This window comes from Enterobacter sp. T1-1 (genome assembly GCF_000710795.1).
Lineage (GTDB): Bacteria > Pseudomonadota > Gammaproteobacteria > Enterobacterales > Enterobacteriaceae > Enterobacter > Enterobacter cloacae.
Genome location: NZ_JALW01000022.1, coordinates 1 through 57,671 on the forward strand (window position 1 = coordinate 1; position 57,671 = coordinate 57,671).

At 54.9% G+C, this 57,671-nt stretch carries 52 protein-coding genes and 1 pseudogene (1 of these 53 running past the window's edge); 38 read left to right on the forward strand and 15 right to left on the reverse strand.

Annotated elements, in window-relative coordinates; genetic code table 11:
- Positions 1-115: 115 nt before the first annotated feature.
- Positions 116-943: a glyoxylate bypass operon transcriptional repressor IclR gene (iclR, locus tag AK59_RS0109535; protein WP_143350253.1), complete on the reverse strand. Its 828-nt coding sequence runs from the start codon at positions 941-943 to the stop codon at positions 116-118.
- A 193-nt stretch (positions 944-1,136) separates the two neighbouring features.
- On the opposite strand from iclR, the gene metH reads away from it, so the two are divergent.
- The gene (metH, locus tag AK59_RS0109540; protein WP_029882643.1) at positions 1,137-4,820 is read left to right on the forward strand and encodes a methionine synthase; all 3,684 of its coding nucleotides are present in this window, start codon (positions 1,137-1,139) and stop codon (positions 4,818-4,820) included.
- A gap of 116 nt (positions 4,821-4,936) precedes the next feature.
- A complete protein-coding gene (locus tag AK59_RS0109545; RefSeq protein WP_013095027.1) occupies positions 4,937-6,568 on the forward strand; it encodes a Na/Pi cotransporter family protein in 1,632 nt (543 codons plus the stop codon).
- Here the strand turns inward: AK59_RS0109545 and AK59_RS0109550 are convergent.
- Both AK59_RS0109550 and AK59_RS0109555 read right to left on the reverse strand, forming a co-directional pair.
- Positions 6,565-6,852 carry an addiction module antidote protein gene (locus tag AK59_RS0109550; RefSeq protein ID WP_013095028.1) on the reverse strand — a complete coding sequence of 96 codons (288 nt, stop codon included), beginning with the start codon at positions 6,850-6,852 and terminating at the stop codon, positions 6,565-6,567. The genes AK59_RS0109545 and AK59_RS0109550 overlap by 4 nt on opposite strands.
- A gap of 6 nt (positions 6,853-6,858) precedes the next feature.
- Positions 6,859-7,161, reverse strand: coding sequence for a type II toxin-antitoxin system RelE/ParE family toxin (locus AK59_RS0109555; RefSeq protein WP_029882644.1), 303 nt, complete (start codon positions 7,159-7,161; stop codon positions 6,859-6,861).
- 197 nt (positions 7,162-7,358) lie between these two features.
- On the opposite strand from AK59_RS0109555, the gene rluF reads away from it, so the two are divergent.
- Positions 7,359-8,228: a 23S rRNA pseudouridine(2604) synthase RluF gene (gene rluF / locus AK59_RS0109560; protein ID WP_023621411.1), complete on the forward strand. Its 870-nt coding sequence runs from the start codon at positions 7,359-7,361 to the stop codon at positions 8,226-8,228.
- A 67-nt stretch (positions 8,229-8,295) separates the two neighbouring features.
- Here rluF and panS read toward each other — a convergent pair whose 3' ends face one another.
- A complete protein-coding gene (panS, locus tag AK59_RS0109565; protein ID WP_029882645.1) occupies positions 8,296-9,240 on the reverse strand; it encodes a ketopantoate/pantoate/pantothenate transporter PanS in 945 nt (314 codons plus the stop codon).
- 92 nt (positions 9,241-9,332) lie between these two features.
- Positions 9,333-10,682, reverse strand: a complete 1,350-nt coding sequence (gene lysC / locus AK59_RS0109570; RefSeq protein WP_013095032.1) for a lysine-sensitive aspartokinase 3 — start codon at positions 10,680-10,682, stop codon at positions 9,333-9,335.
- Between the two features lie 375 nt (positions 10,683-11,057).
- Between lysC and pgi the strand changes: the two genes are divergently transcribed.
- From pgi to AK59_RS0109595, 5 genes are all read left to right on the forward strand, one after another.
- A complete protein-coding gene (pgi, locus tag AK59_RS0109575) occupies positions 11,058-12,707 on the forward strand; it encodes a glucose-6-phosphate isomerase (RefSeq protein ID WP_020686615.1) in 1,650 nt (549 codons plus the stop codon).
- A 367-nt stretch (positions 12,708-13,074) separates the two neighbouring features.
- The gene (yjbE, locus tag AK59_RS0109580; protein ID WP_013095034.1) at positions 13,075-13,317 is read left to right on the forward strand and encodes an exopolysaccharide production protein YjbE; all 243 of its coding nucleotides are present in this window, start codon (positions 13,075-13,077) and stop codon (positions 13,315-13,317) included.
- Positions 13,318-13,380: 63 nt separating this feature from the next.
- Positions 13,381-14,019: a YjbF family lipoprotein gene (locus AK59_RS0109585; RefSeq protein WP_029882646.1), complete on the forward strand. Its 639-nt coding sequence runs from the start codon at positions 13,381-13,383 to the stop codon at positions 14,017-14,019.
- Positions 14,016-14,753 carry a capsule biosynthesis GfcC family protein gene (locus tag AK59_RS0109590; protein ID WP_072200518.1) on the forward strand — a complete coding sequence of 246 codons (738 nt, stop codon included), beginning with the start codon at positions 14,016-14,018 and terminating at the stop codon, positions 14,751-14,753. Before AK59_RS0109585 ends, AK59_RS0109590 begins: the two co-directional genes overlap by 4 nt.
- Positions 14,753-16,849 (forward strand): YjbH domain-containing protein, encoded by a 2,097-nt coding sequence (locus AK59_RS0109595; protein ID WP_029882648.1) that lies wholly within the window; start codon positions 14,753-14,755, stop codon positions 16,847-16,849. The genes AK59_RS0109590 and AK59_RS0109595 overlap by 1 nt, the downstream gene beginning before the upstream one ends.
- Before the next feature lie 77 nt (positions 16,850-16,926).
- On the opposite strand, the gene AK59_RS0109600 is transcribed toward AK59_RS0109595, so the two are convergent.
- A complete protein-coding gene (locus AK59_RS0109600; RefSeq protein ID WP_029882649.1) occupies positions 16,927-17,379 on the reverse strand; it encodes an acyltransferase in 453 nt (150 codons plus the stop codon).
- Positions 17,380-17,475: 96 nt separating this feature from the next.
- Between AK59_RS0109600 and psiE the strand changes: the two genes are divergently transcribed.
- The 5 genes from psiE to AK59_RS0109625 all read left to right on the forward strand — a co-directional run bounded on the left by psiE (position 17,476) and on the right by AK59_RS0109625 (position 22,375).
- Positions 17,476-17,886: a phosphate-starvation-inducible protein PsiE gene (psiE, locus tag AK59_RS0109605; protein WP_000202963.1), complete on the forward strand. Its 411-nt coding sequence runs from the start codon at positions 17,476-17,478 to the stop codon at positions 17,884-17,886.
- Between the two features lie 146 nt (positions 17,887-18,032).
- Complete coding sequence (locus AK59_RS0109610; protein ID WP_029882650.1) at positions 18,033-19,727, forward strand: PTS transporter subunit EIIC; 1,695 nt, start codon at positions 18,033-18,035, stop codon at positions 19,725-19,727.
- Positions 19,724-20,767: an oxidoreductase gene (locus AK59_RS0109615; RefSeq protein ID WP_029882651.1), complete on the forward strand. Its 1,044-nt coding sequence runs from the start codon at positions 19,724-19,726 to the stop codon at positions 20,765-20,767. Before AK59_RS0109610 ends, AK59_RS0109615 begins: the two co-directional genes overlap by 4 nt.
- Positions 20,768-20,769: 2 nt before the next feature.
- A complete protein-coding gene (locus tag AK59_RS0109620; protein ID WP_029882652.1) occupies positions 20,770-21,630 on the forward strand; it encodes a DUF7916 family protein in 861 nt (286 codons plus the stop codon).
- A 40-nt stretch (positions 21,631-21,670) separates the two neighbouring features.
- Complete coding sequence (locus AK59_RS0109625) at positions 21,671-22,375, forward strand: GntR family transcriptional regulator (RefSeq protein ID WP_029882653.1); 705 nt, start codon at positions 21,671-21,673, stop codon at positions 22,373-22,375.
- Between the two features lie 103 nt (positions 22,376-22,478).
- Here AK59_RS0109625 and malG read toward each other — a convergent pair whose 3' ends face one another.
- The 3 genes from malG to malE all read right to left on the reverse strand — a co-directional run bounded on the left by malG (position 22,479) and on the right by malE (position 26,244).
- Entirely contained in the window at positions 22,479-23,369 is an 891-nt protein-coding gene (gene malG, locus AK59_RS0109630; RefSeq protein ID WP_013095043.1) for a maltose ABC transporter permease MalG, read from the reverse strand.
- 14 nt (positions 23,370-23,383) lie between these two features.
- Complete coding sequence (malF, locus tag AK59_RS0109635) at positions 23,384-24,928, reverse strand: maltose ABC transporter permease MalF (RefSeq protein WP_029882654.1); 1,545 nt, start codon at positions 24,926-24,928, stop codon at positions 23,384-23,386.
- A gap of 125 nt (positions 24,929-25,053) precedes the next feature.
- Complete coding sequence (gene malE / locus AK59_RS0109640; protein WP_014830274.1) at positions 25,054-26,244, reverse strand: maltose/maltodextrin ABC transporter substrate-binding protein MalE; 1,191 nt, start codon at positions 26,242-26,244, stop codon at positions 25,054-25,056.
- A 371-nt stretch (positions 26,245-26,615) separates the two neighbouring features.
- On the opposite strand from malE, the gene malK reads away from it, so the two are divergent.
- The 5 genes from malK (at position 26,616) to ubiA (ending at position 31,724) form a co-directional block, all read left to right on the forward strand.
- On the forward strand, positions 26,616-27,725 hold the full coding sequence (gene malK, locus AK59_RS0109645; protein WP_008500080.1) for a maltose/maltodextrin ABC transporter ATP-binding protein MalK: 1,110 nt from the start codon (positions 26,616-26,618) through the stop codon (positions 27,723-27,725).
- Positions 27,726-27,796: 71 nt separating this feature from the next.
- The gene (locus tag AK59_RS0109650; protein WP_013095047.1) at positions 27,797-29,104 is read left to right on the forward strand and encodes a maltoporin; all 1,308 of its coding nucleotides are present in this window, start codon (positions 27,797-27,799) and stop codon (positions 29,102-29,104) included.
- Positions 29,105-29,218: 114 nt separating this feature from the next.
- Complete coding sequence (malM, locus tag AK59_RS0109655; RefSeq protein ID WP_023622494.1) at positions 29,219-30,163, forward strand: maltose operon protein MalM; 945 nt, start codon at positions 29,219-29,221, stop codon at positions 30,161-30,163.
- A gap of 180 nt (positions 30,164-30,343) precedes the next feature.
- Positions 30,344-30,841: a chorismate lyase gene (gene ubiC, locus AK59_RS0109660; protein WP_029882656.1), complete on the forward strand. Its 498-nt coding sequence runs from the start codon at positions 30,344-30,346 to the stop codon at positions 30,839-30,841.
- Between the two features lie 13 nt (positions 30,842-30,854).
- The gene (ubiA, locus tag AK59_RS0109665; RefSeq protein WP_013095050.1) at positions 30,855-31,724 is read left to right on the forward strand and encodes a 4-hydroxybenzoate octaprenyltransferase; all 870 of its coding nucleotides are present in this window, start codon (positions 30,855-30,857) and stop codon (positions 31,722-31,724) included.
- Positions 31,725-31,822: 98 nt separating this feature from the next.
- On the opposite strand, the gene plsB is transcribed toward ubiA, so the two are convergent.
- Positions 31,823-34,243, reverse strand: coding sequence for a glycerol-3-phosphate 1-O-acyltransferase PlsB (gene plsB, locus AK59_RS0109670; RefSeq protein ID WP_013095051.1), 2,421 nt, complete (start codon positions 34,241-34,243; stop codon positions 31,823-31,825).
- A 154-nt stretch (positions 34,244-34,397) separates the two neighbouring features.
- Here plsB and AK59_RS0109675 point away from each other — a divergent pair, with 154 nt between their 5' ends.
- The 5 genes and pseudogenes from AK59_RS0109675 (at position 34,398) to AK59_RS0109690 (ending at position 37,215) form a co-directional block, all read left to right on the forward strand.
- Positions 34,398-34,766: a diacylglycerol kinase gene (locus AK59_RS0109675; RefSeq protein ID WP_013095052.1), complete on the forward strand. Its 369-nt coding sequence runs from the start codon at positions 34,398-34,400 to the stop codon at positions 34,764-34,766.
- 108 nt (positions 34,767-34,874) lie between these two features.
- Entirely contained in the window at positions 34,875-35,483 is a 609-nt protein-coding gene (gene lexA, locus AK59_RS0109680; protein WP_013095053.1) for a transcriptional repressor LexA, read from the forward strand.
- 64 nt (positions 35,484-35,547) lie between these two features.
- On the forward strand, positions 35,548-36,885 hold the full coding sequence (gene dinF, locus AK59_RS0109685) for an MATE family efflux transporter DinF (protein ID WP_029882657.1): 1,338 nt from the start codon (positions 35,548-35,550) through the stop codon (positions 36,883-36,885).
- A pseudogene (locus AK59_RS1000000125405) lies at positions 36,882-36,956 on the forward strand (hypothetical protein); the annotation flags it as partial. The gene dinF and the pseudogene AK59_RS1000000125405, both read left to right, overlap by 4 nt.
- A 49-nt stretch (positions 36,957-37,005) precedes the next feature.
- Entirely contained in the window at positions 37,006-37,215 is a 210-nt protein-coding gene (locus AK59_RS0109690) for a CsbD family protein (protein ID WP_020686626.1), read from the forward strand.
- Positions 37,216-37,284: 69 nt separating this feature from the next.
- Here the strand turns inward: AK59_RS0109690 and zur are convergent, their stop codons facing one another.
- Positions 37,285-37,797, reverse strand: a complete 513-nt coding sequence (gene zur / locus AK59_RS0109695) for a zinc uptake transcriptional repressor Zur (RefSeq protein ID WP_013095057.1) — start codon at positions 37,795-37,797, stop codon at positions 37,285-37,287.
- 115 nt (positions 37,798-37,912) lie between these two features.
- Between zur and AK59_RS0109700 the strand changes: the two genes are divergently transcribed.
- From AK59_RS0109700 to pspG, 4 genes are all read left to right on the forward strand, one after another.
- Positions 37,913-38,401 carry a cupin domain-containing protein gene (locus AK59_RS0109700; protein ID WP_023620296.1) on the forward strand — a complete coding sequence of 163 codons (489 nt, stop codon included), beginning with the start codon at positions 37,913-37,915 and terminating at the stop codon, positions 38,399-38,401.
- A gap of 220 nt (positions 38,402-38,621) precedes the next feature.
- Entirely contained in the window at positions 38,622-39,881 is a 1,260-nt protein-coding gene (traF, locus tag AK59_RS0109705; protein ID WP_201747483.1) for a conjugal transfer protein TraF, read from the forward strand.
- An 82-nt stretch (positions 39,882-39,963) separates the two neighbouring features.
- Positions 39,964-40,959, forward strand: a complete 996-nt coding sequence (gene dusA, locus AK59_RS0109710; protein WP_029882659.1) for a tRNA dihydrouridine(20/20a) synthase DusA — start codon at positions 39,964-39,966, stop codon at positions 40,957-40,959.
- A gap of 136 nt (positions 40,960-41,095) precedes the next feature.
- Positions 41,096-41,338 (forward strand): envelope stress response protein PspG, encoded by a 243-nt coding sequence (gene pspG / locus AK59_RS0109715; protein ID WP_029882660.1) that lies wholly within the window; start codon positions 41,096-41,098, stop codon positions 41,336-41,338.
- A 184-nt stretch (positions 41,339-41,522) separates the two neighbouring features.
- Here the strand turns inward: pspG and AK59_RS0109720 are convergent, their stop codons facing one another.
- Positions 41,523-42,506, reverse strand: a complete 984-nt coding sequence (locus tag AK59_RS0109720; RefSeq protein ID WP_013095062.1) for a quinone oxidoreductase — start codon at positions 42,504-42,506, stop codon at positions 41,523-41,525.
- 60 nt (positions 42,507-42,566) lie between these two features.
- Between AK59_RS0109720 and dnaB the strand changes: the two genes are divergently transcribed.
- The 6 genes from dnaB (at position 42,567) to AK59_RS0109750 (ending at position 48,210) form a co-directional block, all read left to right on the forward strand.
- Positions 42,567-43,979, forward strand: coding sequence for a replicative DNA helicase (dnaB, locus tag AK59_RS0109725; RefSeq protein WP_013095063.1), 1,413 nt, complete (start codon positions 42,567-42,569; stop codon positions 43,977-43,979).
- A gap of 16 nt (positions 43,980-43,995) precedes the next feature.
- Positions 43,996-45,075, forward strand: a complete 1,080-nt coding sequence (gene alr, locus AK59_RS0109730) for an alanine racemase (RefSeq protein WP_013095064.1) — start codon at positions 43,996-43,998, stop codon at positions 45,073-45,075.
- Between the two features lie 125 nt (positions 45,076-45,200).
- On the forward strand, positions 45,201-46,394 hold the full coding sequence (gene tyrB / locus AK59_RS0109735) for an aromatic amino acid transaminase (RefSeq protein ID WP_029882661.1): 1,194 nt from the start codon (positions 45,201-45,203) through the stop codon (positions 46,392-46,394).
- Between the two features lie 217 nt (positions 46,395-46,611).
- Positions 46,612-47,325: an acid phosphatase AphA gene (gene aphA, locus AK59_RS0109740; protein WP_013095066.1), complete on the forward strand. Its 714-nt coding sequence runs from the start codon at positions 46,612-46,614 to the stop codon at positions 47,323-47,325.
- A 112-nt stretch (positions 47,326-47,437) separates the two neighbouring features.
- Positions 47,438-47,854 (forward strand): secondary thiamine-phosphate synthase enzyme YjbQ, encoded by a 417-nt coding sequence (locus tag AK59_RS0109745; protein WP_013095067.1) that lies wholly within the window; start codon positions 47,438-47,440, stop codon positions 47,852-47,854.
- A gap of 2 nt (positions 47,855-47,856) precedes the next feature.
- Complete coding sequence (locus AK59_RS0109750; protein ID WP_013095068.1) at positions 47,857-48,210, forward strand: MmcQ/YjbR family DNA-binding protein; 354 nt, start codon at positions 47,857-47,859, stop codon at positions 48,208-48,210.
- Between the two features lie 3 nt (positions 48,211-48,213).
- On the opposite strand, the gene uvrA is transcribed toward AK59_RS0109750, so the two are convergent.
- A complete protein-coding gene (uvrA, locus tag AK59_RS0109755; protein WP_013095069.1) occupies positions 48,214-51,036 on the reverse strand; it encodes an excinuclease ABC subunit UvrA in 2,823 nt (940 codons plus the stop codon).
- A 251-nt stretch (positions 51,037-51,287) separates the two neighbouring features.
- Here uvrA and ssb1 point away from each other — a divergent pair, with 251 nt between their 5' ends.
- The gene (gene ssb1, locus AK59_RS0109760; protein ID WP_029882662.1) at positions 51,288-51,812 is read left to right on the forward strand and encodes a single-stranded DNA-binding protein SSB1; all 525 of its coding nucleotides are present in this window, start codon (positions 51,288-51,290) and stop codon (positions 51,810-51,812) included.
- 62 nt (positions 51,813-51,874) lie between these two features.
- Here the strand turns inward: ssb1 and AK59_RS0109765 are convergent, their stop codons facing one another.
- Positions 51,875-52,156, reverse strand: coding sequence for a YjcB family protein (locus AK59_RS0109765; protein WP_008503385.1), 282 nt, complete (start codon positions 52,154-52,156; stop codon positions 51,875-51,877).
- Positions 52,157-52,713: 557 nt separating this feature from the next.
- Here AK59_RS0109765 and AK59_RS0109770 point away from each other — a divergent pair.
- The gene (locus AK59_RS0109770; protein WP_023622182.1) at positions 52,714-54,279 is read left to right on the forward strand and encodes an EAL domain-containing protein; all 1,566 of its coding nucleotides are present in this window, start codon (positions 52,714-52,716) and stop codon (positions 54,277-54,279) included.
- Positions 54,280-54,285: 6 nt separating this feature from the next.
- Here the strand turns inward: AK59_RS0109770 and soxS are convergent, their stop codons facing one another.
- A complete protein-coding gene (soxS, locus tag AK59_RS0109775) occupies positions 54,286-54,612 on the reverse strand; it encodes a superoxide response transcriptional regulator SoxS (RefSeq protein WP_013095071.1) in 327 nt (108 codons plus the stop codon).
- A 97-nt stretch (positions 54,613-54,709) separates the two neighbouring features.
- Between soxS and soxR the strand changes: the two genes are divergently transcribed.
- The 3 genes from soxR to ghxP form a co-directional block, all read left to right on the forward strand.
- Complete coding sequence (gene soxR / locus AK59_RS0109780) at positions 54,710-55,168, forward strand: redox-sensitive transcriptional activator SoxR (protein WP_013095072.1); 459 nt, start codon at positions 54,710-54,712, stop codon at positions 55,166-55,168.
- A gap of 315 nt (positions 55,169-55,483) precedes the next feature.
- Complete coding sequence (locus AK59_RS0109785; RefSeq protein WP_013095073.1) at positions 55,484-56,155, forward strand: glutathione S-transferase family protein; 672 nt, start codon at positions 55,484-55,486, stop codon at positions 56,153-56,155.
- A 298-nt stretch (positions 56,156-56,453) separates the two neighbouring features.
- A protein-coding gene (ghxP, locus tag AK59_RS0109790) for a guanine/hypoxanthine transporter GhxP (protein WP_013095074.1) crosses the window boundary here: on the forward strand, positions 56,454-57,671 show its 5' portion. 132 nt of this gene lie beyond the right edge of the window; the window shows 1,218 of its 1,350 coding nt (coding positions 1-1,218); the start codon lies at positions 56,454-56,456; the stop codon falls past the right edge of the window.

A 57,671-nucleotide genomic window follows, 5' to 3' on the forward strand; every position in this document is an offset into this window, starting at 1 on the left:
GTAGGCCTACATAATCTTTTGCCCTCCCCCTACCCCTCCCCCACAGGGAGAGGGGACCCTCCCCCCCCGCGCGGTGGGAGAGGGCCGGGGTGAGGGCAACAGACCGCACTCAATCCTAGCGAATCCCACCATACGCCAGGGTGACCTCTTTCGCCGCCTTTATCACCAGCGCACCCAGCTCGGTGACGCGATCGTCGGTCATACGGGAAATCGGCCCGGAGATGGAGATGGCGGCAAACGGTTCGCGATGCTCGTCAAAGATACAGGCCGCAATGCAGCGCAGGCCCAGGGCGTGTTCCTCGTCGTCAAACGAATAGCCACGCTTACGGGTCAACGCCAGATCTTCTTTCAGATGCACCGGTGAAACCAGCGTGGCGTGGGTATAGGCGTGCAGCCCTTTACGGTGCAGCAGCCCCGTCACCTGTTCCTCGCTCAGCTGCGACAAAAAGGCTTTCCCCGCGCCGGACGCGTGCATAGGCAGCTTACCGCCAATGGGGGCTGACATACGCATCAGCTGGGTACACTGTACCTGGTCAATGATGATCGCCTGATGATCGCTCTGGTCGAGTACGGCCAGATTCACGGTCTCGCCCGACTCTTCCATTAATTTGCGCAGGATAGGATGCACAATCGCCAGCAGGTTGCGGCTTTGCAGGAAGCTGCTGCCGACGATGAACGCATGGGCGCCGACTGCCCAGTGTCCCAGCTCGCCAACCTGACGCACAAAGCCAAGCTGTTGCATGGTGGTCAGCAGCCTGTGCGTAGTGGAGTTCGGCAAACCAGCCTGTTGGGCCAGCTCCGTCAGGGCCACGCTGCTGTGCGACTCGGCTATCCATTCCAGCAGCTTCAAACCGCGTGTAAGCGATTGAACCTGTCCACCCTGTTGTGCGGCGGAGGTGGCAGCAGGTTTTCTGCCGCGTTTCGCGGGAACGGTCGTGACCATGACGATCTCCTTTTTCTGTATCGTGGAAATCATTTTCGTTTTATTTGGTGATTTTGCAACCGTTATCCTGACTGATCGGATGAGTGATAGTGAACATGTCTCATGTTACCGCCGTGTGACTTTTCCACCCTGCAAGATTGTGCCAGTATGGACCGCAGCCTTTTGGCCTGGTTGAGCGTTGTCGGGAGCAAGTGTGAGCAGCAAAGTAGAGCAACTGCGTGCGCAGTTAAATGAACGAATTCTGGTGCTGGACGGCGGCATGGGCACCATGATCCAGAGCTATCGCCTCAGTGAAGACGATTTCCGTGGCGAACGTTTTGCGGACTGGCCATGCGATCTCAAAGGTAACAATGACCTGCTGGTATTAAGCAAACCGCAGGTGATTGCGGATATCCACAACGCCTACTTCGAAGCGGGTGCGGATATCGTTGAAACCAACACCTTCAACTCGACAACCATCGCCATGGCGGATTACCAGATGGAATCCCTGTCGGCGGAGATAAACTATGAGGCGGCGAAGCTCGCCCGCGCCTGTGCCGACGCGTGGACGGCGCGCACGCCGGAGAAACCGCGCTACGTAGCCGGGGTGCTGGGCCCAACCAACCGCACCGCCTCTATTTCACCGGACGTAAACGACCCGGCGTTTCGTAACATCACCTTTGACCAGCTGGTGGCAGCCTACCGTGAATCAACCAAAGCGCTGGTGGAAGGCGGTTCCGACCTGATCCTGATTGAAACGGTTTTCGATACCCTCAATGCCAAAGCCGCGATTTACGCGGTGAAAGAGGAGTTCGAGGCGCTGGGCGTCGAGCTGCCAATCATGATTTCTGGCACCATTACCGATGCCTCTGGCCGTACTTTGTCCGGGCAGACCACCGAAGCGTTTTATAACTCCTTGCGCCACGCGGAAGCGCTCTCCTTCGGCCTGAACTGTGCGCTGGGTCCGGATGAGCTGCGCCAGTATGTGCAGGAACTGTCACGTATTGCGGAATGCTACGTCACCGCACACCCGAACGCCGGTCTGCCAAACGCCTTTGGCGAATATGATCTGGATGCGGACACCATGGCGGCGCAGATCCGCGAATGGGCCGAATCCGGTTTCCTGAATATCGTTGGCGGCTGCTGCGGCACCACGCCAGAGCACATCGCCGCCATGAGCAATGCCGTGGCCGGTCTGCCGCCGCGTAAACTGCCAGAGCTGCCGGTTGCCTGCCGTCTCTCCGGCCTTGAGCCGTTGACCATCGGTGACGACAGCCTGTTTGTGAACGTTGGGGAACGTACCAACGTCACCGGTTCCGCTAAATTCAAGCGCCTGATCAAAGAAGAGAAGTACAGTGAAGCGCTTGACGTTGCCCGCCAGCAGGTAGAAAGCGGCGCGCAGATCATCGACATCAACATGGATGAGGGGATGCTCGACGCCGAGGCGGCGATGGTACGTTTCCTCAACCTGATCGCCGGCGAGCCGGATATCGCTCGCGTGCCGATCATGATTGACTCCTCCAAATGGGAAGTAATCGAAAAAGGGCTGAAGTGCATTCAGGGCAAAGGTATCGTCAACTCCATCTCAATGAAAGAAGGGGTCGATATCTTTATTCACCACGCGAAGATGGTGCGCCGCTACGGCGCGGCCGTGGTGGTGATGGCCTTTGATGAAGTGGGCCAGGCGGACACCCGCGAGCGCAAAATTGAGATTTGCCGCCGCGCGTACAAGATCCTGACCGAAGAGGTAGGCTTCCCGCCGGAAGACATCATCTTTGACCCGAACATCTTCGCCGTCGCCACCGGGATTGAAGAGCACAATAACTACGCCCAGGACTTTATCGGCGCGTGTGAAGACATCAAACGTGAGCTGCCGCATGCGCTGATCTCCGGCGGTGTCTCGAACGTGTCGTTCTCGTTCCGCGGCAACGACCCGGTACGTGAAGCGATCCACGCCGTATTCCTCTACTACGCCATCCGCAACGGGATGGACATGGGGATCGTCAACGCCGGACAGCTGGCGATTTATGACGATCTGCCCGCAGAACTGCGCGACGCGGTGGAAGATGTGATCCTCAACCGCCGTGACGACGCCACCGAGCGGCTGCTCGATCTGGCAGAAAAATACCGCGGCAGCAAATCGGACGACGCTGCCAACGTCCAGCAGGCCGAGTGGCGTAGCTGGGATGTCAAGAAGCGGCTGGAATATTCGCTGGTAAAAGGCATCACCGAATTTATCGAGCAGGATACCGAAGAGGCGCGCCAGCAGGCCGCCCGGCCCATCGAGGTTATCGAAGGGCCGCTGATGGACGGCATGAACGTGGTGGGCGATCTGTTCGGCGAGGGCAAGATGTTCCTGCCGCAGGTGGTTAAGTCCGCGCGCGTAATGAAGCAAGCCGTGGCGTATCTGGAGCCGTTCATCGAAGCCAGCAAAGAGCAGGGCTCCAGCAACGGTAAAATGGTTATCGCCACCGTGAAGGGCGACGTGCATGACATCGGAAAGAACATCGTCGGTGTGGTGCTGCAGTGCAATAACTACGAGATTATTGACCTTGGCGTAATGGTGCCGGCGGATAAAATCCTCAGGACCGCGCGCGAAGTCAATGCTGACCTGATTGGCCTTTCCGGGCTGATTACCCCGTCGCTCGACGAGATGGTTAACGTGGCGAAAGAGATGGAGCGTCAGGGCTTCACCATTCCGCTGCTGATTGGCGGGGCGACCACCTCAAAAGCGCATACTGCGGTGAAGATTGAGCAGAACTACAGCGGCCCGACGGTCTATGTTCAGAACGCCTCGCGCACCGTGGGCGTGGTCTCAGCGCTGCTCTCCGACACCCAGCGCGATGACTTTGTGGCCCGGACCCGCAAAGAGTACGAAACCGTCCGCATTCAGCATGCCCGCAAGAAACCGCGCACCCCACCGGTGACACTTCAGGCGGCGCGCGATAACGATCTGGCGTTTGACTGGGCGAGCTATACGCCGCCGGTTGCCCATCGCCTGGGCGTGCAGGAGGTGACCGCCAGCATCGAAACGCTGCGCAACTACATCGACTGGACACCATTCTTTATGACATGGTCGCTGGCGGGCAAATATCCGCGCATCCTGGAAGATGAGGTTGTCGGCGAAGAGGCGAAGCGCCTGTTTAAAGACGCTAACGACATGCTCGACAAACTCAGCGCCGAGAAAACCCTTAACCCGCGCGGCGTGGTGGGGCTGTTCCCGGCTAACCGCGTGGGCGACGACATCGAAATTTATCGCGATGAGACGCGCACTCACGTGCTGACCGTAAGCCATCACCTGCGCCAGCAAACCGAAAAGGTCGGGTTTGCCAACTACTGTCTGGCCGATTTTGTTGCGCCGAAGCTGAGTGGTAAAGCCGACTACATCGGTGCCTTCGCCGTGACCGGCGGTCTGGAAGAGGACGCCCTGGCGGATGCCTTTGAAGCGCAGCACGATGATTACAACAAAATCATGGTCAAAGCGATTGCCGATCGTCTGGCGGAAGCGTTCGCAGAGTATCTGCATGAGCGCGTACGCAAGGTTTACTGGGGCTACGCGGCGAATGAAAATCTCAGCAATGAGGAGCTGATCCGCGAAAACTACCAGGGGATCCGCCCGGCACCCGGCTACCCGGCCTGTCCGGAACATACCGAAAAGGGCACCATCTGGCAGCTGCTGGACGTTGAGGCCCATACCGGAATGAAACTGACCGAATCTTTCGCGATGTGGCCTGGGGCATCGGTATCCGGCTGGTACTTCAGCCATCCGGACAGCAAATACTTTGCCGTGGCGCAGCTGCAGCGCGATCAGATTGAAGATTATGCACTGCGTAAAGGCATGAGCGTCTCTGAAGTGGAGCGTTGGTTAGCGCCGAATCTCGGCTACGACGCCGACTGACCGTCACTTTTCCTTACAACTAACAGGGCGCTCATTGAGCGCCCTGTCTCTTTCTTACGTTTAAACCCTTATACTGACCTAAGGAAAATGAATAACGATAAGGAGGATAACCTTCCGTGCTGACCCTGTTACATCTGCTCTCGGCAGTCGCACTGCTGGTCTGGGGCACCCATATTGTCCGTACCGGCGTGATGCGCGTGTTTGGCGCACGTTTACGTACCGTTCTCAGCAGCAGCGTGGAGAAGAAACCGCTCGCCTTCTGCGCGGGTATTGGCGTAACGGCGCTGGTTCAGAGCAGTAATGCGACCACATTGCTCGTGACATCGTTTGTCGCTCAGGATCTGGTGGCGCTGGCCCCTGCACTGGTTATTGTGCTGGGCGCTGACGTGGGTACCGCGCTGATGGCACGTATCCTGACTTTCGATCTCTCCTGGCTGTCGCCGCTGCTGATATTTATCGGGGTCATCTTTTTCCTTGGGCGTAAGCAGACGCGCGCTGGCCAGCTTGGACGCGTGGGGATTGGCCTCGGGCTGATTCTGCTGGCGCTGGAGCTGATTGTGCAGGCGGTAACGCCCATTACCGAAGCCAACGGTGTGCAGGTTATCTTCGCCTCGTTAACCGGCGATATTATGCTGGATGCGCTCATCGGCGCGGTGTTTGCCATCGTCAGTTATTCCAGCCTGGCGGCGGTGCTGCTGACGGCCACGCTCACCGCCGCAGGGGCGATCTCCTTCCCGGTCGCACTGTGTCTGGTGATCGGGGCTAACCTCGGCTCGGGCCTGCTGGCGATGCTCAATAACAGCGCTGCCAATGCTGCCGCCCGCCGCGTGGCGCTCGGCAGTCTGCTGTTTAAGCTGGTGGGCAGCCTGATTATTCTGCCGTTTGTGCACCCACTGGCGAACCTGATGGACAACCTCTCTCTGCCGAAGGCAGAGCTGGTGATCTACTTCCACGTCTTCTATAACCTGGTGCGCTGCCTGGCGATGGTGCCGTTTGCTGAACCGATGGCGCGCTTCTGTGAACGGCTTATACGCGATGAACCGGAGCTGGATGCGCGCCTGAAACCGAAGCATCTGGACACCTCCGCGCTGGATACTCCTGCGCTGGCGCTGGCCAATGCCGCCCGCGAGACGCTGCGCATGGGTGATGCCATGGAAACCATGCTCGAAGGCTTGCAAAAGGTGATGCACGGCGAGCCGCGGGAAGAGAAAGAGCTGCGCCGGCTGGCAGATGATATCAACGTGCTTTATACCGCTATCAAGCTCTATCTGGCGCGCATCCCGCAGGATGAACTGGCTGAAGAGGAGTCCCGCCGCTGGGCGGAAATCATTGAGATGTCGCTTAACCTTGAGCAGGCTTCGGATATTGTGGAGCGGATGGGCAGTGAAATTGCTGACAAATCTCTGGCCGCCCGCCGTGCGTTCTCCGTCGAAGGGCTGAAGGAGCTGGAAGCCCTGCACGAACAACTTCTGAGCAACCTGAAGCTGGCGATGCTGGTCTTCTTCTCAAGCGATGTGCCGAGCGCACGCCGTCTGCGCCGCAACAAGCATCGCTTCCGTATCCTCAACCGCCGCTACTCGCACGCCCACGTGGAACGTCTGCACCAGCAGAACGTGCAGAGTATCGAAACCAGCTCCCTGCACCTGGGGCTACTGGGGGATATGAAACGCCTTAACTCATTGTTCTGTGCGGTGGCGTACAGCGTGATGGAACAACCGGATGAAGATGACGAGCGGGATGAGTATTAATCCCCGGCGGGTTTGATTGTGAGCCCAAGACCCAATGCTTTCATGACCGCCAGCGTGGTTTTAAGCGTTGGGTTCCCCTTATCACTAAATGATCGGTACAGTTGCTCCCGTGACAGGCCAGTTTGCTGTGAAATGGTCGACATCCCTTTCGCTCGCGCGATGACGCCCAAAGCTTTAGCAATATACGCTGAGTCACCGGTTTCTAATGCATCAGCCATAAACACGGCTATTTCCTCATCATCTACCAACGCGATGGCTGGATCGTAGGGTGTTAATTTATGCATGCTCATTCACTCCTGCCATTGGGATACATTGCTCAGCATTTTTGCCATAAGTATGTCTCTGGCCTGGCTGCTTTTGTCACCACCACACAACAGCACGATGATGCAATTGCCCTGGTCTTTAAAATAGATTCTGTAGCCCGGACCAAAGTGGATCCTCAGCTCGCATATACCTTCCCCCACGGGTTTTATGTCGCCCGCTAAGCCATTTGCCAACCGAAAGAGGCGGGACGCGATAATGGTCCTTGCTCGCCGATCTTTTAAGTTTTGCTCCCAGCGTCGGAAGGATTCAGTCTGAACGATCTCCTTCATATTACTCCCTGTGATTTATAAACTACAAATAAATCTCTGTGGGGAGTAAAGCTAAAAGGAGTTAGCTCAAGGATAAATGGTCTGACGCTAAATCCTGAAAGTGTCTCGCAAACTAAAAAACCCGTCTCAGTTACCGTCGGCTAATCTTTTTTTCCTGCCCAGACCTAAGGTATATTTCGCCCTTCACAGGAGAAACTATGCTGCCAACTCAATCAACCCGATTAAACAAATACATTAGCGAGAGCGGGATCTGCTCACGTCGCGAGGCGGACCGTTACATCGAACAAGGTAATGTGTTCCTCAACGGCAAACGCGCCACTATTGGTGACCAGGTGATGCCTGGCGACGTGGTCAAAGTGAATGGTCAGCTCATCGAACCGCGTGATGCAGAAGACCTGGTGTTTATCGCGTTGAATAAACCGGTTGGGATTGTCAGCACCACAGAAGATGGCGAGCGGGACAACATCGTTGATTTCGTTAACCACAGCAGCCGTATCTTCCCGATTGGCCGTCTGGATAAAGACTCGCAGGGGCTGATTTTCCTCACTAACCACGGCGATCTGGTGAATAAGATTCTGCGTGCCGGGAATGACCACGAGAAAGAGTATATCGTGACGGTGAATAAGCCGGTCACGGACGAATTTATTCGCGGCATGGGCGCCGGTGTACCCATCCTCGGTACCGTCACGAAAAAGTGTAAGGTGAAGAAAGAAGCGCCGTTCGCGTTCCGCATTACCCTGGTGCAGGGCCTGAATCGTCAGATCCGCCGTATGTGCGAATACTTCGGTTATGAAGTGACGAAGCTGGAACGCACGCGCATCATGAACGTCAGCCTGTCCGGTATCCCGCTGGGCGAGTGGCGCGATTTAACCGATGATGAACTGATCGAGCTGTTTAAGCTTATCGAGAACTCCTCGTCTGAAGCAAAGCCGAAGGCCAAAGCCAAACCGAAAACTCAGGCGATTAAACGCCCGGTCGTGAAAGCACCGCAGTCGGAAGAGAAAGGGCGAGGCAAGCCCGCAGGTAAACGCTTTACGCAACCGGGACGTAAAAAGAAGGGGCGTTAAGCCCCTTTTTTCCCCGGCTTGCGCGTGCGGAGAGTGTAGGTCGGGTTAGCGTAGCGCCACCCGACTGTTAAAGACGATATTCATCTGTTTTCTGTGGTTTTTCTTCTATCGGTTTGCCGGACCAGTATCCCGCCAGCAGCGAACCGGACAGGTTATGCCAGACCGAGAAGAGCGCACCAGGCAGAGCCGCCAGCGGCGAGAAGTAAATTTTCCCGAGTGCCGCTGCCAGACCGGAGTTCTGCATCCCTACTTCAATTGCCAGCGTCCGGCAGGTGGATTCATCGAAGCCAAACAGTTTCCCGCCCCAGTATCCGCCCAGCAGGTCAATGGTGTTATGCAACACTATCGCGATAATCACGACAAAGCCCACGGATGCAATGTGCGACGCAGAACCGGCTACCACGGCGCTGATAATGGCCAGAATACAGACCATCGAAAACGCAGGCAGATAGGGCTCAACGGCTTTTACCACGCGCGGGAACAGGTGGTGAATGACAAGGCCCAACGCGATCGGGATCACCACGATTTGCAAAATGCTCAGCAGCATTCCCATCACGTCCACCTGAATATGGGCGTCAACGTACAGGCGTGTTAGCAGCGGCGTGGCAATCACGCCCACCAGCGTGGATACCGAAGAGATGGTTACGGAGAGCGCCACATCGCCTTTTGCCAGATAGATCATGACATTGGAGGCGGTTCCGCTGGCCACGCTGCCCACCAGCACCATCCCGGCGGAGAGGTCGGGTGGCATCTTAAAGGCCATTGCCAGCAGCCAGGCCGCAAGGGGCATCACCAGGTAGTGCAGGAAAATCCCTGCAGCAACCGGAGCCGGGCGCGAGAGCACGCGTTTAAAGTCGTCGATTTTTAGATGCACACCCATGCCGAACATAATCAGCATCAGCAACGTGGTCACCCACGGACCAATGTCCGTGAACGTAGTGGGGGTGTAATACGCGAGTATGGAGAGCAGCAGCGCCCATAACGGGAACAGCCGGGTGATGGCGGATAACATAGATATTCCTTGCAGTATTGTCGTGTTGTTTAGTTATAAAAAAGCCGGGTCTGTGCCCGGCTTATAGATATTGTTTATCGTGCTAACGAATTTTATTCAAACAAATTCTGATGAAGTTTCTGCACCACCTGTTCTGCCTGCTCAGCAGGCACCAGGAAGCAGAGGTTGTAGCTGGAGGCACCGTAGCAAATCATGCGGATATTGAATGGGTCGAGCACACCGAAGACCTCTTTGCCCACGCCACAGGCGCGCGACAGCTTATTACCGATGATGGCTACCAGCGCCAGGTTTTCTTCTACTTCCACGCGGCACAGTTCTGACAGCTCAATCAGCAGTGACTGCGTCAGCAGGGTGTCACCCGTTGAGGTTGAACCGGTGGTGTCCAGCGTCAGTGCGATACTCACTTCGGAGGTGGTGATCAGATCCACGGAGATGTTATGACGCGCCAGGATGCCAAACACTTCCGCCAGGAAGCCGCGCGAGTGCAGCATATTATGGCTGTGCAGCGTAACCAGCGTTTGCTTACGGCGCAGGGCCAGCGCACGGAACAGCGGTGGATTTTCGGTTTTCTTGCACACCAGCGTACCGCCCGCTTTCGGATCTTTACTTGAACCGACGAAGACCGGGATATCACTACGCACGGCAGGCAGCAGCGTTGCCGGGTGCAGCACTTTGGCACCGAAGGTCGCCATTTCCGCCGCTTCTTCAAACGCAATCACGTCAATACGTTTTGCCGCAGAGACGACGCGTGGATCGGTGGTGTAAATCCCCGGGACGTCAGTCCAGATATCCACACGGGTCGCATGCAGCGCTTCACCCAACAGTGCCGCGGTGTAATCACTGCCGCCACGGCCAAGCGTGGTGGTGCGTCCTTTGGCTTCGCTGCCGATAAAGCCCTGGGTGATCACGATACCCTCATCCAGGCGTGGAACCAGTTGCTGATTGGTCAACTCGGCCAGCGCTTCCACGTCCGGCTCGGCGCGGCCAAAGCGATCGCTGGTGCGCATGATTTTACGCACGTCGAACCACTGTGCCTGAACGTTACGTTCACGCATGATTTCAACAAACAGCAGGGTGGACATGAGCTCACCGTGGCTGACCAGCTCATCGGTCAGGGCGGTGGAGGTGGCCAGAGAAGCCGCTTCTGCCAGCGTGGTGATATTTTCCAGCAGACGCTCCACTTCTTCACGGATCACGTTCGGGTTCTGCAGACGTTCAAGGATATCGAACTGAATTTTGCGCAGTGCGTCCAGCTTAACGAAGCGCTCGGTGGCCTCCAGCCCTTCAGACAGAGAAACCAGCAGGTTCGTCACGCCAGCAGAGGCAGAAAGCACTACCAGGCGGGTATTCGGATCGGCCAGCACCACATCGGCGCTGCGGTTCATGGCATCGTAATCTGCCACACTGGTGCCGCCAAACTTGGCGACCACAAAACTCGTCATAACAACCTCGTGTCAGGGAATGAATAAAGCGACCATGGCACAAGAATGAAACGAAAACAGGTGCAGGCGCAAAATACGGCCCTATAAATAAAATGTGGGGGAGGTCCTGTCAATGCCGGGATTATGCGGATTTTTCATGGGGGGGTACCCCTGAGAAACAGGACTTATAACAGGGCCATATTTTATGCTCCGTTTTCCCCGGTTTTGACCGACATTTCGCCGCCACGGGTGGGCGCGTCAGCAGCTATACTTTTCGGGTCTTTTCACCTGCGTTTGATGCAGGCCAGGGCAATGGCATAAAAACCATCACAATTTTTATTTGCAGGCGCTACAATCGACCGCAGTCACAATCCTCAAATCAGAAGAGTATTGCTAATGAAAAACATCAACCCAACGCAGACCGCTGCCTGGCAGGCACTACAAAAACATTTTGATGAAATGAAAGACGTCACCATCGCGGAGCTGTTCGCGAAAGATGCCGATCGTTTCAACAAATTCTCCGCGACCTTCGATGATCTGATGCTGGTGGATTTCTCCAAAAACCGCATCACCGAAGAGACGCTGGCGAAACTGCAGGATTTGGCGAAAGAGACGGAACTGGCAGACGCCATCAAATCCATGTTCTCCGGTGAGAAGATCAACCGGACCGAAGACCGTGCCGTGCTGCACGTGGCTCTGCGTAACCGTAGCAATACGCCAATCATCGTTGACGGCAAAGATGTGATGCCGGAAGTGAACGCGGTGCTGGAAAAGATGAAAGCCTTCTCTGAAGCAATCATCTCCGGAAGCTGGAAAGGCTATACCGGCAAAGCCATCACCGACGTGGTGAACATCGGTATCGGCGGTTCTGACCTCGGCCCGTTCATGGTCACCGAAGCGCTGCGTCCATACAAAAATCATCTCAACATGCACTTTGTCTCCAACGTCGATGGTACCCACATCGCCGAAGTGCTGAAGAACGTGAACCCGGAAACTACACTGTTCCTGGTGGCTTCTAAAACCTTCACCACCCAGGAAACCATGACCAACGCCCACAGCGCGCGCGACTGGTTCCTGAAAACCGCAGGTGACAACAAGCACGTGGCGAAACACTTCGCAGCGCTGTCCACCAACGGTAAAGCGGTTGGCGAGTTCGGTATCGACACCGCGAACATGTTCGAGTTCTGGGACTGGGTTGGTGGCCGCTACTCTCTGTGGTCTGCGATCGGCCTGTCTATCATTCTCTCCGTGGGCTTCGACAACTTTGTTGAGCTGCTCTCCGGCGCGCACGCGATGGACAAACACTTCTCCACCACCGCACCTGAGAAAAACCTGCCGGTGCTGCTGGCGCTGATCGGTATCTGGTACAACAACTTCTTCGGCGCAGAGACCGAAGCGATCCTGCCGTACGACCAGTACATGCACCGCTTCGCGGCTTACTTCCAGCAGGGCAATATGGAATCCAACGGTAAATACGTTGACCGTAACGGCAACGCGGTGGATTACCAGACTGGCCCAATCATCTGGGGTGAGCCAGGCACCAACGGTCAGCACGCGTTCTACCAGCTGATTCACCAGGGGACCAAAATGGTACCGTGCGATTTCATCGCCCCGGCTATCACCCATAATCCACTGTCTGATCACCATCCTAAACTGCTGTCTAACTTCTTTGCTCAGACCGAAGCGCTGGCGTTTGGTAAATCCCGCGAGGTGGTAGAGCAGGAATACCGTGACCAGGGTAAAGATCCGGCCACCCTGGAACACGTTGTGCCGTTCAAAGTGTTCGAAGGCAACCGTCCAACCAACTCCATCCTGCTGCGTGAAATCACGCCGTTCAGCCTGGGTGCGCTGATTGCTCTGTATGAGCATAAGATCTTCACGCAGGGCGCAATCCTGAACATCTTCACCTTCGATCAGTGGGGCGTTGAGCTGGGTAAACAGCTGGCGAACCGTATTCTGCCTGAACTGGGTGATGACAAAGCGATCAGCAGCCACGACAGCTCGACAAATGGTTTGATTAACCGTTATAAAGCATGGCGCGCGTAATTAAATCGTCATAAAAACGTGCCGGCGATATGCCGGCATTTTTTTATCAGACAATTCCTGATGTCTGTTATTTAACTCAAATTCCCGTTATGAGTTTTATCCGAAAATACCTTTTAACCCGTTAATGAGTGCGGTTTATTTTAGGATTATACGGAGATTTACTTTCGCCTTATGTAATTATATCTATTTGATTTTAAATAAATAATTTATTAGTTAATTATTCTTATACTTCACATTTATCCAATAGTCCGAAAACCCTTCCTCTATTTATCCGTACGGCAATCCCTCTGCTTTAGTTGTGTATACTCGAATCCGCCTGAATTTCTTTTCGGGCAAATCTCCATTCATTCATTGAAGGGAAATTGTTATGAAGAAAGTACTGTATGGCATTTTTGCCATATCTGCACTTGCGGCGACATCTGTCTATGCAGCTCCGGTTCAGGTCGGGGAAGCAGCAGGGTCGGCAGCGACGTCTGCGTCTGCGGGGAGTTCTACCGCGGCCAGCACCAGCACCGTAAGTTCAGCCGTGGGTGTCGCGCTGGCGGCAACCGGTGGCGGTGATGGCTCCAATACCGGAACCACGACCACTACGACGACCAGCACCCAGTAATTCCGGGTGTTTTAATCATAACCACACTTCGGTGTGGTTATTTCGCCCCTTCGGAGAAGAGTCGTGAAGCGACCTGCAATCATCCTGATTTGCCTGCTGTTGCAGGCGTGCTCGGCCACCACCAAAGGGCTGGGCAACTCACTGTGGGACAGCATATTCGGTACGCCGGGTGTGCATTTGACCGATGATGAACTTCAGAACATGCCGTATGCCAGCCAGTACATGCAGCTCAACGATGGTCCGCAACTGTTTGTGGTGCTCGCTTTCGATGAAAACGGGCAGCAGAAATGGGTGACGCAGGATCAGGCCACCATCGTGACGCAACATAGCCGTATTGTGAAAACCCTGCTCGGTGGCGATAACCTTCTTGAGGTCAACAACCTTGCGGCCGATCCGCTCAGCAAACCGAACCAGATCACCGACGGGGCAAGCTGGACGCGGACAATGGGCTGGACGGAACACAAGCAGGTACGTTACGCCACCGCCCGCTCTACCTTCCGCTGGGACGGTACGGACAGCGTCAGGGTAGGCAGCGACGAAACCCGGGTTCGCGTACTGGATGAAGAGGTCGCGACCGATCGGGCAACCTGGCATAACCGTTTCTGGGTGGATGATGAAGGGCAGATCCGTCAGTCCCTGCAATATTTGGGTGCCGGATTCTTCCCGGTTAAAACCACGCTGATCAAGGCCGCGAAATCATGAAAACACTTATTCGCGTTGCGCTGATCGCAAGCTTTGCCACACCGCTCGCCTGGTCTGCCGGGACGGTGAAGGTCTACACGCCGGACAGCACGCAGCCCAAAACGTTGACGAACGCCGGCCACCTGATCGATCTCGTCGGCCAGCCAAGGCTGGCAAACAGCTGGTGGACAGGTGCGGTGATCGCTGAGCGGCAGGCAACGGTGGCGGCGGAACAAAAGCACAAGGCGCTGCTCGCCAGATTAACGGGGTTAGCAGAGCAGGAAGACGGCGACGATGCGGCAGCCATTAACAGCCTTCGTCAGCAGCTTCTGGCGCTGAAGGTTACCGGAAGACAAAACATCAATCTCGATCCGGATGAAGTCCGCGTGACGGAAAAAGGTAATCCGGCCCTGGAGGGAGATTACACGCTCTGGCTCCCGGCGCAGCCTTCCACCATCACGGTGATGGGGCTTATCAGCAGCCCGGGTAAAAAACCGTTTACTCCCGGCCGCGACGTGGCGAGCTATCTCGACGAGCAGAGCCTGCTGAGTGGTGCGGATAACAGCTACGCCTGGGTGATTTATCCTGACGGGAACACGCAAAAGGCGCCGGTTGCCTACTGGAACAAGCGGCATGTCGAACCCATGCCAGGCAGCATCATTTTTGTCGGTTTTGCCGACCATTTCTGGACGAAGGCATATGACGGGCTGAATGCCGATATCCTTCATTCCCTGACGCAGCGGATACCGGAATAATGAAAAAGACCTATCTCTACAGCATGCTGGCACTGTGTGTGAGTGCCGCCTGTCATGCAGAAACGTATCCGGCCCCCATTGGCCCGTCTCAGTCAGACTTCGGTGGCGTCGGTTTACTGCAAACCCCTACCGCGCGTATGGCGCGAGAAGGGGAAATCAGCCTTAACTATCGTGATAACGACCAGTACCGCTACTATTCTGCATCCGTACAGCTGTTCCCATGGCTCGAAACCACGCTGCGCTACACCGACGTACGAACGAAACAGTACAGCAGCGTGGACGCGTTTTCCGGCGATCAGACCTACAAAGATAAAGCCTTCGATCTCAAACTGCGCCTGTGGGAAGAGAGCTACTGGATGCCGCAGGTTTCCGTGGGGGCCAAAGATATCGGCGGTACCGGCCTGTTCGACGCGGAGTACATTGTCGCCAGTAAGGCCTGGGGGCCATTTGACTTCTCGCTGGGGCTTGGCTGGGGCTATCTCGGCACCAGCGGCAACGTGAAAAACCCGTTCTGCACCTACAGCGACAAATTCTGCTATCGCGACAACAGCTATCAGAAAGCGGGTTCCATTAACGGTGACCAGATGTTCCACGGCCCGGCTGCCCTGTTTGGCGGCGTGGAGTATCAGACGCCGTGGCAGCCGCTGCGCCTGAAGCTGGAGTACGAAGGTAACGACTACTCGCAAGAGTTCGCCGGAAAGATTGAGCAAAAGAGCAAGTTTAACGTCGGCGCCATTTACCGCGTCACCGATTGGGCCGACGTTAACCTCAGCTACGAGCGCGGCAACACCGTGATGTTTGGCTTTACGCTGCGCACCAACTTTAACGACATGCGGCCGCACTATAACGACAACGCGCGGCCTGCATACCAGCCGGAGCCGCAGGATGCCATTCTGCAGCACTCCGTGGTGGCCAACCAGCTGACGCTGTTGAAGTACAACGCCGGTCTGGCGGATCCGAAAATCCAGGTGAAAGGCGATACGCTGTACGTGACCGGTGAGCAGGTGAAATACCGCGACTCGCGGGAAGGGATCGAACGTGCCAACCGGATCATCATGAACGATCTGCCGGAGGGGATCCGCACGATCCGCGTAACGGAGAATCGCCTGAACCTGCCGCAGGTGACGACGGAAACGGACGTGGCCAGTCTGAAGCGCCATCTGGAGGGCGAGCCGCTGGGGCATGAAACCGAGTTGGTACAAAAACGCGTTGAGCCAATCGTGCCGGAGACGACCGAGCAGGGCTGGTATATCGATAAATCGCGCTTCGATTTCCACATCGACCCGGTGTTAAACCAGTCTGTCGGCGGGCCGGAAAACTTCTACATGTACCAGTTGGGCGTGATGGCAACGGCGGATCTGTGGGTGACCGACCACCTGCTGACCACCGGTAGCCTGTTTGGCAACATTGCCAACAACTACGACAAGTTCAACTACACTAACCCGCCGAACGACTCGAAGCTGCCGCGCGTGCGTACCCGCGTGCGTGAGTACGTGCAGAACGATGCCTACGTAAACAACCTGCAGGCCAACTACTTCCAGTACTTCGGCAATGGCTTCTACGGCCAGGTCTACGGCGGTTATCTGGAAACCATGTATGGCGGCGCGGGGGCGGAAGTGCTTTATCGTCCGGTGGACAGCAACTGGGCGTTTGGTATTGATGCCAACTACGTTAAACAGCGTGACTGGCGCAGCGCGCAGGACATGATGAAGTTCACCGACTATAGCGTGAAAACCGGCCACCTGACGGCCTACTGGACGCCGTCGTTCGCCCAGGACGTGCTGGTGAAAGCCAGCGTGGGCCAGTACCTGGCGGGCGATAAGGGCGGCACGCTGGATATCTCCAAACACTTCGACAGCGGAGTGGTGGTGGGTGGTTACGCCACCATCACCAACGTCTCGCCGGACGAATACGGGGAAGGGGACTTCACCAAAGGGGTGTATGTGTCGATTCCGCTGGATCTGTTCTCATCCGGTCCAACCCGCAGCCGTGCGGCCATTGGCTGGACGCCGCTGACACGCGACGGGGGCCAGCAGCTGGGGCGTAAGTTCCAGCTGTATGACATGACCAGTGATAAGAACATTAACTTCCGCTGATGCTTCACGCCGGGCGGCACTGCGTTTGCCCGGCCTACGATTTTGTAGGCCCGGTAAGCGCAGCGCCACCGGGCGAATCAAAGACGGCGCAGTAGCTTCGCCGGGTTTCCCGCATAAACGCCTTTCTCGGTGATGGATTTGGTCACCACGCTCCCCGCACCAATCACCACCCCGTCGCAGATGGAGACCGCCAGGATGGTCGCCCCGCTGCCTATCGACACATCATTTCCCACGGTAATGCGTCCCCAGCTGTTCCGGTCAGCATTGGGTTTGCCGTCGCGGAACATATCGTTGGCAAACATCACCCCATGGCCAATGAAACAGCGTTCGCCCAGGGTGACGTACTCGCAAATGAAGGTGTGCGACTGAATTTTGCTCTCGTCGCCAATGCGCGTATTGCCCTGAATTTCAACAAACGGGCCGATAAACACACCGTTGCCAAGCACGCAGTCATAGAGATTGCAGGGCTCATACAGGGTGACATTTTCACCACAGGTTACGTTGCGAACCCCGGTAGGTCTGCGCTCCATTCGTTACCTCCGTACATAAAACATAATTAAAAAATATAGATCCACGTCACATTTTTGCGTTATACAGGAACCTCGCCCTGGAGAATGAGGTGCTGTATGACATCCCTGACTCGCCCGCGCGTTGAGTTCATCTCAACTATCCTCCAGACCGTGCTCAACCTCGGTCTGCTGAGCCTTGGCCTGATCCTGGTCGTCTTTTTGGGTAAAGAGACGGTGCATCTGGCGGATGTACTGTTCGCCCCCGAGCAAACCAGCAAATATGCGCTGGTGGAAGGCCTGGTGGTCTACTTTCTCTACTTTGAATTTATCGCCCTGATTGTGAAGTATTTCCAGTCAGGCTTTCACTTCCCGCTGCGCTATTTTGTCTACATTGGGATCACCGCGATAGTGCGGCTGATCATCGTCGATCATAAATCTCCCCTTGATGTGCTGATCTACTCGGCGGCGATCCTGCTGCTGGTGATCACGCTCTGGTTGTGTAATTCGAAGCGGCTGAAGCGCGAATAGGCGCTCTGACGCGGAAGAGATGCGGTCAAAATGTGATCTATATAGATTTAATTTAAAACTATATAGTTTTAAATGTGTGGCAGTTCAGGAATACGCGGTACTGAAATTAACTGCCACATACTTAATCTATTCGACAGGTGATCTGCATGGCCCACTCTTCAATACTGGAGCGGATAACTGACGTCTCGCAAAAGCTGGCATCAGAAGTCCATCTTCGAAGTCTACGGGACAGTTTTATTATTTCTGTCCCGTTCCTTGTCCTGGCTGGACTCTTCATCATGCTTAATTATGTTTTTCTCGATCCGAAAGGCATATTGAGCGATCTGTTATCCACTGACACCCTGGTACAGCTACGCAATATTGGCGAGCGCGTACTTAACGGTACAATGAATATTTTATCGCTGATGCTGGTGATATTAATTGCGTATCATATTGCCAGTAAGAAAAAACACCCTACGCCAGTCATTCCCGCTATGGTTGCGCTGGCGGTGTTTTATGCATTAATGCCCATTGAAACCGTGCAAACCCTGGCCGATGGTCAGCAGGTTCGGCTTACCGGGATGGTCTTCTATGGCAGTACCAATGCTGGCGGTGTCTTTCTGGCAATACTGACGGCGGTGTTATCAACAAATCTTTTTTTATGGATTTCGAAAAATAAAAAATTACAGATCCGGCTAGGAGATGATGTGCCTTCCATGGTGGTACAATCCTTCCAGTCGATGTTTTCAATTATGCTAACCGTCGCTATTTTCGCGCTGGTTGCATTTAGCGTTAATCTTTTCCTTCATACTGAAATCCCGACGCTGATTCAGCATCTCATCCAGGCGCCGCTGGTACATTTAACGACTAATTTATCCGGTTTTCTGGTGTTAACGACCCTGACAAATCTTCTCTTTTCGTTGGGGATACATCCGGGTGGGATTATTAATCCCATTCTTGAACCTCCCTTACTGGTAGCGATGCAGGAAAACATGTCCGCCTTTGCCAGCGGGCAGATCCCACCCCATATTATCGTTCTGCCATTTCGCGATCTGTATGGTCATATGGGAGGAACCGGGAGCACGCTGGCCCTGCTGCTGGCAGTGTTTGTTCGAAGCCATATGTCCAGCCACCGTAACTTTTCCAGAACGGTGATTGCCCCAGGCATTTTTAATATTAACGAGCCGGTCATTTTTGGTTTCCCGGTACTCTACAACCCGTTAATGATGATCCCTTTTATCCTTTATCCGCAAATTAATTTTACGATCGCGTACTTTGCAACCGCCTGGGGGTGGGTCTCAAAAATTGTTGCCTACGTTCCCTGGTCAGTGCCTCCGCTTATTTCTGGCTGGCTCGGATCCGGCGGTGATTTTCGTAATGTCATTTTGCAGATCCTGCTATTAGCGCTTGGGGTCGTAATCTATTTACCTTTTTTAACCGCCTATGAGCGTTCGTTAATCAAACGCAGCAATGAAACGATAATTAATACTCTCGCCTCTGAGTCAGAAATAACGCTGCAGGAGGACAATGATATTCATCGGTTGGATGGGAAAACCATTATTCTGGCCTGCAATGAAGGTATGTCGACCTCTTTGATGGCCAGCAAAATGCGAAAATATTGCGAAAGCCAGAATTGTACGCTCAATGTGTATGCCGTGAATGCAGGTAAACTGGTCGATGAATATAAAAACGCCCAGCTTATATTGCTGGGTCCGCAAATCGCGTATCTCCAGGAAACCCTTCTTCAGGATATCAATCACCACTGCCCGGTGATCCCCCTTGACCCTCAGCACTTCAGCAAACTTGATGGACCGGCGGTAATTCATGCCGCCCTGCCATACTTTAAAAAGGAATCCGTATGATTAACTGCGCCTATATTGGCTTTGGTAAAAGCGCCACGCGCTATCATCTCCCTTATGTTTTATGCCGCAAGGATAAATACAACGTAAAGCGTATTTATGATATTGCGCGTAAGCCAGAGGTTGAAGCGCAGCCGCACTATCAACACATCTGTTTTACCTCCCGGCTGCAGGATATTCTGGAAGACAATACGCTTCAGCTGGTGGTTATCTGCACCCATCCTGATAGCCATTTTGAGTATGCCCGGCTATGTCTGGCACACGGCAAAAACGTGCTGGTCGAGAAACCTTTTACAACCACCCCAGAAGAAGCGAAAACGCTGTTTGCTCTGGCGAGAGAAAAGGGCTTAACCGTCTCTCCGTTTCAAAACCGACGTTTTGATAGCTGTTATTTGACCATGAAACAAGCGATTGAGAGCGGTAAACTGGGGGAAATTGTCGAGATCGAAAGCCATTTTGACTATTTTCGCCCGGCGTCGGAAACCTGTCCCGGCAGTTATTTCGACGGCGCGTTTTATGGCCTTGGCGTGCATACGCTCGATCAAATTATCGCCCTGCTGGGGCGTCCGCAGCAGGTCGGGTACCATCTTCAGCGCCAGAGAAACCCGCTCAACCCTGACGACGCCTTCACCGTTCACCTCTATTACCCGAAGACGACTGCGATCGTGAAAACCAGCCATCTGGTGAAAATACCCGCGCCGAGATTCACGGTACACGGTACGAGAGGCTCGTTTATTCGCTATGGTATCGACCAGCAGGAAACCAGCCTGAAGGCGGGCATTATGCCTGGGGACCCAGGTTTTGGTGAAGATCGTGAATGCGCGGTGCTGGAGTATATCGATGACGCAGGATGTTCTTTCCGGGAGGAACTGCCGGCGGTACCCGGCGACTACGGACGCGTTTATGACGCGCTTTACGACACACTCTCCTCAGGCAAGGCCAACTATGTCAGCGAGCAAGAAGCGTTAACCAATCTCGACATTTTGCAAAAGGCATTTCAACAGCCAACACCTGCCATCGTTTCTCTCGAAGAGGAGGCGTAAAGATGAAACGGCTTCTGAATTGCCGGGCCAGCGACTTTCGTGGCCCCATTACCGGCGATAGCTTACGAGATGCCATCAGCGCCAGCGAAGGGCGCGTCATTATGGCCGAAATTGCCGTGCAGGCGCCCCCGCTGTTTGCAGAGGTGACGAATGCGGAATTGTTGTGCGCGTTTGGCGCCGACCTTCTGCTGCTCAAGGGGATCCATTTTCAGCGGCCCGCATTGAACGGCGGAGAAGAACGTTTTGGCGCCGATCCTGTCAGCCAGGTGAAATGTCTGACGGGGCGTTTAACAGGCGTCAATTTTGAAGTCCTGCCCGCAGACGATCTCTCCAGCCCCGGCGCTTTTCTGCCTGCGCATCTGGAGGCAGTGCGGCATGCGGATTTTTACTGCCTGACCGGCTATGACAAGCCCGGGGTGACGGCCGGGCGTATGTGTCAGGCGATAGCAGCGCTCAGGGCGCAAACCGATAAGCTGATTCTGGCCGCGAAATTTTATAATTCCGGGCTGGCGCAACCCCAGGAGTATGCTGGCTATATCAGTGCAGGCGCAGATGGCGCTATCTTTTCGGCACCAGGCGGATGCCGGGGGGCATCGGAAGGACGCGTCAGCCACATTGCGCAGGCAGTGCAGTCGCTGGGAGGGCTTGCCATCACCACGCTGAGCAGTAGTCAGGAAGGTGCGGATTGTGCTACGGTGCGCGACATTGGCCTGGCCAGTAAACGTTGCGGTAGCGACATGCATAATTTTGGCGACGCAGGGGTGGCAGGCATGGCCGACCCGGAAGCGATGAATGCCTTATCCCTCGCTATCCGTGGCCGACGGCACACCTGGGTGCGTATGGCTGCATCCCTGTCTCGTTAATTTGAGTCGGCCCTGTAAGGGGCCGTTTGCGGAGAGCGTTATGCCTAAGTATATGGAGATCTACCATGAAGTGCGGCGGCGCATTATGGTGGGCATCTATGCTCCCGACAAAAAATTGCCCGAAGGGGCAAGGCTCGCCGCTGAATTTGGATGTAGCGAGCTAACCATCACCAAAGCGCTGGATTTGCTCGTCCGCGAGGGACTGGTGTTGCGCAAGCGTGGGCTAGGCTCGTTTGTTAAGCGCCAGGTTTCTGCGGCAAGCAATTCACACCTGATAGGCACCGCGCAGCGCTGCGCCACTCAGGGGAAAACCCTTACCACTCGCGTGCAGTTATATACCGCCGTGCCTGCCTCTGCCGATATCGCGCAAAAATTGCAAATCCCTGAGGGTGAACTGGTGCATGAAATCCACAGGGTACGCGTCATAGCGGAGATCCCTTCCATCGTGGAGTACACATGGATGCCTGTCGCGCTGTTTCCTCGTCTGGCTCTGAGCCATGTTCAGCATTCCATTTACGCGTACATTACCCATGAGCTGGGGTGTACCGTCCATAGCGCACATATGAAAGTCACCGGGCGAAACGCCAGCGAGCAGGAAAGGGTGTGGCTGGAGCTGACCGAACCCACCACGCTTATTCAGGTGGAGCAGACGGCATTTCTCGATAACGGCAAGCTGTTTGAATACTCCTGCGCCCGCCATCTCTGGCATACCTTTAACTTTGAGACTGACTTTGTGCGTGTCTGACCCATAAAAAAATGGCGCTCCGAAGAGCGCCTAACAACAGTCACAAGTTGGGTTAATACAATACGTCTAAAGTTGAGGGTTGCAGTGGCATAACAGATGAAACTTAACCTTTCACACCGCCCGCCGTCAGGCCGTTGACCAGCCAGCGCTGCGCCAGCAGGAACACCACGGTAATCGGGATGGCAGAGAGTACGGCCGCCGCGGCAAAGTCGCCCCACAGGTAGTTTTGCGGGTTGAGGTATTGCTGCATACCCACGGCCAGGGTGTAACTATTCACATCACGCAGTAGCAGAGACGCGACCGGCACTTCGGTGATGGCGGCGATAAACGACAGGATAAACACCACCGCCAGGATAGGCACCGACAGCGGCAGCAGAACCAGACGGAACGCCTGCCATGGAGTCGCGCCATCCAGCGCCGCCGCTTCTTCCAGCGAGCCGTCGATGGTTTCGAAATAGCCTTTGATGGTCCACACATGCAGGGCGATACCGCCAAGATAGGCGAAGATCACGCCGCCGTGGGTGTTCAGGCCGATAAACGGCACATACTGCCCCAGGCGGTCAAACAAGGCATACAACGCGACCAGAGACAGTACCGCCGGGAACATCTGGAAAATCAGCATCCCTTTCAGCAGTGAGGCCTTGCCCGGGAACTTCATACGGGCGAAGGCGTACGCACAGGTGGTGGAGAGCGTCACGATGCCGATCGCGGTGATGGTGGCCACTTTCACCGAGTTCCACAGCCACAGCAGTACCGGGAACGGCGGCGGGGTAACGCGGCCATCGGCATGCTCCACGCTGAAGCCCAGCGCAAGCTTCCAGTGCTCCCAGGAGATTTCGTCCGGGATCAGGCTGCCGGTAGCGAAGTTACCCGAACGCAGGGAGATGGCGATGACCATCAGCAGCGGGAACATGATCGCCGCAATAAAAATCAGCAGCCCTAAATGCGTCGCCAGGAGGCGCAGTTTCTGAGATTTGGGTTGTACCATAGCCATGATCGATGCCCTCCTTAGTCAAATTTCATACGTGTGGCTTTCAGGTTCACTATCGCCAGCGCGCCAACCAGCAGGAAGATCAGGGTGGCAATCGCTGCCGCCAGACCAAAGTCCTGACCGCCGCCGCCTTCAAAGGCGATGCGATAGGTGTAGCTCACGAGCAGGTCGGTATAGCCGGCTGGCGTGGTGGTACCGAGACGATCCGGGCCACCGTTGGTCAACAGCTGAATCAGCACGAAGTTGTTAAAGTTGAAGGCAAAGCTGGCAATCATCAGCGGAGTTAGCGGCTTGATGAGCAGTGGCAGCGTAATCTTAAAGAAGTTCTGGAACGGACCCGCGCCATCCATTGCCGAGGCTTCATACAGGTCGTCCGGGATAGCCTTCAGCAGGCCCATGCACAGGATCATCATGTACGGATAACCCAGCCAGGTGTTGACGATGATAATCATCGAACGGGCGGTGGTCGGGTCGCTGAACCAGGCCGGTTTGATGCCGAACAGCGCGCTCAGCATCATGTTGATTTCACCGAAGCTCTGGTTAAACAGCCCTTTGAAAATCAGAATTGAGATAAACGACGGTACGGCATACGGCAGGATCAGCAGCACGCGGTAGATCGCTTTGCCTTTCAGGGCTTCCCACTGCACGAGGCAGGCCAGCACCATACCCACGGCAACGGTCAGGAGTACCGTCAATACGGAGAAGACCACCGTCCAGACGAAGATAGCAAAGAACGGCTTCTGGATCCCTTCGTCGGTAAACACGCGGGTAAAGTTGTCCCAGCCGATAGTCACGGTATAGCCCGGGCTGAGTTTGTCATCGCCCCAGCTGCCGTCGGCGTTTACAGACTGATAGAAACCAATATCGTTGTTCGGACGGTACTTCACGCCGCTCTGGTTATTCGTCAGCGTGCCGTCATCCGCCAGGGTATAGAGTGGCTGCGTGCCGGAAAACTGGCGCAGCGAGCTCATGGTCACTTTGCTTTCATCTGGCAGCACGGCGGTGAGCTGAGTCAGCGCCTGACGGTTCTGGGTAATGATACGCAGGTTAGCGCGTTCGCCTTCCGGCAGGGCAGAGGCCTCTTTTAAGGCCAGCTTCTGCTCGCCGCCAAATTTGAAAGCGTCGGAAATATAGGTTTTGCCGCTCTCGCCGTCAGTCAGTGCTAATTTCCATTCATCACCCGCAGGATACAAACCAAAGTTGAAGGTCTTGCCTGCCTGATAAGAACGGTCCAGAAGCACCTGAGTGGCGCGCTCTTGTGCGAGCTGGTTGGTGCTGCTGTAGTTAGTGAATGCGATAGCGATAGTACAGATCAGCGGGAACAGGACAAACAGCCCCATCCCGGCCACGCCCGGATAGACATAACGCCAGGCATATGCCTTACGGTTGGCGAAAATATACAGGCCAGCAGAGCTTAAAATCAGCGTCATGATGGCGAACAGATATTCCCCTTGTACGTACATTAAAACAACAAGGTAACCCACCAGCAGACAGAGCAGACCGATCGCTGACCACTTCAGCACGTCGCTTTGCCACCAATGTTTCTTTTTAATGACATCCATGGGGTTCTTCCTCTACAACGTTTGATCTTTTCTCCCTCTCCTGGGGGAGAGGGCCGGGGTGAGGGCGTGCGGATAGCGACAACCCTCACCCTAACCCTCTCCCAGAGGGAGAGGGGACTACGGCATTACTTAGTAATACGACCCTGCGCATCTTTCAGCGCGGCATCGACAGTCTGACGACCGCTTGCGGCGTTAATTACCGCAGTACGGGTGGCATACCAGAACGCGGCCATCTGTGGGATGTTCGGCATGATTTCGCCTTTCTGGGCGTTATCCATGGTTGCCGCGATGCGTGGGTCTTTCGCCAGCTGATCCTGGAAGGATTTCAGCGCAACGGCACCCAGCGGTTTGTCCTTGTTCACTTCATCCAGACCCTGATCGGTCAGCAGGTAGTTTTCGAGGAACTCTTTCGCCAGCTCTTTGTTCGGGCTGGCGGCGTTGATACCTGCGCTTAGCACGCCGACGAACGGTTTAGACGGCTTGCCGTTGAAGGTTGGCAGCAGCGTCACGCCGTAGTTGATTTTGCTCTTGTCGATGTTGGTCCAGGCCCACGGACCGTTGATAGTCATCGCGGTTTCGCCTTTGTTGAACGCCGCTTCCGCGATGGAGTAATCGGTATCCGCGTTCATGTGTTTGTTCTTGATCAGATCGACCAGGAAGGTCAGACCCGCTTTCGCACCCGCGTTGTCCACGCCCACGTCTTTGACGTCATATTTGCCGTTTTCAAACTTGAACGCGTAACCGCCATCGGCAGCAATCAGCGGCCAGGTGAAGTACGGCTCCTGCAGGTTGAACATCAGCGCGCTCTTACCTTTCGCTTTCAGCTCTTTATCCAGTTTCGGGATCTCTTCCCAGGTTTTCGGCGGGTTAGGCACCAGGTCTTTGTTATAAATCAGAGACAGGGCTTCCACTGCAATTGGATAAGCGATCAGCTTGCCGTTATAGCGAACGGCGTCCCAGGTGAACGGGAACAGTTTGTCCTGGAAGGCTTTATCAGGCGTGACTTCCGCCAGCAGGCCGGATTGTGCATAACCCCCGAAACGGTCATGCGCCCAGAAGATGATGTCCGGGCCGTCACCGGTTGCCGCAACCTGCGGGAATTTCTCTTCCAGCTTGTCCGGGTGTTCTACGGTGACTTTGATACCGGTGTCTTTTTCGAATTTTTTACCCACTTCGGCCAGGCCGTTATAGCCTTTGTCGCCGTTAATCCAGATAACCAGCTTACCTTCTTCAATTTTGGCGAGAGCCGGTGCGGAAATCATCATTGCTGCAAGGGCGGACAATGCGAAAACGCGTGCGCCAGTCTTGATCTTCATATCTGCCATCCTTTTTTGGTGATGTGCTCGTGGATACATAAGGTGGTTCAACGTCACTCAGTCTCCTTATTTGACATCCTCTTTCCATCCTCCCAACCCCTACGCCCCACCCCCGGTTTGTGTGATCTGTGTTGCATAAATTTAAGTTATGAGTGCTGGCGCACATAAAAACACGCTGAATTTTGCAGGTGGCTTCACGAATTTTGCCTCAGCCCGCCAGCTGCGGTCGCAGAGCCTGCTCTCTCATCCTCCCGCCTCCTCCCCCATAAAAAAGCCGGGGGGTGGAGGATTCGCGAAAGTAATGGATACCCCATAGTGAACTTATCTTGAATGTTTCTGTCGGTGACAGGTTGTAACGAAGGGAGAAGGGCATGGCGAGCGTACAGCTGCGTAATGTAACGAAAGCCTGGGGCGACGTAGTGGTGTCAAAAGACATCAATCTCGACATCCACGAAGGTGAATTCGTGGTGTTTGTTGGCCCATCTGGCTGCGGTAAATCAACTCTGCTGCGTATGATTGCCGGTCTTGAAACCATCACCAGCGGTGATTTGCTGATTGGTGATACCCGAATGAACGACATTCCGCCTGCCGAACGTGGCGTTGGCATGGTGTTCCAGTCTTATGCACTTTATCCCCATCTCTCCGTCGCCGAGAACATGTCCTTTGGCCTGAAGCTGGCGGGGGCGAAAAAAGAGGTGATTAACCAGCGCGTCACGCAGGTGGCAGAAGTGTTACAGCTGGCACACCTGCTGGAGCGTAAACCGAAGGCGCTTTCCGGTGGTCAGCGTCAGCGCGTCGCGATTGGCCGTACGCTGGTGGCCGAACCACGCGTCTTCCTGCTGGATGAACCGCTTTCTAACCTGGATGCCGCGCTGCGCGTCCAGATGCGTATCGAAATCTCCCGTCTGCATAAACGTCTTGGCCGCACGATGATTTACGTCACCCACGATCAGGTCGAAGCGATGACGCTGGCCGACAAAATTGTGGTGCTGGACGCAGGCCGCGTGGCACAGGTGGGTAAACCGCTGGAGCTGTATCACTATCCGGCAGACCGCTTTGTTGCGGGCTTTATTGGCTCGCCAAAGATGAACTTCCTGCCCGTCAAAGTCACGGCGACAGCCATTGAACAGGTACAGGTGGAGTTGCCAAACCGTCAGCAAGTCTGGCTGCCGGTCGACAGCGCCAACGTACAGGTGGGGGCCAACATGTCCCTCGGTATTCGTCCTGAGCATTTACTGCCGAGCCACATCGCCGATGTGACGCTGGAAGGTGAAGTTCAGGTCGTCGAACAACTTGGTCACGAAACACAGATTCATATCCAGATCCCCGCCATCCGTCAGAACCTGGTCTACCGCCAGAATGACGTGGTGTTGGTAGAAGAGGGTGCCACATTCGCTATCGGTTTGCCGCCAGAGCGTTGCCATCTGTTCCGCGAGGATGGCACTGCATGTCGTCGGCTGCACAAAGAGCCAGGCGTTTAAGCAATCCCAAAAGAAGACACGAAACCGACAGGTCAAGTGTTCAAAGAAAAGCAATGATCTCAGGAGATAGAATGATGATTACTCTGCGCAAAGTCCCTCTGGCACTCGCCATTGCGGCAGGCATTATGTCTGCCCAGGCAGGCGCTGTAGACTTTAAAGGTTATGCTCGTTCCGGCATTGGCTGGACCGGGAGTGGCGGTGAACAACAATGTTTCCAGGCAACCGGTGCTCAAAGTAAATACCGTCTCGGTAACGAATGTGAGACGTACGCTGAGCTGAAACTGGGCCAGGAAGTGTGGAAAGAGGGCGACAAGAGCTTCTATTTCGACACTAACGTAGCGTATTCCGTTTCTCAGCAGAACGACTGGGAATCCACCAGCCCGGCCTTCCGTGAAGCTAACGTGCAGGGTAAAAACCTGATTGAGTGGCTGCCAGGCTCCACCATCTGGGCCGGTAAGCGCTTCTATCAGCGTCATGACGTCCACATGATCGACTTCTACTACTGGGACATCTCAGGTCCTGGTGCCGGTATTGAAAACATCGATCTGGGCTTTGGTAAACTCTCTCTGGCAGCTACTCGCTCTTCTGAATCAGGCGGTTCTGCAACCTTCGCCGATCGTGATGCCAACGGCGACCGTGTTTATGACAACGTTGTACCTAACGACGTCTTCGACGTGCGTTTAGCCGGTCTGGAAACCAACCCGGGCGGTACGCTGGAGCTGGGCGTTGACTATGGTCACACCAACATTCCTGACGACTACTACCTGCAGCCTGGCGCTTCTAAAGATGGCTGGTTGTTCACTGCTGAACACACCCAGAGCATGATGAAGGGCTTCAACAAGTTCGTACTGCAGTACGGTACGGATTCCATGACCTCTAACGGCAAAGGTATTCCACAGGGCGGTAGCGTTGATAACGATGGCTCCATGTGGCGTGTGCTGGACCACGGTGCAATCACCCTGGCAGACCGTTGGGACCTGATGTACGTCGGTATGTACCAGAACATCGATCGTGACAACAACAACGGTACCGAGTGGTGGACCGTGGGTGTTCGTCCGATGTTCAAATGGACGCCAATCATGAGCACCCTGCTTGAAGTGGGCTACGACAACGTCAAATCTCAGAGAACTGACGAGAAGAACAGCCAGTACAAAATCACCCTGGCACAGCAATGGCAGGCAGGCGACAGCATCTGGTCCCGTCCGGCTATCCGTGTCTTCGCAACCTACGCGAAGTGGGATGAGAAATGGGGTTACGCAAACAACAGCGACACTGGCTACACCTCCGGTGTGGCTTACAGTGACACCTCTGCGAAAACCTTCAGCCGTGGCGACAACGATGAGTGGACCTTCGGCGCCCAGATGGAAATCTGGTGGTAATTCGTTAGACCTGACGTAATGACCTGAAAAGAGGGGCGCAAGCCCCTCTCTCCTTAGGGTGCTGCGCGCTATTGCCTGGCCACCGCAGTGCTCACGCTATCAGAGGTAATAACAATGAAAATGAAGAAAAGTCTCGTCGCGCTGTGCCTCTCTGCGGGGCTGTTAGCCTGTGTTCCGGCCGTCTCCTTTGCAGACGTGAATTTCGTGCCACAAAATACCAGTGCTGCGCCCGCTATCCCGGCAGCGGCACTCCAGCAACTGACATGGACGCCGGTTGATCAATCCAAAACGCAGTCGACTCAGCTCTCTATGGGTGGCCAACAACTGAACGTGCCGGGGATTTCTGGCCCCGTTGCGGCTTATAGCGTACCGGCAAACATTGGTGAATTGACCCTGACGCTGACCAGCGAAGTGAACAAACAGACCAGTGTGTTTGCGCCAAACGTCTTGATCCTCGATCAAAACATGACGCCATCGGCGTTCTTCCCGAGCGACTATTTTAGCTATCAGGAACCGGGCGTGATGAGTGCGGACCGCCTGGAAGGCGTTATGCGCCTGACGCCTGCTCTGGGTCAGCAAAAGATTTACGTGCTGGTATTCACAACAGAGAAAGATTTGCAGCAGACAACAAAGCTGGTTGACCCGGCGAAAGCTTATGCCAAAGGCACCGGTAACTCTGTCCCGGATATTCCGGATCCGCTTGCCCGCCATACCACTGATGGCCTGGTCAAACTGAAAGTTTCCACCAACAGCGCTTCCAGCGTACTCGTTGGCCCACTGTTTGGCTCGTCTGGTCCTGGTCCGGTGACTGTGGGGAATACCGCTGCACCTGTTTATACCGCGCCAGCGGCTACGGCAGCCGCGACCGCAGCCCCAGCTCCGGCGAAGAAAGCTGAGCCGGTACTGAACGACACCGAAGAATACTTCAACAACGCCATTAAGCAGGCGGTGAAGCGCGGCGATGTCGATAAAGCGCTGAAACTGCTTGATGAAGCCGAACGTTTAGGTTCAACCACTGCCCGTTCCACCTTTATCAGCAGTGTAAAAGGCAAGGGGTAACCGTTTCCCCACAGTGCTGATTTGTTAGTAGTTTAGTGCGCCTGAGTGGGCGCACTTTTTTTCGTGCCGCTCGCGCTGTTGCACCATTGTTGCGATAGTGATCGCTAAATAACGTTTGACCGCCCTCAATGCGCTTTTCTGCGATACAATGCCATTACGTTATGTATCGGAGAGTCCGGCATGTCACACCCTGCGCTAACGCAACTGCGTTCGCTGCGCTATTTCGACCAAATACCTGCGCTTGACCCGCAGCAGCTTGACTGGTTGCTGCTGGAAGATTCCATGACTAAACGTTTTGAGCAACAGGGCAAGACGGTTACGGTGACGATGATTCAGGAAGGGTTTGTCACCTCTGCTGACATCACCAGTGAGCTGCCGCTGTTACCTAAAGAAGAACGCTACTGGTTGCGTGAAATTCTGCTCTGCGCGGATGGTGAGCCGTGGCTCGCCGGGCGAACCGTGGTGCCTGAATCCACCCTTTCCGGGCCAGAGCTGGCACTGCAACGGCTGGGAAATACCCCGCTCGGGCGGTACCTTTTCACCTCGTCTGAACTTACCCGGGATTTTATTGAAATTGGACGCGATGCCGAACTGTGGGGACGTCGTTCCCGTCTTCGCCTGAGCGGTAAACCGTTAATACTGACGGAGCTTTTTTTACCGGCATCGCCGTTGTACTGAGAGGAAGAAAAAAATGGAGTGGAGCCTGACGCAGAACAAGCTGCTGGCCTATCACCGCTTAATGCGTACCGATAAACCCATCGGCGCGCTACTGCTGTTGTGGCCGACATTATGGGCGCTATGGGTGGCGACGCCGGGCGTTCCACCGTTGTGGATCCTGGGCGTGTTTGTGGCCGGTGTCTGGCTGATGCGTGCGGCGGGCTGTGTGGTCAATGACTACGCCGATCGTAAATTCGACGGACATGTGAAACGGACAGCTAATCGTCCGTTACCCAGCGGGCAGGTCACAGAGAAAGAGGCCCGCGTGCTGTTTATCGTGCTGGTGCTGCTCTCCTTCCTGCTGGTGTTAACCCTCAACACCATGACCATCCTGCTTTCCGTTGCGGCCCTCGCGCTGGCATGGGTCTATCCGTTTATGAAACGCTATACCCATCTGCCGCAGGTGGTGCTCGGCGCGGCGTTTGGCTGGTCGATCCCAATGGCGTTTGCGGCGGTCAGCGAGTCGGTACCGCTGAGCTGCTGGCTGATGTTCCTGGCGAACATTCTCTGGGCCGTGGCTTATGACACGCAATATGCGATGGTCGACCGCGATGACGATCTGAAAATTGGCATTAAATCGACCGCCATTCTGTTTGGTCGTCACGACAAGCTGATTATCGGTATCCTGCAGGTCGCCGTGCTGGCACTGATGGTGGCGATTGGTCGCCTGAACGGGCTCAACTGGGAGTTTTACTGGTCAGTGCTGGTGGCGGGGCTGCTGTTTGCTTATCAGCAAAAGCTGATCGCAAAGCGTGAGCGTGACGCCTGTTTTAAAGCGTTTATGAATAATAACTACGTGGGCCTGGTGCTGTTCCTGGGGCTGGCGATGAGCTATTTTGGCTGAAAAAAAGCCCGGTGACGCTGAAGATTACCGGGCCTGCATGATATGAAGCGTCAGATTGTGAGCCGGGTAAGGCGAAGCCGCCACCCGGCTTTTTCACATCACTCGCCCTGCGTCGCACTCTCAATCGTCAAACGCACGTCGGAGGTAATCAGCTCTGCCAGCATCTGATACACCTTCAGCGTCTCTTCCGGCTCGGCATCGCCCGTGTCGCTAATGAACCCTTCATCACGCAGCGTCAGTACCAGTGAACTGAAGACCGCTTTGTCGAAGAATTCCGGGGCGTTGATGCCGTGCAGAACGGAAAGGCGCTGTGCAAGCGTCCGGCTCTCTTTCTCCAGCGTACCGCGGTTAATGGAGGGGTTCGCGCTCAGCAGCCAGAAGGTGATAGCGTAGCGCTGCAGCGTTTCACGCGCACCCGCCGCCAGCAGTTGCAGCGTACGGGAGCGTGACGGATTGATATGCAGCTCGTCGTTAACAACGGTAATTAGCCCCTGACGACGCAGCTCCTCGGTCATTTTATCCAGCTCAATCGCCAGTTCATCCTTGCTCCAGCGCAGGAACAGCTCTGCTTTCAGCATCGGATAGAGCGTCTCTACATGACGCAGCAGCTCCTGACGAGAAATACGGCGATGCTGGGTAATGATCGCCGCCATCAGCGACGGCAGCATCAGCATATGCGCGATATTGTTACGATAGTAGGTCATCAGCACCGCCTGCTCGCGCGGGAGAATGATGATGTCGCCAATCGTATCTTTCTCGACTTCAAACTTGTTCATCTGCAGCGCATGGTCGATCAGCTCGCTCGCCGTGCTGGCAGGCGTCGTTGAATCCACCGAGTAGGGAACGTTGCGCATCAGGTCAAGATAGCAATCCAGCTGCTCCGTAAGCTGTTCACGGGTCAGGGAGCGTTGACGTGACGCCAGCAGCGCCGTACAGCAGAGGTTCATGGCGTTTGCGGCACCGGCATTGTTAATACGCACCATCAGCTCAGCCGCGATACCGTTAACCGTAGGCGTCAGCCAGGCTGGACGCACCGCTTCGATAGGATCGATAGACTCGCGCCAATCGGGAACATGGTTGTTCAGGTACGTCATCAACGGCATCGGCTCGCCGAAGTTTACGTAGCCCTGACCAAGATTGCGTAGCTTGCTCAGCCCGCGCAGCATCTGCGGCAGGCTCTCTTTCTCTTTAGTCGCCCCGCGCAGCTCTTTGGCGTAAGTCCCCACTTCCATGACGTGCTCATAGCCAATGTAAATGGGCACCAGCGTGATGGGACGAGTGCCGCCGCGCAGCATCGCCTGGATGGTCATCGACAGCGTGCCAGTTTTCGGATCCAGCAGACGGCCGGTTCGTGAACGGCCCCCCTCCACGAAGTACTCAACGGAATAACCGCGGCTGAACAGCTCGCCCAGATATTCACGGAATACGGTGGAGTAGAGCTTGTTGCCCTTAAAGGTACGACGAATGAAGAACGCCCCCAGGCGGCGGAAAATCGGGCCTGCTGGCCAGAAGTTCAGGTTGATACCGGCCGCGATGTGCGGTGGCACCAGCCCCTGGTGATAGAGCACATACGAGAGGAGCAAGTAGTCCATGTGGCTGCGGTGGCAGGGCACATAAACAATTTCATGCCCGTCATGCGCCAGTTGGCGAACGCGCTCGGCGTTATGGACGTTAATGCCCTGATAGAGGCGGTTCCATGTAAAGCCCAGGATGCGGTCAGAAAGACGGATCATCTCATAGGAGAAGTTCGCGGCAATCTCTTCCATCAGCGCAATGGCGTTCTGCTGTGCTTTTTCATGAGAAATCTTTTTACTGCGCGCTTCGTCTTCAACAGCACGGGCGATCGCTTTGGAAGCCAGCAGCTTGTTGAAGAGATCCTGACGCGCCGGAAGGCGAGGGCCAACGGCGGCCAGACGCTGACGAGCGAAATGCATGCGCGCCACGCGCGCCAGTTTTTGCGCGATGATCTTATCGGTGCCGTGCTCGTCGGCCATCCGGCGTAGCGAGACGGAAGGGGAGAAGCGCACAAAGCTGTCGCGCCCCAGCCAGGAGACGGCGAAGAATTTCTGGATGCCATTAAGCATGCGTAACGGTGGGTTCTCTTCCCCTTTTTCGCGGCCCGGACGACGACCAAACATCACCGACACCGGCACCATCTGCACATCCAGATCGGGATTGCTGCGATGCAGGTCGAGATAGTCGTGGAACAGCTTAATGGACTCTTCTTTTGGCGTGTAATAGGTAAACACGCGTGGCCCACCGTGAATGAACACGTATCGCGGCAACAGCGTACCGTCGACTTCTAACGGTTCAAGCGGGTCAGGTAAATCATGCGCCAGACACTGGGCGCGAAGCGTCAGCAAGTCTGCCTTCGAGTTATAAGGCAAAACATACATAATAGGGCGCGACGTATCGAGCCCCAATTCCAGCGCGGGTTCTGCTGGGATAGACTTACTTTTTACCAGGACGCTTAATGGTAAATTAAGTAATTTGTAGTAAATTCGTGGCCAGCCAGACATAAACGATGTAAAGCCTCTGGTTAATAATGCAATTGCGGCGCAAGGATAACAGAAAGCGCGCGAAATTACTGTTGTTACCCGTCATACTTCAGGCTACAGCGCAACACGTTGCGCCTCCTGTTATTGACGCTATTTCAAATAAAAGGTTCTTTTAATGGCCAATAATACCACTGGGTTAACCCGTATCATTAAAGCTGCTGGCTATTCCTGGAAAGGTTTTCGCGCCGCTTGGGTCAACGAAGCCGCGTTTCGCCAGGAGGGTGTCGCCGCGATTGTCGCGGTGATTATCGCCTGTTTCCTTGATGTTGATGCCATTACCCGCGTGCTTCTGATCGGCTCCGTGCTGTTGGTGATGATAGTGGAAATTCTTAATAGCGCTATTGAGGCCGTTGTGGACCGTATTGGCTCTGATTTTCACGAACTTTCTGGCCGGGCAAAAGACATGGGCTCTGCTGCCGTGTTGCTGGCGATTATCACTGCGGTCATCACCTGGGTCACGCTGCTTTGGTCACATTTCCGATGAGCCTCGAGGAATAATTAAGTCCCTGGTTTTTTGTGCAGTTTTTGGTTCCAAAATCGCCTTTGACTGTATATACTCACAGCATAACTGTATATACACCCAGGGGGCGGAATGAAAGCGTTAACGACCAGGCAGCAAGAGGTGTTTGATCTCATTCGGGATCATATCGGCCAGACGGGTATGCCACCCACGCGTGCGGAAATCGCGCAGCGTCTGGGCTTCCGTTCTCCGAACGCTGCCGAGGAACACCTGAAAGCGCTGGCACGTAAAGGCGTAATTGAGATTGTATCGGGTGCTTCACGCGGTATCCGCCTGCTGGTGGAAGAAGAGACGGGCATTCCGCTGGTGGGGCGCGTCGCGGCAGGTGAACCTCTGCTGGCGCAACAGCATATTGAAGGCCACTATCAGGTTGATCCGGGCATGTTCAAGCCGAGCGCGGATTTCCTGCTGCGTGTAAGCGGTATGTCCATGAAAGACATCGGTATTCTTGACGGCGATCTGCTTGCGGTACATAAAACGCAAGACGTGCGTAACGGCCAGGTTGTGGTGGCACGCATCGATGATGAAGTCACCGTTAAACGCCTGAAAAAGCAAGGTAATACGGTTCAGCTGCTGCCGGAAAACAACGAGTTTTCCCCGATTGTGGTAGACCTCCGCGAACAAAACTTCTCTATCGAGGGGCTGGCGGTAGGGGTCATTCGCAACGGAGAATGGTTGTAATCTCATCCTGACAGGCTACGGATCTGCCGTGGCCTGATTCCTTATCCACTCCCGGTATTTTTTCATGTCACTGCTTACGGCATCCGATAAGGCATTGTGGCGTCTTGCACTGCCGATGATTTTTTCCAATATCACCGTTCCTCTGCTGGGGCTGGTGGATACGGCAGTTATTGGTCACCTTGATTCACCCATCTATCTGGGCGGCGTGGCGATTGGCGCGACGGCGACCAGCTTCCTTTTTATGCTCCTGCTCTTTTTGCGCATGAGTACCACCGGGCTCACGGCGCAGGCGTACGGTGCTAAAGATCCTTTGCGTCTGGCGCGTGCGCTGGTTCAGCCGTTAATTCTGGCGCTTGGGGCAGGCGCGTTAATCGCTATATTACGTACCCCACTGATTGATCTGGCGCTGCATATCGTTGGCGGCAGCGAGGCGGTACTGGAGCAGGCACGACGCTTCCTGGAAATTCGCTGGCTCAGCGCGCCCGCGTCGCTGGCCAATCTGGTTCTGCTGGGGTGGTTACTCGGCGTGCAGTATGCTCGCGCGCCCGTGATCCTGCTGGTGGTAGGCAACCTCCTCAACATCGTGCTCGATCTCTGGCTGGTGATGGGCCTGCACATGAACGTGCAGGGTGCGGCACTGGCGACGGCGATTGCCGAATACGGGACGTTTATCCTCGGTCTGTGGATGGTCTGGCGGGTGCTTGTCATGCGGGGGATCTCCGTTACACTGCTCAAGAGTGCATGGCGAGGCAATATCCGCACCCTGCTGGCGCTTAATCGCGACATTATGCTGCGCTCATTGCTGCTGCAGCTCTGTTTCGGCGCACTGACGGTCTTTGGCGCCCGGCTTGGGCCAGATATCGTCGCGGTGAATGCCGTTCTGATGACGCTGCTGACCTTTACCGCCTATGCACTGGATGGCTTTGCCTATGCTGTGGAAGCGCATTCCGGCCAGGCATACGGCGCACGTGAAAGTGGTCAGTTGCGGGATGTCTGGCGGGCGGCCTGTCGGCAGTCGGGGCTGGTGGCGCTGGCGTTCGCGCTGATTTACGCCTGGTTTGGCGAACAGATTATTGCGTTACTCACCTCCCTTCCTGCACTGCGCGAGCTGGCAAGCCATTACCTCATCTGGCAGGTCATTTTGCCGGTGGTGGGGGTCTGGTGCTATCTGCTGGACGGTATGTTTATTGGCGCGACGCGAGGAGCGGAGATGCGTAACAGTATGGCGGTGGCGGCGGCTGGTTTTGCCCTGACGCTGCTCACGCTCCCCTGGCTGGGTAACCATGGTTTATGGCTCTCCCTGGCGGTCTTTCTCGCGTTGCGAGGCCTGTCACTGGGCTTTATCTGGCACCGGCACTGGCAAAACAATACCTGGCTTCCTTCCCGCAACGATATATCGTGACGGTTAAAGATTCCGAATATGAAATCAACTGCCGAATCCTTAACTACAATTATTATCACGTCCAGCAGAAAAGAACGTAACGGACGTTACGACCCGACGCTTAACTAAGAGGACACGATGATGAATAAAGACGAAATCGGCGGCAACTGGAAGCAGTTCAAAGGTAAAGCGAAAGAACAGTGGGGTAAGCTGACGGATGACGATATGACGGTCATCGAAGGTAAACGCGATCAGCTTGTCGGTAAAATTCAGGAACGCTACGGTTACGAGAAAGACCAGGCGGAAAAAGAGGTCGGCGACTGGGAAAAACGCAACGACTACCGTTGGTAACCGTGTGATACCCGACAGTACAAGGAAGTACTCCCTGAGGGCGGCCATGGGCCGCCTTTGTTTTGGCTGTTAACGCGGCTTTTTCTTTACGAGGATAGAGTGGTCATGGTGGCACGCGTCCTGATGCCGACAGGCCTCCACTTCTACACACGCAGAGCATAATCCGTGTGCTTCAATGACGTTATGGCGCAAAGCAAAGCCCATTCTGGCCGCCAGCGTATGCATAATATCTTCTACGCCTTCCGCCCCTTCTTCTTTCACCACGCCACAACGGTCGCAGATAAACATGGCCGACGTATGGGTTGGCTGGTCAAAAAGATGACACAACACATAACTGTTTGTTGATTCGACCTTGTGTACAAACCCTTGTTCCAGCAGAAAATCTAGCGCACGATAGACCGTAGGCGGTTTAGCCTGTGGCTCGCTTTCGCGCAGCAGGTCGAGCAGGTCGTATGCGCTGATGGCGCCCTGCTGCAGGGTCATCAGACGCAAGACTTCAAGGCGCTGCGGAGTCAGGCGCACATTGCGTTGCGCGCACAGCTTCTCTGCCTGCGCTAACAGCTCTTTTGTGGACTTATCCATTTAGCACCTCGGATGTTATAGGCTGGAAAACCCTCACTTTACCATGTTCTGGTAAAAACGCCGAGATCCGCCAGGCTGTGCTATACCTGACCCATCGCAAACCGGGAAATTAATGATGAAAAAACCTGACTGTATTCGGCACTGGCGAGACGTGGAAGAGCCAGATAATTCAACCTATCCCGACAGCAACGAGCTTTTCTCCATCGGTGCACCGTTGGCTCGTCACCTGGGGCTCAGGCGAATCGGTATTCACCACGAGCGTTTGCCGCCCGGGCGTCGAACCTCCTATCCCCACGCGGAAAGCGACGAAGAAGAGTTCATCTATGTGCTGGAAGGGTATCCGGAAGCCTGGATTAACGGCTATTTGTGGAAGCTAGAACCCGGCGACAGCGTAGGGTTTCCTGCTGGCACCGGCGTCTGCCATACCTTTATTAATAACACCGAAGAAGAGGTGCGATTACTGGTTGTTGGCGAGGCTAACAAGAAGCACAACCGAATCTACTATCCGCTTAATCCGGAGTATGCCGCCACGCGTGAAGATCGCTGGGTTGATCATCCCCCTCAGTTCTTTGGGCCGCACGATGGAAAACCTGGGAAAAAATAATTTCCTCTTCTATAAATATTGAGGGCCGTCACAAATAACAACAGGCCTGTCCGGAGTTTTACTTAAGGAAATAGCGGGTCTTTTTGTACTTATTCACAGCAATAGTTCGTTCCTGTTTGGGTGATAACAAACAGGGTGATGTTATTAACGACAATAAGACGAGCATACTGTGAAAAAACATTTAAAATTTTCGGTGGTTAGCATCGCTGTCTCCCTGTTTATGGCAAATCAGGCGGGAGCAGCCAATACCTGGACAGAATCACGTAGCGACGCAATGGGTGGCACGGGCGTCGCTTCGGGCAGCTATGGCAGCGGGGCGTTAATCAACCCTGCGTTGTTGGCAAAGGCGAAACCGGACGATGATGTGACGGTTATTTTACCGTCCGTCGGCGTGCAGGTGACGGATGAAGACAATCTTCAGGATGAGATTGATACCATCAACGATAAAATCAATCACTATAAGGATGTGGTTGATAGCCTGACCCCCATCGAAGTGATTACCAACCCGCTGGGCTCAATCAATCAGTTCCAGGGAGCGGCAAAAGATCTTGCCGATGAACTGGACTATCTCAAAGGCAAAACCGCACGCGCTACGGCAGGCGCGGGGATTGCGGTGAGTATCCCTAACGATGTGCTCTCCGTGGCCTTTATGGCGAAAGGCTATGCCCACGGGCGCGTCAGCTCTTCTATCGATCAGCAAGATATTGATTACCTGCGCAGTATCCAAAACAGCGATGCGGTGGCGGCGGGCGTGGCACTGGATGCGGCGCTAAACGGTACCGATCAAATCACGAAAAACCTTAACTCTACGGCGTCTGGCCGGGCGGCAATTGTCTCCGATTATGGTGTTGCCATTGCCCGTCAGTTCGATCTGGGTGGCGTCCCGGTTTCCCTTGGCGTCACGCCAAAACTGCAGAAAACCTGGATCTACAACTACACCACCTCAATTTACGATTACGACAGTAACAAGTGGAACGACAGCCGCTACCGGAAAGACGATACCGGCTTTAACGTGGATGCCGGTATCGCGGCCGATTTCGGCGAGCACTGGACGGTCGGGGTGAGCGGGCAAAACCTGATGTCGCGCGATATCGACACCAAGGACATTCGCATCCGCAACGGGCGCACGGGGGAAGTGGTGAGCTATAAAGACACCTATCAAATCCGTCCGCTGGTGACGGCCGGTGCCGCCTGGCACAACGATCTGGTGACTCTGACCGCCGATGGCGATCTGACAGAAACCAAAGGCTTTAAAAGCGAAGATACCTCGCAGTATGTTGGCGTGGGTGCGGAAGTGACGCCGCTGAGCTGGCTGGCCGTGCGGGCGGGTTATCGTGCCGATATGAAAGGGAATGACAGTAACGTCTTTACCGGTGGTGTCGGTTTTGCACCGTTTAACACGGTCCACGTCGACCTGATGGGGCTCTACGGTGAAGATGAAACCTGGGGCGCAGGGGCGCAGTTGAGTATGACGTTCTAAAGGGCACCGGAGGCGTTGCGCCTCCGGCTTTTCTTTATGCTATAGTAGCGCCCCTTTTCCACCAGATGCTTAAAACTTCGCCATGTCGTCAGAACACCAGACTGCCTTTCCCGCACACCGTTTCTCCATTGCGCCCATGCTCGACTGGACGGACAGACACTGCCGCTATTTCCTGCGCCAGCTCTCCCGCCATACGCTGCTGTACACCGAAATGGTCACCACCGGTGCAATTATTCACGGTAAGGGCGACTATCTGGCGTACAGCGAAGAAGAGCATCCGGTTGCCCTGCAGCTGGGTGGCAGCGATCCGGCTGCGCTGGCGCACTGTGCGAAGCTGGCTGAAGAACGTGGCTACGACGAAATTAACCTTAACGTTGGCTGTCCGTCCGATCGCGTGCAAAACGGCATGTTCGGCGCCTGTCTGATGGGGAACGCACAGCTGGTAGCGGACTGCATCAAGGCGATGCGTGATGTGGTCTCCATTCCGGTGACGGTGAAGACCCGTATCGGTATTGATGACCAGGACAGCTACGAATTCTTGTGTGATTTCATCAATACGGTTGCCGGAAAGGGCGAGTGCGAGATGTTTATCATCCATGCGCGTAAAGCCTGGCTCTCTGGCCTTAGCCCGAAAGAGAACCGCGAAATTCCGCCGCTGGACTACCCGCGTGTGTATCAACTGAAGCGGGACTTCCCGCACCTGACCATGTCGATCAACGGTGGTATCAAGTCGCTCGACGAGGTCAAAACACATCTGGCGCATATGGATGGCGTGATGGTCGGTCGCGAGGCATATCAGAATCCGGGTATTCTGACGACGGTCGATCGCGAGATCTTCGGCGTTGAAGGCGCAGACACTGACCCGGTTGCCGTAGTGCGGGCCATGTATCCGTACATTGAACGTGAGCTGAGTAACGGCACTTACCTTGGCCATATCACGCGTCATATGCTTGGCCTGTTCCAGGGGATCCCGGGCGCACGCCAGTGGCGTCGCTATCTGAGCGAGAACGCGCATAAAGCTGGCGCGGATATCGAAGTGCTGGAACAGGCGCTACGCCTGGTTGCAGATAAACGATAAATCTCGCTAAAAATTCGTCAAATTCACCACGCCCCGCACAGCCTTGCGGGGCGTTTTACTTTTATAACAACATGTTAGGGTTGGCATGGATCTTGTAATGATTGCGACATCATTCGGGAACTCGTGGGAGAGAACCATGCTGGAACTGCTTTTTGTGATTGGCTTTTTTGTCATGCTGTTAGCCACCGGCGTGTCGCTGCTCGGCATTCTGGCAGCGCTTGTGGTGGCGACAGTGGTCATGTTTATTGGCGGATTATTTGCCCTGACGTTCAAACTTCTGCCGTGGCTGCTGCTGGCCGTTGCGGTGGTGTGGGTTATACGGGCGATTAAATCACCAAAACTGCCCACTTATCAGCGTAATAACCGCTTTCGTTACTAAGGTATTGAGGGGTTCGTCACATACCTGCAACTTTTCCGGCGGCATTGCTTAGAACGGAATAGGATTTACTTATCGAATCTGTCACTATGGCTGCCGCTAAAGAATTCATCGAGCTGTACCCTACATACAGCCGAACTAAAAAAAGAAAGGGCTTCCTCAGGGAAGCCCAATTTCTTTTATGGGATCAGGGAATTAACAGACTTGACCCCTGCGTTGACCGGCTCTCCAGCACCTCATGCGCACGTTGCGCATCGCTTAGCGCGTACTTCTGCGCATCTGCCACATCCACTTTGATGACCCCGCTGGCAATCAGCGAGAACAGTTCGTTACTGGCTTCGAGCAACTCTTCGCGATTGGTGATGTAGCCCTGCAGGGATGGACGAGTGACATACAGCGAGCCTTTCTGGTTCAGAATACCCAGATTCACACCGGTCACCGCGCCTGACGCGTTACCGAAGCTCACCATCAGACCGCGGCGCTGCAGGCAGTCCAGAGACGCTTCCCAGGTATCTTTCCCTACCGAGTCATATACCACGCGCACTTTTTTGCCGCCGGTTACCTCTTTTAAGCGTTCAACGATGCTCTCTTCCCGGTAGTTAATCACCTGCCAGGCGCCGGCCTGCAGCGCGCGCTGGGCTTTTTGCGCGCTCCCCACGGTGCCGATCAGTTTTGCGCCTAACGCTTTGGCCCACTGGCAGGCGATGAGCCCTACGCCGCCCGCTGCCGCATGGAACAGGAACTGCTCGTCGGGTTTGATTTCATAGGTTTTGCGCAGCAGATAATAGACCGTCAGCCCTTTCAGGAAGGAGGCCGCGGCCTGTTCAAACGAAATGGCATTGGGCAGGAGGGCAACTTTGTCAGCCGGAACGTTGTGCACGGAGCTGTAAGCGCCCAGCGCCGATTGCGCATACACCACGCGATCGCCTTCTTTAACATGCTTAACGGCGCTGCCCACTTTGCTGACCACGCCCGCCGCTTCCGTACCCAGACCGCTCGGCAGTGACGGCGGTGGATAAAGACCGCCGCGAATATAGGTGTCGATGTAGTTAATGCCGATGGCTTTATTTTCAACCTGCACTTCATTTTCGCCAGGCGCGGCGGGGGTAAACTCCACCGCGTTGAGTACGTCAGGGCCACCATGCTTGTGAAATTCAATACGTGTTGCCATGCTTCCTCCAGAATGTGGTAATCTTTCGACCCACTCTTTATCTCGGTAACTCCATTCACTATGGCAGGAAACAAACCCTTCAACAAACAGACTGAACCTCGTGAGCGTGATTTTCAGGTCGCCGGGTTAAAAGTCCCGCCGCACTCGATTGAAGCGGAACAGTCGGTGTTGGGCGGTTTAATGCTGGATAACGAGCGCTGGGACGACGTCGCCGAGCGCGTCGTGTCCGACGATTTCTACACCCGCCCGCACCGCCACATCTTCACCGAAATGGCGCGCCTGCAGGAGTCTGGTAGCCCGATTGACCTGATTACGCTCGCGGAATCGCTGGAGCGGCAGGGGCAACTGGACAGCGTTGGCGGTTTTGCTTATTTAGCAGAACTGTCGAAAAACACGCCAAGTGCAGCGAACATTAGCGCTTATGCGGACATCGTTCGCGAACGCGCCGTTGTTCGTGAGATGATCTCGGTCGCGAATGAAATCGCCGAAGCGGGCTTTGATCCGCAGGGTCGCACCAGCGAAGACCTGCTCGATCTCGCGGAATCCCGCGTCTTTAAAATTGCTGAAAGTCGCGCCAATAAAGACGAAGGCCCAAAAAACATCGCCGATGTGCTCGATGCCACCGTCGCCCGTATTGAACAGCTCTTCCAGCAGCCGCACGATGGCGTAACCGGAGTTAACACCGGCTATGACGATCTCAATAAGAAAACCGCAGGCCTGCAGCCGTCGGATTTGATTATCGTCGCCGCGCGTCCGTCGATGGGTAAAACCACCTTTGCGATGAACCTCGTCGAAAACGCGGCGATGTTGCAGGATAAACCGGTCTTAATCTTCAGTCTGGAGATGCCATCTGAGCAGATCATGATGCGTTCTCTGGCGTCGCTTTCTCGTGTGGATCAGACCCGTATCCGTACCGGTCAGCTCGACGATGAGGACTGGGCGCGTATCTCCGGCACCATGGGGATCCTGCTGGAAAAACGTAACATCTATATCGATGACTCCTCCGGCCTGACGCCGACAGAAGTGCGCTCCCGTGCGCGCCGTATCGCCCGCGAGCATGGCGGTATTGGCCTTATCATGATCGACTACCTTCAGCTGATGCGCGTGCCGTCGCTCTCCGATAACCGTACGCTGGAGATTGCGGAAATTTCCCGCTCGCTCAAGGCATTAGCCAAAGAGCTGCATGTGCCTGTCGTGGCGCTCTCGCAGCTTAACCGCTCCCTGGAACAACGTGCCGACAAACGCCCGGTCAACTCCGACCTGCGTGAATCCGGCTCCATCGAGCAGGATGCCGACTTAATCATGTTCATCTACCGTGATGAGGTTTATCACGAGAACAGCGACCTGAAAGGGATCGCCGAAATTATTATCGGTAAACAACGTAACGGCCCTATCGGTACGGTACGTCTGACCTTTAACGGACAGTGGTCGCGTTTCGACAACTATGCCGGTCCTCAATATGATGATGAGTAATTTCTAAGGAAATCAAATGCAAGCGGCAACTGTTGTGATTAACCGCCGCGCTCTGCGACACAACCTGCAACGTCTGCGTGAACTGGCTCCCGCCAGTAAACTTGTTGCAGTCGTGAAAGCGAACGCTTACGGACACGGTCTTCTTGAGACCGCGCGAACGCTCCCCGATGCCGACGCCTTTGGCGTTGCCCGTCTTGAAGAAGCCCTCCGCCTGCGCGCGGGGGGGATCACCCAACCGATTTTGCTGCTCGAAGGCTTTTTTGAGGCTGCAGACCTGCCGACTATTGCAGACCAGCATCTGCACACGGCGGTACACAACGAAGAACAGCTTTCCGCTCTCGAAACCGCTGAGCTGAGCGAGCCAGTCACCGTCTGGATGAAGCTCGACACGGGCATGCACCGTCTGGGTGTACGTCCGGAACACGCGCAGGCGTTTTATCAGCGTCTGTGCCAGTGCAAAAATGTCCGCCAGCCGGTAAATATTGTCAGCCATTTTGCCCGGGCTGATGAGCCTGACTGCGGCGCTACTGAACAACAACTCGACATCTTTAACACCTTCTGCGAAGGCAAGCCGGGGATGCGCTCTATCGCGGCCTCCGGTGGCATTCTGCTGTGGCCGCAGTCGCACTTCGACTGGGCGCGTCCGGGGATTATTCTTTACGGCGTATCGCCGCTGGAGAACAGACCCTGGGGGCCGGACTTTGGCTTCCAGCCGGTGATGTCCCTGGTGTCTAAGCTGATTGCGGTGCGTGAGCACAAGGCGGGGGAACCGGTGGGTTACGGCGGCACCTGGACCAGCGCGCGTGACACCCGGCTGGGTGTGGTGGCGATGGGGTATGGCGACGGTTATCCACGTGCTGCGCCGTCCGGTACGCCGGTTCTGGTCAATGGCCGCGAAGTGAAGATTGTCGGTCGCGTGGCGATGGACATGATTTGCGTAGATCTGGGCCCCGATGCCCAGGATAAAGCGGGCGACGATGTGGTGATGTGGGGTGACGGTTTGCCCGTCGAACGCATCGCGGAAATCACGAAAGTGAGTGCTTACGAACTTATAACGCGCCTGACATCAAGGGTGGCAATGAAGTACATCGATTAAACTGCTGTGAATGCCGGGGGGCAGCGTTGCCTGACCCGGCATGGAACAGGTTAAACGCTCGATCTTCTGTCATATCCGGTTTATTGTTGAATTCCCTGCCTCATCGAATTCCGGAGAACCATCGCGTGTTTCAGAAAGTTGACGCCTACGCCGGCGACCCCATTCTCTCCTTAATGGAGCGTTTCAAAGAAGATCCTCGCAGCGACAAAGTGAATCTCAGCATTGGTCTGTATTACAACGAGGACGGCATTATTCCTCAGTTGAAAGCCGTTGCTGAAGCGGAAGCGCGTCTTAACGCCGCCCCGCACGGTGCTTCTCTTTATCTGCCGATGGAAGGGCTCAATACTTACCGTAACGCCATCGCGCCGCTGCTGTTTGGTGCCGATCACGCGGTGCTCGCACAAAAACGTGTGGCAACCATCCAGACCCTGGGCGGTTCAGGCGCGCTTAAAGTGGGTGCGGACTTCCTGAAAAAATACTTCCCGGATTCAGGGGTATGGGTCAGCGATCCCACCTGGGAAAACCACGTGGCGATTTTTGAGGGTGCTGGCTTTAAGGTGGCGACCTATCCATGGTTCGACAGTGAAACCAACGGCGTGCGCGTTGACGCGCTGCTGGAAAAACTGAATACCCTGCCAGAGCGCAGCATAGTGCTGCTGCACCCGTGCTGCCACAACCCGACCGGGGCAGATCTCACCAACACCCAGTGGGATGCGGTGATTGAGGTGCTGAAAGCGCGCAACCTGATCCCCTTCCTCGACATCGCCTATCAGGGCTTTGGCGCAGGGATGGAAGAAGATGCCTATGCCATCCGTGCCGTGGCCAGCGCTGGTCTGCCTGTTCTGGTCAGCAACTCGTTTTCAAAAATCTTCTCCCTGTACGGCGAGCGCGTGGGTGGCCTCTCTGTGGTGTGCGAAGACGCCGAAGCGGCAGGTCGCGTACTGGGGCAACTGAAGGCGACCGTGCGCCGCATCTACTCCAGCCCGCCAAACTTTGGCGCGCAAGTGGTGGCGACCGTGCTGGGAGACGAACAGCTAAAAGCCAGCTGGCTTGCAGAAGTGGAATCCATGCGTAAGCGTATTCTGTCGATGCGTCAGGAGTTGGTTAACGTGCTGAAAGAGGCCGTACCGGGGCATAACTTCGACTATCTGCTTAAACAGCGCGGGATGTTTAGCTATACCGGGCTGAGCGCCGCACAGGTTGAACGTCTGCGCGAAGAGTTCGGCGTCTACCTGATTGCCAGCGGACGTATGTGCGTGGCGGGTCTGAATGCCAGCAACGTTCATCGCGTGGCGCAGGCATTTGCTGCAGTAATGTAAGTACTTACTCACCCTCCCTCTCCCCGTGGGAGAGGGCCGGGATGAGGGCATCAGGCCGCACAAACAGGTTGCCCGGCATTCTGTGATCTTCTTCTTTTTATCCAACCTCATAAGCAAAAACTCCTTCCCTTCATCTCCCGCTGGGGTTATGGTCGGATAGATTTTTGACCAGTCGCTCAAATTAAAACGATAACAAACTGAATATTCAGGGGAAAATATGCGCAAGATCACACTGGCGCTCAGCGCCGCCTGCTTATTGTTCTCGCTTAACAGTACGGTCGTCGCGCGCGCTTCCGCACCGACGCCGCTTTACACCGGCACTACCGCCGCTATTCTGGCTGAACAAGCCCCCATTCACTGGGTCTCTGTAGCCCAGATTGAAAACAGCCTGATGGGCCGCCCGCCAATGGCTGTGGGCTTTGATATTGACGATACCGTCCTCTTCTCCAGCCCCGGGTTCTGGCGCGGTAAAAAAACATACTCACCGGACAGCGAAGCGTATCTGAAAAACCCGGAATTTTGGGAAAAGATGAACAACGGCTGGGACGAATTCAGCATCCCGAAAGAGGTGGCCCGCGCGCTTATCGCCATGCATGTAAAACGCGGCGACAGCATCTACTTCGTTACCGGACGCAGTCAGACCAAAACGGAAACCGTCTCTAAAACCCTGCAGGATGATTTCCTGATCCCGGCGGCCAGCATGAACCCGGTGATTTTCGCGGGTGACAAACCGGGACAAAACACCAAAACCCAGTGGCTGGAGCAGAAACATATCAAAGTCTTCTACGGTGATTCAGACAACGATATCAGCGCCGCGCGTGATGTGGGAGCCAGAGGGATCAGGGTGTTACGCGCCTCAAACTCGACCTATCGCCCGCTGCCAATGGCCGGGAAGTTTGGCGAAGAGGTCATTGTGAACTCAGAGTATTAAATCGTTGGCGGCGAGTTTGGCTCTTTTTTAATCAAATCTCGTCGCTGCGGGTTTTACCTTTCGTCTTCTTGCTGCACACTTAGAAAGATTCACTTTCATAACGGAGCAGCACATGTGGTACCAACAAACCCTGACCTTAAGCGCTAAACCTCGCGGATTTCACCTGGTGACGGATGAAGTTATCGGGCAGATCCGCGATCTGTCGCGCGTCAAAACGGGTTTGCTGCATCTGCTGCTTCAGCACACGTCGGCCTCTCTCACGCTTAATGAAAATTGCGATCCCACCGTCCGGTCTGATATGGAGCGGCATTTTCTGAAAACCGTTCCGGACAACGCCTCCTACGAGCATGACTATGAGGGGGCGGACGACATGCCTTCGCATATCAAATCTTCTCTGCTGGGCGTATCGCTAATGCTGCCGGTACACAACGGGCGGCTTCTGCTGGGAACATGGCAAGGGATCTGGCTGGGAGAACATCGCATTCACGGTGGTTCGCGTAAAATTATCGCAACGCTACAAGGGGAATAAAGATGACAATTTCGGAGCTACTGCAGTACTGCATGAGTAAGCCAGGCGCGGAGCAGAGCGTTCACAGCGACTGGAAAGCCACGCAGATTAAAGTGGGAGATGTGTTGTTTGCGATGGTGAAAGAGGTGGAAGGCCGCCCGGCGGCGTCGCTTAAAACCAGCCCGGAGCTGGCGGAGCTATTACGTCAGCAGCACGACGACGTCCGGCCGAGCAAACATCTGAACAAAGCGCACTGGAGTACGGTCTATCTCGACGGTTCACTCCCGGGGTCGCAGATTTACTACCTGGTGGACGCGTCTTATCAGCAGGCGGTTGAGCTGCTGCCGGAAGCGACCCGACAGCAACTCTCCGTGTGACAATTACAGCAACGGTTTAAGGAAGCGCGCGGTGTGCGAGGCTTCGCACTCTGCAACGGTCTCTGGCGTACCGGAGACGAGGATTTCACCGCCGCCGCTGCCGCCTTCCGGGCCGAGATCGACAATCCAGTCCGCGGTTTTAATCACGTCCAGGTTGTGCTCAATGACCACAATGGTGTTGCCCTGATCGCGAAGCTGATGCAGAACGTCGAGCAATTGCTGGATATCTGCAAAGTGCAGACCGGTGGTCGGCTCATCGAGAATGTACAGTGTCTGCCCGGTTCCGCGTTTGGATAGCTCACGCGCCAGCTTCACGCGCTGCGCTTCACCTCCAGAGAGCGTGGTCGCTGACTGCCCCAGACGAATGTAGGTCAGGCCTACGTCCATCAGCGTCTGCAGCTTACGCGCCAGCGCAGGAACGGCATCAAAGAACTCGCGCGCCTCTTCGATGGTCATGTCCAGCACTTCGTGGATGGTCTTGCCTTTGTACTTAATCTCCAGCGTTTCACGGTTATAGCGTTTGCCTTTGCACTGGTCGCACGGCACGTAGATATCCGGCAGGAAGTGCATCTCAACCTTGATCACGCCGTCGCCCTGACAGGCTTCACAGCGGCCGCCGCGAACGTTAAAGCTGAAACGTCCTGGCGTGTAGCCGCGCGAACGCGCTTCCGGTACACCGGCGAAGAGTTCACGGACGGGCGTGAAGACGCCGGTATAGGTCGCCGGGTTGGAACGTGGCGTACGGCCAATCGGGCTTTGGTCGATGTCGATAACTTTATCGAAATGCTCCAGCCCCTGAATGTCGCGGTACGGTGCAGGTTCGGCCAGCGTCGCGCCGTTCAGCGCCGTCTGCGCAATCGGGAACAGCGTATCGTTGATCAGCGTCGACTTACCGGAACCGGATACGCCAGTGATACAGGTAAACAGCCCGACGGGCAGCGTCAGCGTCACGTCTTTCAGGTTGTTGCCGCGAGCGCCGGTGAGCTTCAGCACTTTTTCCGGGTTCGCCGCCACGCGCTGTTTCGGCACTTCAATTTTGCGCTTGCCGCTCATGTACTGGCCGGTTAACGACTCTGGCACCGCCATGATGTCTTTCAGAGTACCTTCCGCGACCACCTGGCCGCCGTGCACGCCCGCGCCCGGGCCGATGTCGATCACATGGTCGGCAGCACGGATCGCATCTTCGTCGTGCTCGACCACAATCACCGTGTTGCCGAGGTTACGCAGATGAATAAGCGTTCCGAGCAGACGCTCGTTGTCGCGCTGGTGCAGGCCGATGGACGGCTCGTCCAGGACATACATGACGCCCACCAGGCCCGCGCCAATCTGGCTGGCCAGACGGATACGCTGGGCTTCACCGCCGGACAGCGTCTCTGCGGAGCGGGAAAGCGTCAGGTAGTTCAGGCCGACGTTCACCAGGAATTTCAGACGGTCGCCGATCTCTTTCAGCACTTTTTCGGCAATCTTCGCACGCTGGCCGGAGAGCTTCAGGTTGTTGAAGAAGTCCATTGCGTGACCGATGCTCATGTCTGAGATGGTCGGCAACGCCGTGTTTTCGACAAACACGTGGCGCGCTTCGCGACGCAGACGCGTGCCCTCACAGGTGGCGCAGGAGCGGTTGCTGATGAACTTCGCCAGCTCCTCGCGCACCGCGCTGGATTCGGTCTCTTTGTAGCGGCGCTCCATGTTGTGCAGCACCCCTTCGAACGGGTGGCGACGCACGGAGGTATCGCCGCGATCGTTCATGTATTTGAACTCGATGTTCTCTTTACCGGAACCGAACAGGATCACTTTGTGCACGTTCGGGCTCAGGCTGGCCCACGGCGCTTCCACGTCGAACTTATAGTGCTCTGCCAGCGATTTAAGCATCTGGAAGTAGTAAAAATTACGCTTATCCCAGCCACGGATAGCACCGCCAGCCAGCGACAGTTCCGGGTTCTGGATCACGCGGTCCGGGTCAAAATACTGCTGTACGCCCAGGCCGTCACACGTCGGGCAGGCTCCCGCCGGGTTGTTAAAGGAGAACAGACGTGGCTCCAGCTCACGCATGCTGTAGCCGCAAATCGGGCAGGCAAAGTTGGCGGAGAAGAGCAGTTCTTCCGCGTTCGGGTCGTCCATATCGGAGACCACCGCCGTACCGCCAGAGAGTTCCAGCGCAGTTTCAAAGGATTCCGCCAGACGGGTCGCCAGATCGTCACGCACTTTAAAGCGGTCAATCACCACTTCGATGGTGTGTTTTTTCTGCAGCTCCAGCTTCGGGGGATCGGACAGGTCACATACCTCGCCGTCGATACGGGCGCGGATATACCCCTGGCTTGCCAGGTTTTCCAGCGTTTTGGTGTGCTCGCCCTTACGCTCTTTAATGATTGGGGCAAGCAGCATCAGGCGTTTGCCTTCTGGCTGCGACAGCACGTTATCCACCATCTGGCTCACGGTCTGCGCCGCCAGCGGCACGTCGTGATCCGGGCAGCGCGGCTCACCTACGCGGGCATACAGCAGACGCAGGTAGTCATGAATTTCGGTAATGGTACCGACCGTTGAACGCGGGTTGTGGGAGGTGGACTTCTGCTCAATAGAGATAGCAGGCGAAAGCCCCTCGATATGGTCTACATCCGGTTTTTCCATCAATGACAGGAACTGGCGCGCATACGCAGAGAGTGATTCAACGTAACGGCGCTGTCCTTCGGCATACAGAGTGTCGAAAGCCAGTGAGGATTTGCCAGACCCCGAAAGCCCGGTCACGACGATGAGTTTGTCGCGAGGGATTATGAGGTTGATATTCTTGAGATTGTGGGTGCGGGCGCCCCGAACTTCGATCTTATCCATTCACCTTTCCCGGTTGGAACACGGATTGCCTGGTTTGTTTGAAGGACAAACGGCTGTCAGAAACGGCTAATTATGACACAATTTAACCTGTTTGAATATACAGTATTGGAATGCATTTTCTGATTAGCTGTGTAACAATGCCGAGTTCGCGAGAGATTTCTGAACCCGCCACGCAACTATGCAAATTGACGCGTGGAAATGGTACACTCGCGCGTTTACACTATTAAGAAACGTATTCAGGAGACACGAACATGGCCAGCAGAGGCGTAAACAAGGTGATTCTCGTCGGTAATCTGGGCCAGGACCCGGAAGTACGCTACATGCCGAGTGGTGGCGCAGTTGCCAACATTACGCTGGCTACTTCCGAATCCTGGCGTGACAAAGCAACCGGTGAGATGAAAGAGCAGACCGAATGGCACCGCGTTGTGCTGTTTGGCAAACTGGCAGAAGTGGCCGGTGAGTATCTGCGTAAAGGCTCTCAGGTGTATATTGAAGGCCAGCTGCGTACCCGCAAATGGATCGATCAATCCGGTCAGGAAAAGTACACCACTGAAGTGGTGGTAAACGTTGGCGGCACCATGCAGATGCTGGGTGGCCGTCAGGGCGGTGGCGCTCCAGCAGGTGGCGGCCAGCAGCAGGGCGGTTGGGGCCAGCCTCAGCAGCCACAGGGCGGCAACCAGTTCAGCGGCGGCGCGCAGTCTCGTCCGCAGCAGCAGTCCGCTCCGGCACCGTCTAACGAACCACCAATGGACTTCGACGACGACATTCCGTTCTGATTCACGGATATGCAAAATAAAAAAACCCAGACATCGGTCTGGGTTTTTTATTCAGTCAGGTATCAGGTAATTACCATCGGCCAGTCTGGTGGCGTATGGCTCATTGCCTCAACCATCACTACTTTAATATTTTCCCAGACGGCGGCAATATCCAGCAGGGTGATACCAAGCAGACCCGTTGCAAACCAGCAAGCCGCGCCCAGTCCTAACAGCGTACTGATGACCGCAAGACCCGCGTAGTCAGATTTACGAAACTGAATGTTCAGCGTGCTGGCTAAAAACATCAGTACCGCACTCAACAAAGGCCAGCGCAGGAGAACCATGCTGGTCGTAATGGTTGCCATAAAACCCATCCTCTCCAAAACAGACGAACTGAATGAAACAGTGTTTCTCGTTACATGATATGTGTGAACTATATCACATTTGTTGATTTATTCGCCAGTGCCTGTGCGAGCAGATTGGGGATTTTATTACGTTGAAAAAGAGAGGCGGCAGGATGGGGTTGCCTTCGACATCGGCGGATGCGAACCCACCACGTGCCGGGAGCAACCTCCTTCGAACGAGCGGAGGAGGGCAACGGCGTTCCCAGCGATGCCTTTTTATAAATGAAGCCTTATTCTCTGCTGATCCTGGAAATAATGTGGTAATAGCAGAACGTTTATAAAACATTGATCAAATTACACCCGTTCAGGCTGGATAAATATTTCCCTTAATAGAAACGGAACGAATACTTTTAGTTTAGCTTACGGACAAATATTATCGTCATAACGAAATTTAAGATTTTTAATACTAAAAGTCAGTTGCTAACTTCGCATGATTCATGCAACGTAATCACCTGTTTATCAAAGCATCCGGCCTTCATTACTACAGGCGTACAACATGCAGGGATATAGGGCGGGAAATGAATCGTAGCGCGCGGCGCAAGATGCTCAGAGTGGTAGGGATCATCATGGTAGTTATGCTGCCGGTGATGCTTGCGCTATGGTTTGCCCAGCTAAGAGCGGTGTCGGAAACAAGCGCGCAGTTACGCACATTTGCTGAACTGGCTTTAGACAAAACTGAACTGGTTATTGAACAGGTTGATCTGGCCCGGGCCGAAGCGGAAAAATATCAGGGTAAAGTTTGTACGCCGTCACATCGGCAATATATGTTGAACGTGGTTCGCGGCCGTCTGTTCATCGCTGATTTAATTTATGCCGAAGGCCAGAATTTTCGTTGTTCATCCATTTTTACCCCGGATCGTCCTTATGCGATCTCCCCCGCTAATTACATCCGAAAACCCGATATCGCTATCTATTATTACCGTGATACGCCATTTTTCACTGGCTACAAAATGACATATATGCAGCGCGGGAATTATGTCGTGGTGGTTAATCCACTCTCGTACAGTGAAGTGATGTCCACCGATCACTCTCTCTCATGGGGCGTGTACGATACGGTAACGAATGCCTTCTTTTCCGTCAGTCAGAAAGCCAACGTTTCTTTATTAAACTCGATGATTCGGGATAAGGACGTGGTATTTCAAAAAGATGACCGTTTTTATACGGTGGTAAAATCGGATAAACGTCCGATTGCCGCCATCGTTTCAACGTCGAATAAACGCTTCTATGAAACGCTCTACCATCAGGCGACGTTGACGCTGCCGCTGGGAATGATCTGTAGCATCATTATTTTGCTGGTCTGGTCGCGCACCCACCGTGAGCTGAACTCCCCAGGACGATTGCTGCATCGGGCGCTGAATAAACGTCAGCTTTGTGTCCATTATCAGCCAATCATCGATATCAAGAATAATCAGTGCGTGGGGGCAGAGGCGTTGTTACGCTGGCCTGGTTTTAACGGGCCTGTCATGAGCCCGGCGGAATTCATCCCGCTGGCGGAAAAAGAGGGGATGAGTGAACGCATCACGGATTATGTTGTAGAAGAGGTCTTCAGCGATCTGGGGCATTTCCTGGCCGCGCATCCTGACCTCTATATTTCGATCAACCTGTCGGCGACGGATTTTCACTCTTCGCGGCTGATCGCCATGATTTCCGACAAAGCGCGGCACTATGCCGTGCGTGCGCAGCAGATCAAAATCGAAGTAACGGAGCGCGGATTTATTGATGTGCCGAAAACTACGCCGGTTATCCAGGCTTTTCGTCAGGCGGGTTATGAAGTGGCAATCGACGATTTTGGTACAGGTTACTCGAACCTGCATAATCTCTACTCGCTGAATGTCGATATTCTGAAAATCGACAAATCCTTTATCGACACCCTAACCACCAACAGCACCAGCCATCTTATCGCCGAGCATATTATCGAGATGGCGCAGAGCCTGCGGCTCAAAACCATTGCGGAAGGGGTAGAAACTGCCGAGCAGGTAAGCTGGTTGTTGAAGCGCGGCGTACAGTTCTGTCAGGGATGGCACTTCGCGAAAGCGATGCCGCCCCAGGAGTTTATGACCTGGCAGCAGCAACCTTTGCACTGATAAACCTTAATTCAACTGGTGACGGTAATCGCTTGGCGTGCGGTCAAACTCACGGCGAAACACGCGGGAAAAGGTTTGTTGCGACACATACCCCAGATCCATCGCGATATCAAAAATAGGCCGCTGCGTAGAGCGTAACGCCTGCGCTGCCAGCAGTAACCTGCGCTGACGAATGTACTCACCCAGCGTCTGGTGCATTACGGTCCGGAACATTCTCTGTAAATACCATTTCGAATAGCCCGACTTTTTCGCGACCACATCAATGTTCAACGGTTGGTCGATATGTTCATCAATCCATTCGATAAGTGTCTGAATAATTTGCTGATGCGACATAAGGTTGCCCTCTGTAGATACAACTTTCCTGGTTGATTCGTCGTTTTCTCTGTGGGGGAGTATAATTCCTCAAGTTAACTTGAGGTAAAGAGGTTTTATGGAAAAGAGATTGCCGAGAATAAAAGCGCTTTTGACCCCGGGTGAAGTGGCTAAGCGAAGCGGTGTGGCAGTATCGGCGCTCCACTTCTATGAAAGTAAAGGGTTAATCAAAAGCATTCGTAACGCCGGAAACCAGCGGCGCTACACCCGTGACGTGCTCCGCTATGTGGCGATTATTAAAATTGCGCAACGAATCGGAATTCCCCTGGCCACCATCGGTGAGGCGTTCGGCGTGTTACCGGAAGGCCACACGCTGAGCCCGAAAGAGTGGAAAGAGCTGTCATCCCAGTGGCGAGAGGAGCTGGACCGGCGTATTCATACGCTGGTGGCGCTGCGTGACGAACTGGACGGGTGCATCGGTTGCGGCTGTTTGTCGCGCAGCGATTGCCCGTTACGCAACCCCGGTGACAAACTGGGCGAACAGGGGACGGGGGCGCGGCTGCTGGAAGAGGATTGAGATCTGTTTGCCGGGTGGCGGCTGCGCCTTATTTGGCAACAAAACATAATAAAGAACTAAAGCGCCACATAAGGGCGCTTTAGTTTTTTCCGGTCTTTGTCTTTCTCTCTATCCCGCTGGCTCACGGGAGGGTTTCCCCCGACATCAGCACCCCTCATGTCGAGCTGGTTGAGGAGGTTCCGGTTTGTGCTGACACTTTAATTCTATGTAAGGGCCGCTTTTTCGCCAGTCACCGGGGCCGCTTTTTTGGCGAATATTTTTCGCGGTGTTGTTCAATTTTCTATAGTTAAAAAGTATGAATAACAGGAGACCACTATGCTCACGGTACATCACCTTAACCAGTCGCGCTCACACCGCGTGATCTGGGCTCTGGAAGAACTTTCTCTGCCCTATGAGATTGTACACTACCAGCGCGAAAAAACGATGCTGGCTCCCGAGTCCCTTAAACGCGTGCATCCGTTGGGCAAGTCACCGGTCATTGAAGACAACGGGCTGATCCTTGCTGAATCCGGTGCCATTCTGGAGTATCTGCAGGAAACCTACGACGCAGAATCGCAGCTTAAGCCGCTGGATCCTGCCCACAAGGTGCAATACCGCTTCTGGCTACACTATGCAGAAGGTTCTCTTATGCCGCTGCTGTTAATGAAGCTGGTATTTAGCAGCCTCGGTAAACCGCCCGTGCCGTTTGGAATACGCACGCTGGGGAAAGCGCTGGGTCAGGGCGTGCAAAAAGCCTATCTCAACCCCCAGCTCGAAACCCACGCGCGTTTTATTGAATCTCACCTGGCTGAAAATAGCTGGTTTGCCGGAGAGACTCTCAGCATGGCCGATATTCAGATGAGTTTCCCGATTTTTGCTCTGCTGGCACGCGGCGGTGTCGAGGATCTTCCGCACACCCATGCCTGGAAGAAAAAGGTCGAAAATCGTCCTGCCTGGCAGAGAACCCTGGAACAAGGTGGGCCGTTAACGATCCCTGGCGAGGCGTAATTTGTAACCCCATTGCGCATAAACGATAACGTTTGCGCATCCTCTGCTTATTTCTTCATCGTCATAAGGGAAATTTAGCGAAAAACGAGAAAGTTCAGTTGAAAAGGGCGGTGATTAGGCTGGATAATCGTTTGCCTAAATTTGACCACCCGTTTTGTAAGCGCGGAGCTAAACGTTTGCTTTTTTTGTGACGCCCCTTTTCGTCGCAAACGCAGCACAAGGATTTGACGTTTTGCTGGCAGTGGAGTCTCCACCACGCTTACGGACTTTCTATAAAAACTCTCAGGGGATGTTTTCTATGTCTACGCCATCCGCGCGTACCGGCGGTTCACTTGACGCCATCTTTAAAATTTCTGCTCGCGGCAGCACCGTGCGCCAGGAAATCGTTGCCGGTCTGACAACGTTTCTGGCAATGGTGTACTCCGTCATCGTTGTGCCGGGCATGCTCGGTAAAGCAGGCTTCCCACCGGCAGCGGTTTTCGTTGCAACCTGTCTTGTCGCCGGTGTCGGCTCCATCGTAATGGGGCTGTGGGCGAATCTGCCGATGGCGATTGGCTGTGCCATTTCCTTGACCGCCTTCACCGCGTTTAGCCTGGTGCTGGGCCAACACATCAGCGTACCGGTTGCCCTGGGCGCCGTCTTCCTGATGGGCGTGCTGTTCACCATTATCTCGGCAACCGGCATTCGTAGCTGGATTTTGCGCAACCTGCCGCACGGCGTAGCACACGGCACCGGTATCGGTATCGGGCTGTTTCTGCTGCTGATTGCCGCCAATGGCGTGGGTCTGGTCATTAAGAACCCGCTGGACGGTCTGCCGGTGGCGCTGGGTCACTTCGCCAGCTTCCCGGTGATCATGTCCCTGATTGGCCTTGCGGTGATTATTGGTCTGGAAAAACTGAAAGTCCCAGGCGGCATTCTGCTGACCATTATCGGTGTGTCCATTGTTGGCCTGATTTTCGATCCGACCGTGCATTTCTCCGGTATTTTTGCCATGCCGTCACTGAGCGATGACAACGGTAACTCCCTGATTGGCAGCCTGGATATTGTCGGCGCGCTGAACCCGGTGATCCTGCCAAGCGTGCTGGCGCTGGTGATGACGGCGGTGTTTGATGCCACCGGTACCATCCGTGCGGTGGCCGGTCAGGCGAACCTGCTGGATAAAGACGGTCAGATTATCGACGGTGGCAAAGCGCTGACCACCGACTCCCTGAGCAGCGTCTTCTCGGGTCTGGTAGGGGCTTCTCCGGCTGCGGTCTATATTGAGTCCGCTGCGGGCACCGCGGCAGGCGGTAAAACTGGCCTGACCGCCATTACCGTTGGTGTGCTGTTCCTGCTGATCCTGTTCCTCTCTCCGCTCTCTTATCTGGTGCCAGCCTACGCTACGGCTCCGGCACTGATGTACGTCGGCCTGCTGATGCTGAGCAATGTGGCGAAAATTGACTTTGCGGACTTTGTGGACGCGATGTCAGGCCTGATCACTGCGGTATTTATCGTGCTGACCTGTAACATCGTGACC

Excerpts from the sequence above, each read along its gene's own strand:
- iclR (WP_143350253.1), bottom strand. The coding sequence starts at position 943 with ATGGTCACGACCGTTCCCGCGAAACGCGGCAGAAAACCTGCTGCCACC.
- AK59_RS0109550 (WP_013095028.1), bottom strand. The coding sequence starts at position 6,852 with ATGCATAAATTAACACCCTACGATCCAGCCATCGCGTTGGTAGATGAT.
- AK59_RS0109555 (WP_029882644.1), bottom strand. The coding sequence starts at position 7,161 with ATGAAGGAGATCGTTCAGACTGAATCCTTCCGACGCTGGGAGCAAAAC.
- rluF (WP_023621411.1), top strand. The coding sequence starts at position 7,359 with ATGCTGCCAACTCAATCAACCCGATTAAACAAATACATTAGCGAGAGC.
- panS (WP_029882645.1), bottom strand. The coding sequence starts at position 9,240 with ATGTTATCCGCCATCACCCGGCTGTTCCCGTTATGGGCGCTGCTGCTC.
- lysC (WP_013095032.1), bottom strand. The coding sequence starts at position 10,682 with ATGACGAGTTTTGTGGTCGCCAAGTTTGGCGGCACCAGTGTGGCAGAT.
- pgi (WP_020686615.1), top strand. The coding sequence starts at position 11,058 with ATGAAAAACATCAACCCAACGCAGACCGCTGCCTGGCAGGCACTACAA.
- yjbE (WP_013095034.1), top strand. The coding sequence starts at position 13,075 with ATGAAGAAAGTACTGTATGGCATTTTTGCCATATCTGCACTTGCGGCG.
- AK59_RS0109590 (WP_072200518.1), top strand. The coding sequence starts at position 14,016 with ATGAAAACACTTATTCGCGTTGCGCTGATCGCAAGCTTTGCCACACCG.
- AK59_RS0109595 (WP_029882648.1), top strand. The coding sequence starts at position 14,753 with ATGAAAAAGACCTATCTCTACAGCATGCTGGCACTGTGTGTGAGTGCC.
- AK59_RS0109600 (WP_029882649.1), bottom strand. The coding sequence starts at position 17,379 with ATGGAGCGCAGACCTACCGGGGTTCGCAACGTAACCTGTGGTGAAAAT.
- psiE (WP_000202963.1), top strand. The coding sequence starts at position 17,476 with ATGACATCCCTGACTCGCCCGCGCGTTGAGTTCATCTCAACTATCCTC.
- AK59_RS0109610 (WP_029882650.1), top strand. The coding sequence starts at position 18,033 with ATGGCCCACTCTTCAATACTGGAGCGGATAACTGACGTCTCGCAAAAG.
- AK59_RS0109615 (WP_029882651.1), top strand. The coding sequence starts at position 19,724 with ATGATTAACTGCGCCTATATTGGCTTTGGTAAAAGCGCCACGCGCTAT.
- AK59_RS0109620 (WP_029882652.1), top strand. The coding sequence starts at position 20,770 with ATGAAACGGCTTCTGAATTGCCGGGCCAGCGACTTTCGTGGCCCCATT.
- AK59_RS0109625 (WP_029882653.1), top strand. The coding sequence starts at position 21,671 with ATGCCTAAGTATATGGAGATCTACCATGAAGTGCGGCGGCGCATTATG.
- malG (WP_013095043.1), bottom strand. The coding sequence starts at position 23,369 with ATGGCTATGGTACAACCCAAATCTCAGAAACTGCGCCTCCTGGCGACG.
- malF (WP_029882654.1), bottom strand. The coding sequence starts at position 24,928 with ATGGATGTCATTAAAAAGAAACATTGGTGGCAAAGCGACGTGCTGAAG.
- malE (WP_014830274.1), bottom strand. The coding sequence starts at position 26,244 with ATGAAGATCAAGACTGGCGCACGCGTTTTCGCATTGTCCGCCCTTGCA.
- malK (WP_008500080.1), top strand. The coding sequence starts at position 26,616 with ATGGCGAGCGTACAGCTGCGTAATGTAACGAAAGCCTGGGGCGACGTA.
- AK59_RS0109650 (WP_013095047.1), top strand. The coding sequence starts at position 27,797 with ATGATGATTACTCTGCGCAAAGTCCCTCTGGCACTCGCCATTGCGGCA.
- malM (WP_023622494.1), top strand. The coding sequence starts at position 29,219 with ATGAAAATGAAGAAAAGTCTCGTCGCGCTGTGCCTCTCTGCGGGGCTG.
- ubiC (WP_029882656.1), top strand. The coding sequence starts at position 30,344 with ATGTCACACCCTGCGCTAACGCAACTGCGTTCGCTGCGCTATTTCGAC.
- ubiA (WP_013095050.1), top strand. The coding sequence starts at position 30,855 with ATGGAGTGGAGCCTGACGCAGAACAAGCTGCTGGCCTATCACCGCTTA.
- plsB (WP_013095051.1), bottom strand. The coding sequence starts at position 34,243 with ATGTCTGGCTGGCCACGAATTTACTACAAATTACTTAATTTACCATTA.
- AK59_RS0109675 (WP_013095052.1), top strand. The coding sequence starts at position 34,398 with ATGGCCAATAATACCACTGGGTTAACCCGTATCATTAAAGCTGCTGGC.
- lexA (WP_013095053.1), top strand. The coding sequence starts at position 34,875 with ATGAAAGCGTTAACGACCAGGCAGCAAGAGGTGTTTGATCTCATTCGG.
- dinF (WP_029882657.1), top strand. The coding sequence starts at position 35,548 with ATGTCACTGCTTACGGCATCCGATAAGGCATTGTGGCGTCTTGCACTG.
- AK59_RS0109690 (WP_020686626.1), top strand. The coding sequence starts at position 37,006 with ATGAATAAAGACGAAATCGGCGGCAACTGGAAGCAGTTCAAAGGTAAA.
- zur (WP_013095057.1), bottom strand. The coding sequence starts at position 37,797 with ATGGATAAGTCCACAAAAGAGCTGTTAGCGCAGGCAGAGAAGCTGTGC.
- AK59_RS0109700 (WP_023620296.1), top strand. The coding sequence starts at position 37,913 with ATGAAAAAACCTGACTGTATTCGGCACTGGCGAGACGTGGAAGAGCCA.
- traF (WP_201747483.1), top strand. The coding sequence starts at position 38,622 with ATGGCAAATCAGGCGGGAGCAGCCAATACCTGGACAGAATCACGTAGC.
- dusA (WP_029882659.1), top strand. The coding sequence starts at position 39,964 with ATGTCGTCAGAACACCAGACTGCCTTTCCCGCACACCGTTTCTCCATT.
- pspG (WP_029882660.1), top strand. The coding sequence starts at position 41,096 with ATGCTGGAACTGCTTTTTGTGATTGGCTTTTTTGTCATGCTGTTAGCC.
- AK59_RS0109720 (WP_013095062.1), bottom strand. The coding sequence starts at position 42,506 with ATGGCAACACGTATTGAATTTCACAAGCATGGTGGCCCTGACGTACTC.
- dnaB (WP_013095063.1), top strand. The coding sequence starts at position 42,567 with ATGGCAGGAAACAAACCCTTCAACAAACAGACTGAACCTCGTGAGCGT.
- alr (WP_013095064.1), top strand. The coding sequence starts at position 43,996 with ATGCAAGCGGCAACTGTTGTGATTAACCGCCGCGCTCTGCGACACAAC.
- aphA (WP_013095066.1), top strand. The coding sequence starts at position 46,612 with ATGCGCAAGATCACACTGGCGCTCAGCGCCGCCTGCTTATTGTTCTCG.
- AK59_RS0109745 (WP_013095067.1), top strand. The coding sequence starts at position 47,438 with ATGTGGTACCAACAAACCCTGACCTTAAGCGCTAAACCTCGCGGATTT.
- AK59_RS0109750 (WP_013095068.1), top strand. The coding sequence starts at position 47,857 with ATGACAATTTCGGAGCTACTGCAGTACTGCATGAGTAAGCCAGGCGCG.
- uvrA (WP_013095069.1), bottom strand. The coding sequence starts at position 51,036 with ATGGATAAGATCGAAGTTCGGGGCGCCCGCACCCACAATCTCAAGAAT.
- ssb1 (WP_029882662.1), top strand. The coding sequence starts at position 51,288 with ATGGCCAGCAGAGGCGTAAACAAGGTGATTCTCGTCGGTAATCTGGGC.
- AK59_RS0109765 (WP_008503385.1), bottom strand. The coding sequence starts at position 52,156 with ATGGCAACCATTACGACCAGCATGGTTCTCCTGCGCTGGCCTTTGTTG.
- AK59_RS0109770 (WP_023622182.1), top strand. The coding sequence starts at position 52,714 with ATGAATCGTAGCGCGCGGCGCAAGATGCTCAGAGTGGTAGGGATCATC.
- soxS (WP_013095071.1), bottom strand. The coding sequence starts at position 54,612 with ATGTCGCATCAGCAAATTATTCAGACACTTATCGAATGGATTGATGAA.
- soxR (WP_013095072.1), top strand. The coding sequence starts at position 54,710 with ATGGAAAAGAGATTGCCGAGAATAAAAGCGCTTTTGACCCCGGGTGAA.
- AK59_RS0109785 (WP_013095073.1), top strand. The coding sequence starts at position 55,484 with ATGCTCACGGTACATCACCTTAACCAGTCGCGCTCACACCGCGTGATC.